Origin of the sequence: Pseudomonas sp. FSL R10-1350, from assembly GCF_009600525.1 — a bacterium.
Taxonomy (GTDB): domain Bacteria; phylum Pseudomonadota; class Gammaproteobacteria; order Pseudomonadales; family Pseudomonadaceae; genus Aquipseudomonas; species Aquipseudomonas helleri.
The window spans coordinates 1-57,671 of the sequence record NZ_WIVR01000020.1 but is presented as its reverse complement, the minus strand read 5'-3'; the positions used below and the strand labels follow the sequence as shown (position 1 = coordinate 57,671).

Genomic DNA, 57,671 nt, shown 5'->3' with positions numbered 1-57,671 from the left:
AAAGATCAAAAGATCGCGAGACAAGCTCGCTCCTACAAGGTTTACGGCTGGGTCTGACCCAAGCGCAAGCTGGCGCGGATCCCCTGGACTTCAGGCTCGTTGGCTTTGTATCCGTCAGCCGGACCCGCGTAGGAGAGGGCGTAAGCGCTTTGGCCCTGAGTCGCTGCGACCAGGGTCTGGGTGATCACATGGTTGCCGTTTTGGGTGATTTTGCAGGTGGTCTCAAGCGCTTTCAGGCCGCCCAAGGTGCTGGGGTGGATTTTGTTACAGGCACTCTGATAACCCCCTTGCGCGAAGTTCTTCTGCAAGGTCTTGCGCATTTCCATCAACACCGCGTCCATGTTCACCTGATGCTCAGGCGCGAGGGTCGACTGGGTCAGCTCCATGACCATCTGCGGGTCACCATTGGCGTCGTTTTTCACCGCTCGCTGGCGTTGAACGGTAGTGTCGGCCTCGGCCGGCACGGCCTGGACGTCCCAGCCACCTGGCCAGGTGATCATTAAACTGTCGGCGTTGGCCGCAGGTAGCGACAGGGCCAGCAACAGTCCGGCAAATGCGGTGTAACGGTGACAAACAGTCATGGGCAACAGGCCTTGAGCGCAGGTTTCGAAAGGCTATAGTGTATCAATTGGTGTCAAAGTCTTGCTTTAGTGTGATCAATCATTTTCACCATTCCTCAGCTAAACCTTTGCTTCTTATGTCTAATCCCGGACAATCGCGGCCCTCTTATGGCTGGGGCGTGGTCAGTAAGGTGTGTTTTGTCCGCCCCGGCTGCGTGGTAACGACCGGCTAGCGGAGATTTGACCGGATGAATGACCAGGCTAACAGCGTCGATGAACGCTTTGACGACGCTACACCTGCGACCCTCAGTCGCTGGAACCGCCACGATACTACCTGGATGCTGGGCCTGTTTGGCACGGCCATTGGCGCAGGTACTTTGTTTTTGCCCATCAACGCAGGCATCGGTGGCTTCTGGCCGCTGTTGATCCTGGCGCTGCTGGCATTCCCCATGACGTTTTATGCGCATCGCGGCCTGACCCGTTTTGTACTGTCCGGTCGTGAAGGCTCAGACATCACTGACGTGGTGGAAGAACACTTCGGCCTGACAGCCGGGGCGTTGATCACGCTGCTGTACTTTCTGGCGATTTTCCCGATTCTGCTGATCTACAGCGTGGCGCTGACCAACACGGTCGGCAGCTTCATGCTCAATCAGTTGCACATCACGCCACCGCCCCGGGTCATTTTGTCGTTGGTGCTGATCCTCGGCTTGCTGACGGTGGTGCGCTGCGGCGAACAAGTGATCGTCAAGGCCATGAGCATGATGGTTTACCCGTTCATTGCCGCGCTGCTGTTTCTGGCAGTGTTTTTGATCCCGCACTGGAACGGCGGCATTCTGGCCACGGCCAGCACCCTGCCGGAGCCATCGGCCTTGCTGCACACCCTGTGGCTGGCGATTCCGGTAATGGTGTTCTCGTTTAACCACTCACCGATCATTTCGGCTTTTTCCGTTGATCAAAAGCGCCGCTATGGCGCCAGCGCGGATGAGCGCAGCTCGCAGATCCTGTCGCGTGCGCACCTGCTGATGGTGGTGATGGTGCTGTTCTTCGTGTTCAGTTGCGTGCTCACGCTGTCCCCTGAACAACTGGCCGAAGCCAAGGCGCAGAACCTGTCGATCCTGTCGTACCTGGCCAACCACTTCAGCAACCCGACCATCGCCTTTGCCGCGCCGCTGATTGCGTTTGTGGCGATTGCCAAGTCCTTCCTGGGGCACTACATCGGTGCCAATGAAGGCCTCAAAGGGCTGATCCTGAAGACCGGCAAGCGTCCTGCCGGCAAAACCCTGGAGCGCCTGACGGCAGCCTTCATGCTGCTGGTGTGCTGGGCGGTTGCGACCCTCAACCCAAGCATTTTGCGCATGATCGAAAGCTTTGGCGGCCCGGTGATTGCGGCGATCCTGTTCCTGATGCCGATGTACGCGATTCGTCGTGTGCCGAGCATGCGTCAGCACGCGGGCAAAATCTCCAACGTGTTTGTCACCGTGGTCGGCCTGGTGGCGATTTCGTCGCTGGTCTACTCGCTGATCCCTTGATCCAGGGCCTGTCGCTGCCGTTCTGCGCAGCGACAGGCCACTGATTGATCGTCTCTTGTCGTGCAACGCTTGAGTCTGGGCTGCACTCTGAATACTATTGCGACAAATTCCTATTCGCATTTTATTTTCAGCGTGCATCGAGGGCTCTTGTGTTGTCATCACCGTCCAACTCATCGCTGCTGCACACCGACGTTCGCAATCTGTATAGCGACCATCACCACTGGCTGGTGAATTGGCTGCGACGGCGGCTGCGCAATGCCGAGAATGCGGACGACATGGCACAGGACACTTTCCTTTATGTACTCGGCAAACCGGAGCAGGTCGCGCAGTTGCGTGAACCGCGCGCCTGGCTGAGCAGCATTGCCAAAGGCTTGATAATTGACCGTTATCGTCGTCAGCAGGTGGAGCAGGCGTATTTGCAGGCGCTTGCACACGTGCCTGAACAGGACATGCCGTCACCGGAAGAACGCTTGATCCTGCTGGAAACCCTGACCCGTATCGATGCCTTGCTCGATGGCCTGAAACCCAACGTACGCACTGCCTTTTTGCTGTCGCGGCTCGAAGGCTTGGGCTATCAGGCGATTGCCGAGCGGTTGGAGGTGAGCGTGAGTTCGGTCGAGAAGTACATGGCGACGGCGATTCGTCATTGCTTCCTGGCGCGTGCGGCCCTGTGAGCGGGGGCAACGGCGCCATGTCGGGTTCTGTCGAGTTTTCATCCGAGGTGCTGGATGCGGCTATCAATTGGCTGGTGAAAACCCAGTCCGGGGCTGCTGATCCGCAGGAGCATGCAGCCTGCCAGCAATGGCGCGCCGCGCATGTTAGCCATGAGGCGGCCTGGCAAGCCCTGCAAGTGACCGAGTCGACTTTTCGCCAGGCGTCAGCCTTGTCGGGGCGGGTGGCGCTGGATACCTTGAGTGGCAGCGGTCGGCTGCGCTCACGGCGCCAGGCGCTCAAGGTCCTGGGGCTGGGTGTGCTGGGCGCCGGGGCGGGAGGGCTTGTGTGGCAACAACAACCGTGGCGCACCTTTGGCGCTGACTATGCCACTGCCGTGGGCGAGCGCCGGGTGTTTAATCTGGCCGATGGCACACGCCTGCAACTCAACACCGACAGCGCTGCGGACGTTGTCTTCAATGAGCAACAGCGCTTGATTGTGTTGCGTGACGGCGAGGTTTTTATCCGTACCGGCAATGACCCTGACGCCTCGGCGGGGCGCCGACCGTTTTGGGTGCACACCCGTGAGGCGCGGTTACAGGCCATTGGCACCGCCTTTGATGTGCGCCAGGAATCTGGCCGTACCCGGCTAATGGTTGAAGAGGGCGTGGTGGCTATCCATCTGCCGGCGACGCAGCCGGTGTTGGTGCAGGCGGGCAAGGAATATGTGATCGATGGGCAATCGGCCCGTTTGCAAACCTCCTCGGCCTTGCACGTCAGCAGTTGGACGAGCGGGGCGCTGGTGGCGAAAAACATGCGCCTGGAAGACTTGGCGGCCGAACTGTCGCGTTATCGCCAGGGCTGGTTGTTGTGCGATCCCGCTGTCAGTGATTTGCGCGTGTCGGGGGTGTTTCAACTCGAGCACATCGACCAGGCATTGCAGGGCTTGAGCCAGACGCTGGCGGTGCGCATCGAGCGTAGAACGCGGTTCTGGACGCGGATTGTGGCGGTTTAGCCAAGATCAAAAGATCGAGAGGCAAGCTCGCGTACAGGTCAATACGAATAATTATCAAATTTCTTTGCGGGTTTTTTCGCGTCCTTCGACAACTAGGCATAAGACCTTTTAATTGCAGGAGCAAAACCCATGTCCGCTGCCGTTCAACCTCTTTTCTTGCCCGCGCGTAGCCGCTTGGCCATTGCCCTGCAGGCGGTCTTGCTGGGCGGTGCTGTGCTGGCAGCCGTGCAACCGTTTTCGATGACGGTGGCCGCATCGGTCAGTGCGCAACGCAGTTTCGATGTGCCGGCCAGTACGCTGGAAGACGCGCTTAACCGCTTTGCCCAGCAGGCGAATATTTCGCTGCCTTACGACCCGGCACTGGTACAGAACAAACAGGTGCCAGCGCTCAAGGGCCGTTTTGAGGTGCCGCAAGCGTTGCAGCAATTGCTCAAAGGCAGCGGCCTGACCGCCACCGAAGGGGCCAACGGGGTGTGGACGCTGTACCCGCTGACCTCTGGCAGCGCAGACGGCAAGTTACAACTACAGGCCACCAGTGTGACCGGCGTGGCATTGGGCGGGACAACCGAAGGCAGTAATTCCTACACCACGGGCGAAACCAGTACGGCAACCAAATTGCCCCTTTCCCTGCGTGAAACACCGCAGTCAGTCACGGTCATTACCCGTCAGCAAATGACCGATCAAGGGCTGGGCAGCATTGCCCAAGTGATGGAGCAAACGCCGGGCATTACCGTGATGCACGATGACAGCGAACGTTACAACTTCTATTCCCGCGGTTTCACCCTGGATAACTTCCAGTACGACGGCGTACCGACCTCGGACTTCACTACCAATACCAACGGTCTAGGCATGCGCGACATGGCCATTTACGACCGGGTAGAAGTGGTGCGCGGTTCCACCGGTTTGATGAGCGGCGTGGGCAGCCCGTCGGGGGCGGTGAATCTGGTGCGCAAACGCCCGACCAAAGACTTCCAGGGCTATGTGTCGGGCAGCGGTGGCTCGTGGGACCGCTATCGCAGTGAACTGGACCTGTCGGGCCCCTTGACTGAAAACGGCGCGGTGCGCGGGCGCGTGGTGGCCGCCCATGAAGACGGACGCTCCTTTATCGACCGGTATTCGTCCATCAAAGATGTGTTCTATGGCATCGCTGAGGCTGATCTGACCGACGATACGACGCTGTATGCCGGTATCGACTATCAAAAAATCGACTCCAATGGTTCAAGCTTTGGCCAGTTGCCGCTGTATTACAGCGATGGCAGCCGAACCCACTTCAAGCGCTCCATGAACCCGGCGGCCAAGTGGGCGTATGCCGACAGTAAAAGCACCAAGTACTTCGCCGGGGTCGAGCAGCGTTTCGATAACGATTGGCTGTTGAAAGTCGAAGCCAGCCACTGGAAGGGCAACACCGACCAGTTGCAGGGCAATATCGTGGGCTGGGGACCGTTCCCGGACAAAACCACGGGTGAAGCGCAGTTTATGAGCGGCACCAAAACCTTCGAGATCAACACCGATACGCTGGACGCCTATGCCACCGGGCCCTTTGAGTTGTTGGGGCGCAGCCATGAATTGGTGCTGGGTGCCAATGTCAGTAATCGTCGCAACGACTACCTGGCCGAGAATGCTGACGACCTGACCATCAATTACCAAAACTGGAACAACGATGCGCCGCGTCCGGGCCCTGCTCAATTGAGCCAAGGCTTGAAACAGCGTTACAAGACCAAGGAATCGGCGCTCTATGGCGCCTTGCGCCTCAAGCCGACGGATGATTTGTCGGTCATCCTCGGTGCTCGCGTGGTGGACTACGACCGCAAAGGGACGATGACCTACAACGCTGCGCAAACGATCCCTACGCTGGATGATTCGAAAAAGACCGGCAAGCCGATTCCCTACGCGGGGATCGTCTACGACCTGAGCGCCAATCACTCGGTTTATGCCAGCTACACCGAGATTTTTACCCCGCAAAGCTATTTCGATCGCAACGATAAAGTGCTCGCCCCGATGACCGGTAAAAGCTACGAGGCGGGCTTGAAGTCGGAGTATTTCGACGGTGCATTGAATACCAGTTTTGCCGTGTTCCTGATCAAACAGAACAACTACGCCGAATACGATGGTGTGCGCGATAACGGCGAAGATGCCTACAAGGCCATCGACGGCACTAAAACCAAGGGCTTTGAGGCCGAGATTTCCGGTGAAGTGGCGCGCGGCTGGCAATTGCTGGCGGGCTACACCTACGCCCAACCCCGGGACAAGGACGGCAAACGCATCAACAGCAACCACCCCGAGCAGTTGTTCAAACTGGCCACCAGTTATCAACTGGACGGTGACCTCAAGGACCTGACCGTGGGCGGTAATGTGTCCTGGCAAGGTTCGACTTACAGTGAGCTGGACTCATCGATCAAAGCCGACGCCAAAGAAGGCAGTTTCGCGGTGGTGGGGTTGATGGCGCGTTATGACATCAGCCAAAACCTCAGCGCCACGGTCAACCTCAACAACGTCTTTGACCGCGAATACCTCAGCGGTTATGGCCTGTACTCGACCTACTACTATGGCGATCCGCGCAACCTGATGCTGGGGATGAAGTACAGCTTCTGACAAGGGTTTCATGTCGCAGCGGGGACGATTGGGCTATGGTTGGGCAACCATTCCAAGCGGAGCCAGACGATGAGCGACTCAACCCTTCATCATGCTGCGGCTGAGGGCTATGCCCAGGGCGCTGATACTTATGTTCGTGGGCGCCCTGATTACCCGCCCCAGGTCAGCGCCTGGCTGACTGACACCCTGGGCCTGCAGCCTGGCCAGACGGTACTCGAAGTGGGTGCCGGAACTGGCAAATTCACCCCGCGCCTGTTGCAGACCGGCGCACGGGTGATCGTGCTTGAGCCGGTCCAAGCCATGCTCGCCAAGCTGTCAAAGGCCCATCCTGAGGTCGAAGCCCATCAAGGCACCGTACAAGCCATTCCGTTGGCCGATGCCAGTGTCGACGTGGTGGTGTGCGCACAAGCCTTTCACTGGTTTGCCAACCATGAAGCCCTGGCCGAGATCCATCGCGTGCTTAAACCGGGCGGGCGCCTGGGGCTGATCTGGAATCTGCGTGATGCCAGCGTACCGTGGGTGGCGGAACTCGATGCGTTGGTCAATCAATGGGAGGCCGATGCGCCACGCTTTTACACCGGCGCCTGGCGTCAGGCGTTTCCGTATGACGGCCTTGGGTCGCTGCAAGAGCAACGGTTCATTCAGCCTCACAACGGGCCGGTCGAAGACGTGATTTTCAATCGCGTGCGTTCCACCAGCTTTATCTCGGCACTGGCGCCTGATGAGCGGGAAAAGGTTGAGCAGCAGTTGCGTGAGTTTGTCGCATCACACAGCGTGTTGAATCACGGCGGGGAACTCAGCGTGCCGTACATCACTTACGCGTTTGTGACGCAGAAACCGGCGTGATCCCCCCTCAACTCTCGGAAAGCTACGCGTACTACAAACCAAACGGATCCTTCTGACAGGGTAGTTCCGCACCCCCTCGGCATACTGGCTGGGCGCCGCTAACTGGCAATTTGACAGTTAGCGGGCACTCAACCTTCCTTAACCAGGATGCCGACATGACCCTATTACACAACAACGCTAACGCCTTGCCCGGTGCCTGCGTATGAAGCGCATGAACATCACCGTCGGGTCCAGGACCACGGTGGGCGGCGTGGTGGTGACGGGCTGGGAGCTGATGACAATCAACGACCAGATTCTGGCCCGCGAAGGTGACAGCATCGAGTGCCCGGTGTGCGGCAGCACAGGCGTTATCGTACTGTGCGGCCCGCGTCATGATGAATTGCTGGGAGGGCGGCAAGCTGCGCTGGAAGGTGATTTGTGTCAGTGCCTGTGCCGGCCTGCGCCGCGACTGATCCCTGACCAATACATCAGAGGCCAAGTGTTGGGAGATGCCAGAGGGCCTCAACAGAGTTACATGGAGTATTTGGCTCAGTGGCCCGAATCGCCGGCACCCAAAAAAACAGCCCCCGCCAGTGCTGAACCCGAGCTGGAAGAAGAGGACGAAGAAGAGGAACTGGAATCCGGCATCACCTTGCATGTGGGCCTGTTCTTCGATGGTACCGGCAACAACCAGGGCAACAGCGAGGCGGCGCGAGGTTGCCTGGCCATTAGCTTGGGTATTGGTCAAAAGGAAGGCGAGGATATACGTCAGCATTGCGCGAGCTTTGGCTTTGACGGTAAAGGAAACTCGCCGGATAACAGCTATAGCAACGATGTCACCAATGTGGCGCGGCTTTATGACTTGTATCCGGATCATGCGGATACGCAATTGCCGCAAGGAGCTGAAGAGGCGTTTCTCAGTGTTTACCTAGAAGGTATCGGTACAGTCACGGGGCAAGCTGACTCGGTCTATGGCCAGGCCAGCGGTCAAGGCAGCACTGGGATTGTGGCGCGAGTTGAGCAAGCACCTGCCCTGATTTTGGAGCAGATTCGAAGGCTGCAAAAAATTAATCCCGGCATAAAAATTTGGCGAATCGTCTTCGACCTGTTTGGTTTCAGCCGTGGCGCTGCTGCCGCACGGCATTGTGCCAATGACTTGTTGAAGGGGCCGAAAAGCCTTATCGCCCAATCGATCCCTCCTGGAACGAAGGGCATGTCAGATGGCTTTAGATGGCGCCACCGAACAGATTTCAACCTCAACTTTATCGGCCTGTTTGATACGGTGCCTGGGGTGGTTGCACCTTTAAGCGGCGACTTTAGCCCGCACAACGCCAGTAACCCGGGCCTTGACCTGTACCTTGCGCCCGGCATTGCACGCCATGTGGTGCAATTTGTGGCGCGCCACGAATATCGTCATAACTTCTCACTGGTTCGTACCGACAATGACATCGAGCTGCCCGGTGTCCACTCCGATCTTGGTGGCGGTTATTTGCCTCTGGCTACCGAAAAAGTGCTGCTGAGCAGACCCCAGAGCAGTCAGGTGCCTGTCGACATGCCAGAAACCTCCACGGTCGCTTATGACCGAGCCCGTCAGCTCATGGGGGTTATGCTGCCGGATCTGGAGCCCTATCTGCAGCGCTGGAGTATCGACACATGGGCGGTGGTTCTGCCTTACAACAAACGCCGTGACATGTTCGCCGAGAAACGCGTGTATGCCTCCCTACGCAGTGAGCGGCAAGTGCATGGCCAGTTGTCACTGATTTACTTGCGGGCCATGCGCGAGCTGGGAATACGAAACGGGGTTCCTTTCAAGGACGTTCCCAGGACCCCGGCATTTGCCTTACCGGCAGACCTGCATTCCATCGCCATCAAACTGCAAGCCTATGCCGTCGGCGACAGCTTTCCCGGACTGACCCATGAAGAGGTGGCTTTACTACAGCGCAAATACATCCACTTGTCAGGCAATTGGAATGCTGCCAGCGGCAAGAACAATAGCGACATTGAGGTGCTCTTTATCAATCGGCCGGCTGCGGGCGGTAAACGGGCGGTGCATCCCAATGAATAAATTCAAGCTGCTATGGGTATGCGGTGTGTTTGGGTTAATAGCTGGCTGCGCCAAGGGCAGCAACGGGCTGCCCTATGAGGGATGGCGGCTTGGATTATTCGCTCCCAATTACATGGAGGTGTGGATCGAAACCGCAGATGCGGTGGATGTGCGAGACCGTGTATTCAAACGAGCCATGAGCGGAACTTCAGCCATTCAGACCCCTAAAAACCTCAAGGGCAACCCGCGCGGCTGGCCCAGCTATCCCGGCTGGGGTAAAGGTAAATATGTTTACGGAGCTGCGGTACCGCGCTTGATCTATGTGCGCTGGCAATCATTGGTGGAGCCACAAACCTACGAGGCTTATATCGTGATCCCCACAGCCATTCAGCAGGCCATGGTCAAGCCTGAGAAAGCCTTTTGCGAGTTCGATGGCAAATGGATCACTGATTACCGCAAAGGTGTGACGGTAGGACTGGCACCCGGCGGTATTGCCAAAGTGTGGATTTCAGGCCCTTGTGTCAGCCCAATCGAAGTGGCCAGGGTTCAAGGGGAAGTCGTTAAAGAAGGGCCTTCTGGCGGCCAGACTAATGGCAAATATGCCTTGCCGTTAGAGCCAGAAACAAAAGCCTACATCGAAAAATACGGGGTGCCCTATGGCTCTTGGTAAAGGGCCGCCGCACGTGGGCGGAGCATCCCAATGAATGAATTCAAGCTGCTAGCGATATGCGGTGTACTTGGGTTGATGGCGGGCTGTGCCAAGGGCAACAACGGGTTGCCCTACGACGCATGGCGCTTAGGGCTGGGAGCGCCTGATTATATGGAAGTTTGGATTGAAACCGCTGATGCAGTAGATGTGCGAGACCGCGTATTCAGGCGAGCCATGAGCGGAGTAGCCGCTATCAATACACCTAAAAGCCTCAAGGGCAACACGCGCGGCTGGCCCAGCTATCCCGGTTGGGGCGCAGGCAAGTATGTTTACGGGGCAGCGGTACCACGCCTGATCTATGTGCGCTGGCAATCACTGGTGGAGCCGCAAACCTACGAGGCTTATATCGTGATCCCCGAAAGCATTCAGCAGGCCATGGTCAAGCCTGAAAAAGCTTTTTGTGCCGCCGATGCCAAATGGATCACCGGTTACCGTAAAGGCGTGACCGTAGGGTTGGCCCCCGGCGGTATTGCCAAAGTGTGGATTTCAGGACCTTGCGTCAGCCCAATCGAAGTGACCAGGGTTTAGGGCGAAGTCGTTAAGGAAGGGCCTTCAGGCGGCCAGACTAATGGCAAATATGCCTTGCCGTTAGAACCAGAAACAAAAGCCTACATCGAAAAATACGGGGTGCCTTATGGCTCTTGGTAAAGGGCCAGCGCGCCTCGCGATCTGTGTTATGGCCAATAGATCGCGAGACGCGCCAACAGAAGGGGGCAGCCGTTATTTACCTGACAACAGGGCTTCAAGTTTTTCCTGGTCGCGGGCGAATTGGCGGATGCCTTCGGCCAGTTTTTCAGTGGCCATAGCGTCTTCGTTCGAGGCCCAGCGAAACTGCGCTTCGTTGAGGGTCAAACGCGGCTCGCCGGTCGCGCCGGGGCTGAGTTTGCGCGCCAGTGCGCCGTTGTCCTGCGCCAGTTTTTCCAGCAGGTCCGGGCTGATGGTCAGGCGGTCGCAGCCTGCCAGTTGCTCGATCTGGTTGGTGTTGCGAAAGCTCGCGCCCATGACCACGGTTTTGTAGTCATTGGCCTTGTAGTAGTTGTAGATGCGGGTTACCGACTGCACGCCCGGATCATCTGAGCCGGTGTAATCAATACCGGTGGATTTCTTGTACCAGTCGTAGATACGGCCCACGAACGGCGAGATCAAAAACACCCCGGCATCGGCACAGGCTGCGGCTTGGGCAAACGAGAACAGCAGGGTCAGGTTGGTCTGGATACCGGCTTTTTCCAGCTTCTCGGCAGCACGGATGCCTTCCCAGGTCGACGCCAGTTTGATCAGTACGCGGTCGCGGCTTACGCCGGCCTTGTCATACAGCTCGATTAATTGATTGGCTTTTTGCAGCAGGGCTGGCTCGTCAAACGACAGGCGCGCATCGACTTCGGTGGAGATACGGCCCGGAATGACCTTCAAGATACCGCTACCCACCGACACCGCGAAAAGATCGCAGGCCAGGCCAACATCACCTTTGGCGTGGGTAATAGCGTTTTTCAGCAGGTCGGCATAACCCGGCAGGGCTGCGGCCTTGAGCAGCAGGGAAGGGTTGGTGGTGGCATCAACGGGTTTGAGGCGGGTAATCGCGTCGAGGTCGCCGGTGTCTGCGACCACGGTGGTGAACTGCTTGAGTTGTTCCAGCTTGGAAGTCATGAGCGTCTCTGTCTCAAAGGTATTAATGGCTGTACAGATGGAGTACGTCGTCGAGCAAAAGTTCTTTAAACGGTAAGTGGCAGAATGCCGCCGAACAAGGTCGTTGTGCAACCGATCAGGAGATTTAATCGCGAGAAAAGCAATCTGTGGAGGATTGGCTATACCTACAACTCCATGTTCAAACGGTTGCGTCTCATACAGGAGTTTCACCATGAAACCTGGGTTGATGATCGGTACGTTATGCTTGGCTACGCTGGTACTGGCCGGATGCGCCAGCAAGGTTCAGCAACCGGATGAATACTCCGGCTTTTTAAAAGATTACAGCCGACTTAAAGAAGCCCGGTCGCCTTCAGGGGCTGAGGTCATGCGCTGGGTTGATCCCACGATCAAGGTCGACCAATACACCAGCGTGTACATAGAACCGAGCCAGCTCTATCCGGCGCCAAAACCTACCGAGAAAATTCCGCAAAGCACGTTGAACGCGATTACGGCCTACTACGATCAGGCGCTCAAACGTGAGATCAGTAAAGTGCTGCCGTTGGCCAGTGCACCAGCCCCGGGGGTGATTGTGGTTCGCCCGGCGATTACAGCCGTCAGCAGCCAAACGGAAAGCCTGGCACCTTATGAGTACATCCCTGTCGCTCTGGTGGCGGCGGCGGTGACGACGGCTTCGGGGATCCGTGATCAGGAAACCCAGTTGTCTACCGAGGCCGTTTTTATCGACGGGAAAGATCAGCATGTTGTTGCTCAAGTGGTGCGCAAAGGCACGGGCAAACCGCTGAGCAATGCCAGCCAGGTGATGAAGGCAGATGACGTGAAAGCAGTGATCGATGGCTGGGCGTCGGACATGCGCCAGTCATTTCAGAAGGTCAAGGATTAGAAGAGCCCTGGCACGCGGCGACATCCCTTTGGCAGTGCCGGGCCCCTCTTTTTGTCACACCCGGCATGACAATTTGTGCTCCGGGCATAGGTCGCGTGCGCGTTTCGTGTTTAACTTCCGGCTCTTCAAAAACAGTTAAAAAGGACATCGTTCATGGCTCAAGTGACGCTTAAAGGCAACCCTGTTCAAGTCGACGGCGTGCTGCCTGCAGTAGGTTCCAAAGCGCCAGCGTTTTCGCTGGTTGCCGGTAATTTGTCCGATGTAACGCTGGCCGATTTTGCCGGTAAGCGTAAAGTGCTGAACATCTTCCCAAGCGTTGACACCCCGACCTGCGCAACGTCGGTACGCAAGTTCAACGCACAAGCCAACGAACTGGCCAACACCGTGGTGCTGTGCATTTCGGCTGACCTGCCATTCGCTCAAGCGCGTTTCTGCGGTGCCGAAGGTCTGGAAAACGTACAAAACCTGTCGACTCTGCGCGGTGCCGAGTTCATCAAGAACTACGGTGTGGCAATCGCTGATGGCCCGCTCAAAGGCCTGACTGCTCGCGCAGTGGTTGTACTGGACGAAAACGACACTGTGCTGCACAGCGAACTGGTTAAAGAAATCGCTGAAGAGCCTAACTACGAAGCAGCGCTGGCTGTTTTGAAGTAAGTCGTACAGCAACACCGAAAACGGCCTGGCATTGAATGCCAGGCCGTTTTTTATTGCCCGTAAAGATCAAATAATCAAACCGGCCTACGTAATGTCACACAGGTTCTAGACACTCTGCGCGGCACAATTGAGGCAAGGGCTGCCCTAAGTCTGGATTATTTGAGGTTGAGTGTTGGTGTTGGAAACTAAACAGATCAAAGTCCGGGCAGGCCTTTGTCGTGAATGTAAAGCAGGTCTTTGACGCGCTATAACGTAAATAGCCGGTAAAGAGCCTTTTCATAACTGTCTGCACTGCTTATCTTTCAGGCTCCTGAAATTAAGCGCTCGCGCCCAACTGGTTGATCACTCAATGCAATCCTCTGTTTCTCGCACTTCTCGTCGCTGGCTGGTTGGCCTGCTGATTTTGCTGATCGTTGCTGGCGTGAGCTGGTTGCTTTGGCCCGCATCGGCGAAAAAAGGCCAGAACGCGCAACCCGCCGGGCACACCAGCCGCACGGGGGCGATGCGCCCGGGCTTTGGTGGCTCAACGTTACCGGTGCCGGTTCTGGTCGCAGAGGTGACACGGGGGGATTTCCCGATCTACTACAAGGCGTTGGGCACGGTCACTGCGCTGAACACGATCAATGTGCGCAGCCGCGTGGCAGGCGAGTTGGTCAAGGTCTACTTCAAAGAAGGGCAGATGGTTAAAGCTGGTGAATTGCTGGCAGAAATCGACCCGCGCAGCTATCAAAATGCACTGCTGCAAGCCGAAGGCACGCTGTTGCAGAACCAGGCCCAGCTTAAAAACGCCCAGGTAGATGTGCAGCGCTATCGCGGTCTCTACGCCGAGGACAGCATCGCCAAGCAAACGCTGGATACGGCCGAAGCCCTGGTCAGCCAATATCAGGGCACGGTCAAGACCAATCAGGCGGCCGTCAATGATGCCAAGCTCAACCTTGAGTTCACCAAGATTCGGGCACCGATCAGCGGCCGCGTGGGCTTGCGCCAGCTGGACGTCGGTAACCTGGTCGCGGCCAACGACACCACCGCGCTGGTGGTGATTACTCAGACCGAGCCAATTGTGGTCAGCTTCACCTTGCCGGAAAACAACCTGGCTCTGGTACTGGAGCGTTATCGCAGCGGTGCAAAACTGCCGGTACAAGCCTGGGATCGCGGTGATCAGAAAGAGTTGGCCAGCGGCGTGTTGAGCAGTATTGATAACCAGATTGATGTCACCACCGGCACCTTGAAGTTCAAGGCGCTGTTCGAGAACCGCGATCAGGCGCTGTTCCCCAACCAGTTCGTCAACGTGCGCCTGCTGGCTGACACCCTCAAAGGTGTGATTCTGGCCCCGACAGCAGCACTTCAGTACGGCACCAATGGCTCGTTTGTCTATGCAATGGACGGTGATAAAAAGGTCAAGATCCGCACCCTCAAACTGGGTGCGACCGATGGCGACCTGACCGTTGTCAAAGAGGGCCTGGAGCCGGGTGATCGTGTCGTGCTCGAAGGTACCGATCGCTTGCGCGAAGGCAGTCTGGTCGAAGTGGTCAGCAACAGCAGCGAAGTACCGACATCGGCCGCAGGGCAACTGCAAGGTGGTCCGGATGCAGATGCCGATCCAAGTGCTGCCAAAGCCCAGGGTACGGGCAAGGGCAAGGCTGGCGAATGAATCTGTCGCGGCTGTTTATCCTGCGCCCGGTTGCAACCACGCTGTGCATGATTGCCATCGTCTTGTCCGGGATCATCGCGTATCGCCTGCTGCCGGTGTCGGCCTTGCCTCAGGTCGACTATCCGACCATCCGCGTGATGACGCTTTACCCCGGCGCCAGCCCGGATGTCATGACCAGTGCGGTGACGGCGCCCCTTGAGCGCCAGTTCGGGCAAATGCCCGGCCTCACGCAGATGGCCTCGACCAGTTCCGGTGGCGCTTCGGTATTGACCCTGCGCTTTAACCTGGACATGAACATGGATGTCGCCGAGCAGCAGGTGCAGGCCGCGATCAACGCCGCGACCAACCTGCTGCCCAAGGACTTGCCGGCAACGCCGGTGTACAACAAGGTCAACCCGGCCGACACCCCGGTGCTTACTTTGGCGATTACCTCTAAAACCATGCTGTTGCCCAAGCTCAACAACTTGGTCGATACCCGCATGGCGCAAAAAATTGCCCAGATCAATGGTGTGGGCATGGTCAGCATTGCCGGCGGTCAGCGCCAGGCCGTGAGGATCAAGGTCAACCCCGAGGCGCTGGCCGCCAATGGTTTGAACCTGGCGGATGTGCGCACCCTGATCGGCGCCTCCAACGTCAACCAGCCCAAGGGTAACTTTGACGGCCCGACGCGGGTGTCGATGCTGGACGCCAACGACCAGTTGAAAACCGCGCAGGAATACGCCGAACTGATTTTGGCCTACAACAATGGCGCGCCGTTGCGACTCAAAGACGTGGCAGAAATCGTCGACGGCGCCGAGAACGAACGCCTGGCCGCCTGGGCCAATGAAAATCAGGCGGTATTGCTCAATATCCAGCGTCAACCCGGTGCCAACGTGATTGAAGTGGTGGACCGGATCAAGGCGCTGTTGCCGAGCATCACCAACAACCTGCCAGCCGGGATTGATGTCACCGTGCTGACCGATCGCACGCAAACCATCCGCGCCTCGGTACGCGATGTGCAGCATGAATTGCTGATTGCTATTGCGCTGGTGGTGATGGTGACCTTCCTGTTTCTGCGTCGCGCCAGCGCCACGATCATTCCGTCGATTGCGGTGCCGTTGTCGCTGATCGGGACGTTTGGCGTGATGTACCTGGCCGGGTTTTCGGTCAACAACCTGACACTGATGGCCCTGACCATTGCCACCGGCTTTGTGGTCGATGACGCCATCGTCATGCTGGAAAATATTTCACGCTACATCGAGGAAGGCGAAACCCCGATGCAGGCGGCCCTCAAGGGCGCCAAGCAAATCGGTTTTACCCTGATCTCGCTGACCCTGTCGCTGATTGCCGTGCTGATCCCGCTGTTGTTCATGGCGGATGTGGTCGGTCGGCTGTTCCGTGAATTTGCCATCACTCTGGCGGTGGCGATTCTGATCTCGCTGGTGGTGTCGCTCACCCTGACCCCGATGATGTGCGCACGCTTGCTCAAAGCCGAGCCCAAGCCAGAAGAGCAGGGCCGTTTCTACCGGGCCAGCGGTGCCTTTATTGACTGGATGATCGCCGAGTACGGGCGCATGTTGCAGTGGGTGCTCAAGCATCAGCCACTGACATTGCTGGTGGCCATCGGCACCCTCGCGCTCACGGTGTTTCTGTACATGGTGGTGCCCAAGGGGTTCTTCCCGGTGCAAGACACGGGCGTGATTCAAGGGATTTCCGAGGCGCCGCAGTCGATTTCGTTCAGCGCCATGAGCCAGCGTCAGCAAGAGCTGGGCAAGATCATCCTGCAAGACCCGGATGTTGAGAGCCTGTCGTCTTACATCGGTGTGGACGGCGATAACGCCACCCTCAACAGCGGGCGCATGCTGATCAATCTCAAGCCCCACAGTGAGCGCAGCGACAGTGCTTCAGCAGTGATTGCGCGTCTGCAACCGCAGGTGGACAAGCTGATCGGGATTCGCCTGTATATGCAGCCGGTGCAGGACTTGACCATCGAAGACCGCGTCAGCCGCACTCAGTACCAATTCAGCTTGTCATCGCCGGATGCGGAGTTGCTCAGTACCTGGAGCCAAAAACTGGTGACGGCCTTGAGCAACCAGCCAGAACTGACCGATGTCGCCAGCGACCTGCAAGACAAAGGCTTGCAGGTGTTTTTGGTCATCGACCGCGATGCCGCGTCGCGCCTCGGGGTGTCGGTTGCGAACATCACGGACGCACTGTACGACGCCTTCGGCCAGCGGCAGATTTCGACCATTTACACCCAGGCCAGCCAGTACCGAGTGGTATTGCAGGCCAAAGATGGCGAGAAAATCGGCCCGCAGTCGCTGGAGCAGATCCACGTCAAAACCACGGATGGCGGTCAGGTCCGGCTGTCCAGCCTGGCCAGGGTTGAAGAGCGTCAGTCGCAACTGTCTATTTCCCACATCGGGCAGTTCCCGTCGGTGATGGTCTCGTTCAACCTGGCGCCCGGCGTGGCGCTGGGGCAGGCGGTCGAGCTGATTGATCAGGTGCAAAAAGACATCGGCATGCCGGTCGGCGTGCAAACCGAGTTCCAGGGCGCTGCACAAGCGTTCCAGGCGTCGTTGTCGAGCACCTTGCTGCTGATTCTTGCGGCGGTGGTGACCATGTACATCGTGCTGGGCGTGCTCTATGAGAGCTACATCCACCCGATCACCATCCTCTCGACCTTGCCGTCTGCGGCCGTCGGCGCCTTGTTGGCGCTGATTCTCAGCGGCAATGACCTGGGTATGATCGCGATCATCGGCATCATCTTGCTGATCGGCATCGTCAAGAAGAACGCGATCATGATGATCGACTTCGCCCTCGACGCTGAGCGCAACCAGGGCATGGCCCCCCATGACGCGATTTACCAGGCGGCGCTGCTGCGTTTCAGGCCGATCCTGATGACAACCCTGGCCGCCTTGTTTGGTGCCGTGCCGCTGATGCTGGCGACCGGCTCAGGCGCTGAGTTGCGTCAACCGCTGGGTCTGGTGATGGTCGGCGGTCTGCTGGTGAGCCAGGTGTTGACGTTGTTTACCACCCCGGTGATCTATCTGTACTTTGATCGACTGGGCCGCCGCTGGCGCGGTAACACGGTAACCGCTGAGCAGGCGTCGTTATGAACCTGTCCGGCCCGTTCATCAAGCGCCCGGTAGCGACCATGCTGCTGAGTCTGGCAATCATGTTGCTGGGCGGTGTGAGCTTTGGTTTGCTGCCGGTGTCGCCGCTGCCGCAAATGGATTTTCCGGTGATCGTGGTGTCTGCCAGTTTGCCGGGCGCCAGCCCCGAGGTGATGGCATCTACCGTGGCCACGCCGCTGGAGCGATCCTTTGGCGCGATTGCCGGGGTCAACACCATGAGCAGCCGCTCGAGCCAGGGCTCGACGCGGGTGATTTTGCAGTTCGATCAGGACCGCGACATCAATGGCGCGGCCCGAGAGGTGCAGGCGGCGATCAACGCCTCGCGTAACCTGTTGCCCAGCGGTATGCGCAGCATGCCGACCTACAAAAAAGTTAACCCGTCGCAAGCACCGATCATGGTGCTGTCGCTGACGTCCGATGTGTTGGCCAAGGGCGAACTTTACGATCTGGCCTCGACCATCCTCTCGCAAAGCCTGTCGCAAGTGCCTGGGGTGGGCGAGGTGCAAATCGGCGGCAGTTCCTTGCCTGCCGTGCGTATCGAGTTGGAGCCGCAACTGCTGAACCAGTACGGCGTGGCGCTGGATGACGTGCGCAACACCATTGCCAACGCCAACGTTCGCCGGCCCAAGGGCGCCGTGTCGAATGATGAGCATAACTGGCAAATACAGGCCAATGACCAACTGGAAAAGGCCAAGGATTATGAGCCGCTGATCATCCGTTACCAGGACGGTGCGGCTTTGCGTCTGAGCCATGTTGCCAAGGTCCAGGACGGCGTTGAAGACCGCTACAACAGTGGTTTTTTCAACAATGATGCTGCGGTGTTGCTGGTGATCAACCGTCAGGCCGGGGCCAACATCATTGAAACCGTCAACGCGATCAAGGCCCAGTTACCTGCCTTGCAAGCGGTCCTGCCGGCCAGCGTCAAACTGAACCTGGCCATGGACCGCTCCCCGGTCATCAAGGCCACGCTGCATGAAGCCGAGATGACCTTGCTGATTGCCGTGGCGCTGGTGATTCTGGTGGTGTTCCTGTTTCTGGGTAATTTCCGTGCTTCGCTGATCCCGACCCTGGCGGTGCCGGTGTCGCTGGTGGGTACTTTTGCCATCATGTACCTGTTCGGCTTTTCGCTGAACAACCTGTCGCTGATGGCCCTGATCCTGGCCACCGGGCTGGTGGTGGACGACGCCATCGTCGTGCTTGAGAACATCTCACGGCATATTGATGCCGGGATCTCGCCCATGAAGGCGGCGTACCTGGGGGCCAAGGAAGTCGGCTTTACCTTGCTCTCCATGAACGTTTCGCTGGTGGCGGTGTTTTTGTCGATCCTGTTTATGGGCGGGATCATTGAAAGTCTGTTCAGGGAGTTTTCGATCACCCTGGCGGCGGCGATTGTGGTGTCGCTGGTGGTATCGCTGACCTTGACCCCGATGCTCTGCGCGCGCTGGCTCAAACCCCATGTGCCGGGCACTGAAAACGCCATGCAGCGCTGGAGCATCCGGCTTAACGACCGCATGGTGCTGGGCTATGCCCGCAGCCTGGATTGGGTCTTGCGGCACAAGCGCCTGACCCTGCTCAGCCTGTTGCTGACCATCGGCGTAAACGTGGCGCTGTACGTGGTGGTGCCCAAAACCTTTATGCCACAGCAAGACACCGGGCAACTGATTGGCTTTGTGCGCGGCGATGACGGCCTGTCGTTCAGCGTAATGCAGCCCAAGATGGATATCTTTCGCCAGGCAGTGCTGGCAGATCCGGCAGTAGACAGTGTGGCGGGCTTTATTGGCGGCAACAGCGGCACCAATAACGCGGTGATGATCGTGCGTCTCAAGCCGATCACTGAGCGCAAAATTTCGGCGCAAAAAGTTATCGAGCGTTTACGCGACAACATGCCCAAAGTGCCGGGCGGACGCCTGATGCTGATGGCCGACCAGGACCTGCAATTTGGCGGTGGCCGCGAGCAAACCAGCTCACAGTATTCCTACATCCTGCAAAGCGGCGACTTGGGTGAGTTACGCACTTGGTACCCAAAAGTGGTGGCTGCACTCAAGTCTCTGCCCGAACTCACTGCCATTGACGCCCGTGAAGGGCGGGGTGCGCAGCAAGTCACCTTGGTGGTAGATCGCGATCAGGCCAAACGCCTCGGGATCGATATGGACATGGTCACTGCGGTGCTGAACAACGCCTACAGCCAGCGGCAGATTTCGACCATCTACGACAGCCTGAACCAGTATCAAGTGGTGATGGAGGTCAACCCCAAATACGCCCAGGATCCGCAAACCCTGGACCAGGTGCAGGTCATTACGGCCGATGGTGCACGGATTCCGTTGTCGGCCATTGCTCACTACGAGAACAGTTTGCAAGACGACCGGGTTGAACATGAAGGCCAGTTTGCCTCTGAAACCATCTCCTTTGACATGGCCCCCGGCGTTTCACTGGAGCAGGGCACCGCAGCGATTGAACGCGAGATCGCAAAATTGGGCTTGCCCGAAGAAGTGATCGTGAAAATGGCCGGTACCGGCGATGCCTTTGCTGCCACGCAAAAGAGCCAGCCTTTCATGATTTTGGGCGCGCTGGTGGCGGTGTATCTGGTACTGGGCATTCTGTACGAGAGCTACATTCACCCGCTGACCATCCTCTCGACCTTACCGTCAGCGGGGGTCGGGGCGCTGTTGAGCATTTACCTCACGGGCGGTGAATTCAGCCTGATTTCGTTGCTCGGGATCTTCCTGCTGATCGGCGTGGTGAAGAAAAACGCCATCCTGATGATCGACCTGGCCCTGCAACTGGAACGGCATTCGGAGATGGGCCCGCAAGAGTCCATCCGCAGCGCCTGCCTGCAACGTTTGCGGCCGATCCTGATGACCACCTTGGCGGCCATCCTTGGCGCCTTGCCGTTGATGCTCAGCCATGCCGAAGGCGCCGAGATGCGCCAGCCCTTGGGCCTCACCATCATCGGCGGGCTGGTCTTCAGCCAGATCCTGACCCTTTACACCACCCCGGTGGTTTACCTCTATCTCGACCGTGCGCGCCATCGTTTCAACCAATGGCGTGGTGTGCGTACTGATGCTGCTCTGGAAACTCCGCTATGACCTCTCGTTTGCTTAACCTTGCTCCGGCTTTGTCGCCACAACGTTGGGCGCTCGCCCGTGGCTCGCGTCTGCTGGGCTTGGTGCTGACCGGCGTGCTGCTCAGCGCCTGTGCGGTGGGGCCGGATTACCAGCGCCCTGAACTGGCCGTGCCGCAGCAGTTCAACGCGGTTGATGGCTGGACTCAGGCCAACCCGAGCGATGCGCTGGAGCGGGGCGCCTGGTGGGAGTTGTACGCTGACCCGCAGCTCAACGCGCTGGTGGCCAAGCTCAACAGCAACAACCAGAGTGTTGCCCAGGCCGAGGCGCAATTTCGCCAGGCCCAGGCGCTGGTGCGCAATGCCCGTGGAGCCTTCTTGCCGAGTGCTGATTTAAGTGTGGGTAAAACCCGCTCCAGCCAGGGCACTGGCAGTTCCAACTCCAGCCTGACCAGTTCCAGCAGCGGTATTCGCGACACCTTGAATGCGCAGGTCGGCGTTAGTTGGGAGGCCGATGTCTGGGGCAAATTGCGTCGCGGCCTTGAGGCCAATGAAGCCAGCGCCGAAGCCAGCTATGCCGACCTGGCGGCCATGCGCTTGAGCCAGCAGTCGGAGCTGGTGCAGAACTACCTGCAACTGCGGGTTATTGATCAGCAGAAGCGATTGTTAGAAGCGACCGTCGAGGCGTATGAGCGGTCGCTGAAAATGAGCGAAAACCAGTACCGCGCCGGGATCTCCGGTAAAGATGCGGTGGCGCAAGCGCAGACCCAATTGCGTAATACCCAGGCCAGCCTGATCGACCTGATCTGGCAACGTGCCCAGTTTGAAAACGCCATTGCGGTGCTCACCGGTCAACCGCCGACGGGCTTCAAACTGGCAGAAATCAACGACATCCCCAAGCTGCCGGCGATCCCGGTCAGCGTGCCTTCGCAACTACTTGAGCGGCGCCCGGACATTGCCTCGGCAGAGCGCTCGATTATTGCCGCCAACGCCAACATAGGCGTGGCCAAGGCGGCGTACTACCCGGACTTCAGTCTGAGCCTGTCCGGCGGCTACAGCAGCAGCCAGTATCAGGACTGGATCAGCGCGCCAAACCGGTTCTGGTCGGTGGGGCCAAAAATTTCATTACCGTTGTTTGATGGCGGCCAGCGTTCGGCCGAAGTGGACCGTAATGAAGCCGTGTATGACCAGACCGTGGCCAAATACCGCCAGACCGTGCTTGATGGTTTCCGTGAGGTGGAAAACTACAGGATCCAGTTGAAAGTGCTGGGTGATGAAACCGTGGTGCAAGAGCAGGCGCTGGAATCGGCCCGCGAATCACTGCGTCTGACCACCAATCAGTACAAAGCGGGTTTGATTGCGTATCTGGATGTCGTCAACGTTCAAACCACGGCCTTAAGCACCGAGCGCAGCGTCTTGAACCTGCTGCAAAGCCGCCTGATCGCCAGCGTGCAATTGATCGCCGCGCTGGGCGGTGGCTGGGACGGAAAAATGGAAGTGAGCGAGCGCTAGGGCCTGCTCAGGCTACGTCCGGCGTAGTCGCTGACGAGGCACGAAGGCTGCGAAAGATCAAAAGATCGCGAGGCAAGCTCGCTCCTACAGTTGGTGATTTACAAAGACCCTGTAGCAGTTGACGAGCTTTGCGAGGCTACGTACCGGCGTAGTCGCTGACGAGGCACGAAGGCTGCGAAAAATTAAAGGATCGCGAGACTTAGTGCGTTCCGTAGCCTCAATCAGCATGAAACGTGAACCGGTCCTTGCCACTATTTTTGGACGCGTACAGCGCTTTGTCCGCCTTGGCCAGGGCCTGGTTGAGGGTGTCGTGGTCGTCAACCCTGGTCAGGCCGATGCTGATGGTCACCGGGTATTGATGCGGGTCTTCGCGCACCTGACGGCACAATGCATCCATCAGCACTTCAACGTCATCCCGGCGCACGCCTGAAACGTACACGGCAAACTCTTCCCCGCCCAGGCGCGCATATTCATAGCCCTGCACCACGGCTTTGATATTCGCTGCCGTGCGTTTGAGCACTTCGTCGCCAATGTCATGGCCGTACAGGTCGTTCACTTTCTTGAAGTTGTCGATGTCGATCATCGCCAGGTAGTGATCGTGCTCACGGGGCCTGATGCCCAATTCGCTGCCAGCCCGCGCCATAAAGGAGCGGCGGTTGGGGATTTCGGTGAGGGTGTCGATGTAGGCCTGCTCAATCAGCAGTTTGGACAGGGTGTAGTTGAGCAGTTTCACACGGCGTAATTTGAAAAAACTGTAAGTCGTCAGGCAGGCCAGAAAAGAGTAATAGCAGAGGAGCATGCTGCCCCGCAGGTCCATTAACGATATTTCAGTCAGCACAAACGGGTTAAGCACTACGACGGTTATGGCCAGGGTGCTGATGAATGCCCCACGGCTCAAGGGCAGGATCGAGGCGCAATACAGCATGCTGGAGGTCGCCAGGGTCAGCCACACGGCTTGTTCGGTCTCTGGCAGGCCCTCAACCAGCAAGCGTATGCCGATGCTGATCACCAGCACAAAGACCACGTTCAGCAGGTTGAATTGTTGAGCCGTGCGCAGAAAGCCGATAAGAAGGGTGAGGCCGACCATGGTGGCGATGAACAGCATGGAAAGCCCGGTGAACCCCTGACCGCCCTTGGTGCTGACAATCAGGTCAAACATCAGCCAGATAATGGTGCTGGCGATATAGGTCAGGCTGCAAAACGTGCGCAGTTTCTCAAAGTCATGCTGGGCAAATTCAGCTTGCAGGGCGGGTGGTGCAGCCTGCCGGGATACTTCGTTCTCGATGGTTCTGAGCATTGCGAGCCTTGATCACGTGGAGTGTGGGATCCGAGTGATCAACTGTGTGTGACTACAGCCCGCCCGGACGACGCTTCAGTAACCCTAGCAGGAGTCTGCAGGTTTTCGACAGGCGCCGTATCAGGCATGAGGCTCGCTTATGCGCTAGGCGCTTTCGGCAAACACCTCGCGCACACTGCGTCGGCGCGCATTGTGCTCGCTGGCGCGTACCAGGGCTTCGAGGTCTTCGGGTGTCACGTCAATAAACGCGTCCATTTGCTCCATGGCTTTTTGCAAGTCTTCAGCAGTAATGCCGGCCTCTCCGGGGATATGCGGAGCCACAATGGTCGGTGCCGGTTCAGCATTTTTTTTAGGGTAACGCACGCGCGTCAGGTTGTTGTAGACCAATGCTGCCAGCAGCATGCACACCGCGCTGAGCATCACGGGGGCGAGCATGCCCCAGCCCAGGCGGGCGCTGTCCGGGTCTGCGAGGACTACCAGCAAGGCCAGTGCGCCTGCCGGTGGGTGCAGGCAGCGCAGCAGGCACATGATGAGCATCGCCAGGCCTACCGCCAGGCAGGCGCTGTCCAGATTGCGGCCGAAAAAATGCACCACGCCCAATGACACTACCGTTGCACACAGGTAGCCGCCGACAATCGACCAGGGTTGCGCCAAGGCCCCGGAGGACACGGCAAACAGCAAAATGGCCGAGGCCCCCAAAGGGCCAATCAGGTGCATGGCCACGGGCAGGCCAAAGAACAGGCTACAGACCCAGACACACAGCAGTGTGCCCAGCGAGACGCCTATCGCAGCGCGGCTCCACTCGGTGGGGCGGGTATTCGTGGCCGCAGGCAACAGGCGGCTGATCCAGCTGTTTTGCATGGTGGGGAAATCCGGAATCTGGCAACGAAGGGATAAAAAAAGGGCCGTGCGGGTTTCCCGGCAAGCCCTTAAAAGTGTTCCTTTATTGGGGGAGGAACGTGCGCAGTGTGCTTGCGTCGTTTGCAATCCGCAAATTCATAATAATGATGCTTAACTGCATTTTTATTGAGTTAAGGTGCGCCTGTGCAGGCTACGGCAGTGTCGGTGCGCAGGCGGGTGAGTCCGAGGTGGATGATTTGCCCAGCACGCGGTCATACACGTCATTGCTCAGCAACTGCCTCTCAATCAGGCCACGCAATCCGCAACTGTTGGCCAGCGGCACTTTTAGCAGCAGCAGGGCATCGCGCAGTGTGCTCAATCGCTCCAGTTCGGGCAGTCTCACCGCGTGCACTGGCAGAGGGATAATTGGCACACTTGGCGCCCGTGCGGGTTGATCGTCGGCAAACAAGGAATAACTCATCACGTCGTACCCCTGAACAAAGGCTATTTATTATCTGGCAGTCGGTTCGGTTAAAGCGTTATGCGCTGGCGATACAAGCAGTGACATATCGATCATTTACTTGGCGTGGGATATGGGATTTGGTCGAGTGATTGTAAAGCGCGATTCCCGCGCAGTATTGTCAGGCAGTGCGTAACTACCAATAAGATTTACGGAGAAGTTTGTGGGATTTTTCAACCCAAGAAGCGGGAGACGTAGCGCGTTAAAGTCGCACGTAGAGATGACTGCAAACGTTCGCGTGTTGAGCCTGGGTCTTACTGATTTTTACTCTGATGTAACAATCCGAACTATTTTCGGTTGAGGTTAAAAGGTCAGGGCTCGGCTGCCTGAGCGAAGCCTTTATTCAAAGGGTGATGATTTTCAGCAGCACGATTGAATTTCTTGCTATAAACGCACTCCATTAGCCCCTCTGAACGGTTTTTTCGTCTCTTTCCACGTTTAGCTGGACAAATAGCTGTCATTTCAGTTGCTGACTCGATAAGTCGGCCTTAGACTGCCGCCCCTCGTAAATTGAGTGCCGGGTGGCGCTTGAGATAGATGGCACCTAACGGGTTTGGATAAAGAACGATCCGATCGCTCCCCATTTCGCCTTAATGCACGTATTTTTTATAGAGAAATCAATGACAAAGGAACAGTTGCTGGCCATGCCGGCGGATGACTACATGAATGCCGAGCAGCACTCTTTTTTCACTGAGTTGTTGCAAGGCATGAAGGTTGAAACCCACGAACGCATCGAGCAAAACCGCATTGCGATCGAGAGCCTGGACACCCCGGCCGATCCTGCGGATGCCGCCTCGGTTGAAGAAGAACGTACGTGGCTGGTGAACGCAATCGATCGTGACCAGCGCATGCTGCCTCAGCTGGAACAAGCGCTGGAGCGCATCAAAGAAGACAGCTTCGGCTGGTGCGACGACAGCGGCGAGGCCATTGGCCTGAAGCGTCTGCTGATCAGCCCGACCACCAAGTACTGCATCGAAGCTCAAGAGCGTCACGAGCAAATCGACAAGCACCAGCGTCAAGCCTGAGTGCCTGACCTTGCCGGGGCCGCACGGCCCCGGTAGCTTTTGGGTTCTGCGAGCATTCGCTTTGCTGCCCGTTCCGCCTTGTAAAACCTTGTACAACAATCTCCGCGCGTTGAGTGGGTCCCTCCGGTGAAGCACCTTATAGTTGCGCGGCATTTTTACGCGTGGCCGATTTGATCGAGGGTGAAACTCATGGGTGATTCAAGCAACACAAAACACGTGTTGCGGGTGGGTGTGTTTTTTGATGGCACCGCCAATAACCAATTCAACAGTGCATCGGGTCAGGCCCGAATGGCGCAAGGGCTTAGGGTCGAGAGCGACAGCAGCTACGCCAACGCAACGACCAATATTGCCGCGCTGTACCAGCATTACCCGGCGCAACAGACTTTCGATACCGACGGCAACGCCGTGACGTCTCTCTATATTGGCGGTATAGGGACTACCACAGGCTCGGCGGATACGCGTTTTCCGGCCCAGACCTATGGCCGTGGCAGCAGCGGCGTAGTGGGCAAGGCAGAGCTGGCTTACGCGCAACTGCTCGAGTGCATGACGCATTTTATCCAGACCGCGCCAGCGGCTTCTTTGAGCCGGTTACAGCTGGATATTTTTGGATTCAGTCGTGGCGCGGCCGCCGCCCGGCACTTTGCCAACCTCGTCATCAGCGGATCCTTTAAGTCGCAGTTCAGCCTGGCCGCAGATTTTGAGTGCGAGATTGCCTTTATCGGCTTGTTCGATACTGTCGCCGCCATGGGTGGGCTGGCAGACGGCGGCGATATCAGTGACGACATCAACCCCGGCCTTAACCTGTACCTGAGCCCTGGCTGTGCGAAGTATGTTGTGCAGTTGGCTGCACGTGATGAGCAGCGGCGCAATTTTGCGCTCAACAGCATCGCTGGGCAGTGGCCCATGGAAATCGCCGTCCCCGGCGCGCATGCCGATGTGGGGGGCGGGTATCCGGCGTTGATGTCCGAGCAGGTGTTTTTGACGCGCTGGCAAACCAATCTGGTCAGCCCGTCCACACCCATCAACCTGACCCACGCTTGGCAGCGCGCGAGTGCAGAACTGACACAGTGGCAGGCCCGGGACGTGTTGGACCCCACTGACCCGGATCGCCTGCTGCAAGTGCGCAGTGATTCACGCCGCCAGGGCAGCCGCGAAGACCCCATGCAACAAGTACTGGCCGCAGTGTTTATGCAACGCCGGGTATTCGGTGATTTGGCGCGGGTGTACCTGCGCATCATGCACAGCCTGGCGTGCGAGCAGGGCGTGCCGCTCAAGGCATTGACCGAGGCTGCTTGCGCACTGCCTGACGAACTGCTGCCCATTGAAGCAAGTCTTCAGGCGCAAGTGCGTCTTGGGGCTGTTGATTTGAGCGATGAGCAGGAGCGGGTTTTACGTCAGCGCTACGTCCACCAATCGGCTAATTGGAATGCCTCGGTGGGTTCGGGTGAAGGGATTATCGATCAGGCTTTTTTCAATCGACCGCAGGAAGGCGGGCGCTTGATCTATGAGCAAAAGGCCCCTGTATTCGGGTAAGCCTACAGCGGGATTGTTACAGGTCATGCAATGCATCTATTCGGTACATAGCTTTTTCCGCTGTCACGGAAGCACTAACATAGCCGGCATCGTTAGGAGACTAACTAATTAGCGGAGTGACCCTCATGACCAACCAGGTCGATGTAGCCGTGATGATTGGTAGCGGTGTTCCCAAAAGCTTGCGCGCTTTGGGCCAGAAGGCTTGCTGGGTAGTACTGGTGAATGGTGAGCAGCGGGGGACGGCGTTCTCAAGCCGGGTCGAAGCAGAAGAATGTCGCACGGCGTGGTTGGCGCAACTGGGCGCCAACCTTGGCACACGGCTAGAGCACGCTCAGCGTGCTTGATGCAGGCGTTCGTTGAGTTCGTCGATAACAATGGCCCAGTGATCGTCAGCGGCGATTTTTTCTTTTAGAAACTGCGATTGAGCCGCGGTCCAGAAAGGCGCATCGGCCAGTTTGACGTCTTCAGCCAGTGTCGGGGTCTTGAGAAAAAACGCGTCGATCGACGCTTGATCAGCGTCCAGACCCAGTTGTTCAAACAACGCTTGCAGGGTGACAGGGGTATCGTCCATGTTCATTTCCTTGAGTGGGTGCTCAGCTTTGAGGCCTGCGAGAGCAAAGAGTTCGAGGCCAAGCCTAGAATAGAAACATGAAACGTGTTGTTTAAAGTGCGTTTAAGCGTTGAGAGCGCCCGCGTCGACGGCTTCTTTCAGTTGCCGGGCAGATTCCATGCCGGCTATTTTTGCCAGCTCGGCGGTCTTGAACCAACGGTCCTTTTCAACCTGGTAGTAACTGACTTTGGTCAAAGGTGGTTTTGGGCGCATCACGATCACTGCCTGAAACTCTCCGTCGACATCTTTGACGTCACCACGGATGAAATACTCGCCAATATCAAATTCCGTCACGTGTCATGATTCCTTGCAAGTAATGGAGTACAGACAACCTGGCGGCATGGGCCAGGCCAATTTTTCGCGCCAGTATGGCAGCAGTTGGCGGGTTGTGGCGCAGTTAACGCATCGGTGCGACGAAAGCCCTGTTGAATATGGGGCCAATCAGGCAGAAAATAAGCCGTTGGCAAAAATGGGAACAGGATGTGTATACCCATTCCTGTGCCTGAGTCGGTAGAATAGCCGCCCAACTGAGTACAAACCGATGTGCGCGAGCACATGCCCTGGTTAATTTCCTTCAAGTTCTGGCGCCTTTTTGTCAGGGCAACCCAAGCGGGAATCCATTACTTTTACATCACAGGCCATCCCTGACCCCAGCCGTCAGTTGAATTTCCCGTACTCGGTTTTTAAGTGGGTGGGTGAGGTCTTTTTTGCTGCCTGCCTTTTAGCAGGCAGATTAATTTTTTTTGTTATTGAGGGCTTTTCGTTGGCAGTCAGCAATTTGGAGATGCACGCTTTATTTGTGTTGGGTGACTTGCGGGCCCGGTTGGTCAAATTGTTCCAGTCGCGCTTTGTATACGTCACCGAACAAACGGCAGAAGGTATTTACATCGCTGAAATCGATACCGAAACAGCGCTGGTGGTAGACGACAAACCCGGCCTGAAACTCAAGGTTGGCGATCATTTCAGTGCCGCCGTCATGCCAAGCCGTGAAGGTGGCAAGCTGGACATCAAGTTTCGTGAAATCAAAATGACGGTGTATGGCATTGGTGACTATGCCTACGTCAGCTCGCCGTTAGGCGAAGGTATTGTTTTCAAGGAAGGCCAAACCGTGATGCTGGTGTTTGCGGCCACCGAGCAACTCGAAGCTGGCCTGAGCAAAACCTTGAAGGCGGTCACCACCAAGGCGGCCAAATGGCGCAAGGGTGAGTTGACCTTCAAGGCCAGCAAAGAGTGACGCTGACGCGCAGCGAGTTTCATCAGCAGCACCTTGAACAGGCCCAGACCAAGGCTGCCGAGCTATTTGCCCGGCGCACGGACCTCAAAGGCGCCTGGCTGGGCTGGGTGGCGGGGCAACTGTACAGTTTGAGCCCCGCCGAATACGCCAGCATGGTTCGCCGCGAACTGCAGCGCTTGCAGGAAGGTATGCCAGCATCACCGTGAGCGGGGCGAAGCCTTTTCAGGTGGCAACGACAAACCGTGGTATCGGTTTACGCATCAGTGTACCCACCAGCAGTGCGCCCAACAGCGCAAGCAACCCGGCAACCCACAGCAGGGTACTGAAGCCCGCTACAAACGCCTGGGTCGCCAGTGGTTGAATCTGCGCTTGTGCCGCCGGCGGCAACTGGCTGAGCGCCCCTGACATGTCGCCCGCGACCACCCGTGAAGCAATAAAGTGGCTTTGCTCCAGCCAGGGGCTGGTCACCTGTGCGAGGCTGGCTTGCAAGTTTTGCTCGGTGTGCCCGCCCAGCAAGGCGCCGTACACGCCGATCGCCAAGACGATGGCGCTAAAGCGCATGGTGGTGCTCATGCCGGACGCCATGCCCACCCGGTCTCGCGGCACGCAGGCCATGATGTTTTTTTGCGTGTCGCCGTTCAGCAGCCCGGCACCCGCGCCAGTCACGGCGGTGGCCAGGGCGAAACTCAGGTAGCCGCCATAACCCACGGCCCAGGCGCTGAGCAAGTTGCCACAGCCCACCAGGGTCAGCCCCAGGGCCATCATGCTCGCCGGGGTGTAGCGTGACGCCATGCGCGCGCCAATTCGTGGGCAGATCAACATGGTCAGGGCAAACGGCAGCATGCCCAACCCCGAGAGAATGGCCGTCAGGCCCAGCCCGTTTTGCAGGTAGAAGGGCAGCAAGGTCATCATCACTTGAGCACACCCGGCATAGGCAAACATGCCCAGCAATGCGCCGATAAACCGCGGATGACGGAACAGTTGCAGGTCGATCATCGGCCGTTGCTGCACCGACTCGATCCACACAAACAGCGCCAGCAGCAAGGCGCCGCCGCACAGGCGGGCATAGGTCAGCGGGTTATCCCAGCCAATCCGGTTGGCTTCGATCAGGCCCCAGATCAGGCACAGCAAGCTGGCGCTGAAGGCCAGGCTGCCCCAAGGGTCGAGGCGTGCTGACTGCGGATCGCGGGATTCGCTGATAGCGTGGCGCACCAGCGCCATCAGTACCAGGCCGACCGGCAAGTTGAGGTAGAAAATCCAGCGCCAGCCCAGGTACTCGGTGATCAGCCCGCCCAAGGTTGGCGCTGCGGTCATGGCCACCCCCATGCACGCGCCCCAAAACGCCCAGGCCTTGGCCCGTTCAACTTCATCATGGAAGGCATGCCCGATGGAGGCCAGCGCTGAGGTCAGCAGCAACGCTGCACCAACGCCTTTGACCGCCCGGGCGATTTCCAGCAGCAGGCTATTGGGCGCTGCCCCGCAAGCCAGTGACGCGAGGATGAAAATACACAGGCCCCAGATCAGGGTGGTTTTGCGGCCAATGCGGTCGGCAATGCTCCCGGCCGGCAGCAGCAAGGCGGCAAACGCCAGCATATACGCGCTGACCACCCATTCGATGTCGACAAAGTTGGCGCCCAGATCACGGGCAATGGTGGGCAGGGTGACCGCGACGATATTGGTGTCGAGCACGATCAATGAACACACCCCGCTGGCAGTCAGCAGGGTCAGGCGTGGGCTCACTGTTTTCATGGGCGTTGCCCTGCGCCAACCAAGGGCGTTACTTTGTGAGTAATCAAGTTGACGGACATGTGCGAGTCTCTCTCATATGGCGGTGTCAACAGGGTATCGCTGCGCTGGCTGAGTTGCGTTAGCTGGCTGCTCGAACTTCATTACCTTTGAGCTAATGCTGCTATGGAAATACGCCACTTTCGCTACTTTCTGGCCGTTGCACAGCACTGCAATTTCACCCGCGCTGCCGAAGTGTTGGGCATTGCACCGCCGACCCTGAGCCGACAAATCCAGGACCTTGAAAATGCCCTGGGGGTGCGCTTGTTTGTGCGCGAGCAGCGTCAGGTCAGCCTGACCGAGGCGGGGCAGGCGCTGTTGCCTGAAGCCGATGCCACTGTGCGCCAGTTCGAGCTTGCACAGCGGCATGCGCAACGGGCCGGACGCGGCGAGACCGGGCATATCGAATTGGGTTATGTGGCTTCTGCGGTGTATTCCGGTGTGTTGCAGCGCCAAGTCAAGGCTTACACCGATGAGTCCTCAGAAGTCAGCTTGAGCGTGCGCGAAGCGCCGATGGCCAGTTTGCCGACGATGGTGGCCGAAGGGCGTTTTGACTTGGGCTATGTGCGCTCACCGATGGCGCTGCCCCCGGAGCTGGAAGCCATTCGTCTGAACAGCGAAGGGTTTGTCTTGGCGATAGCCGCCGACGCGTGGCTCACTCGCCTCAAGCACATCAGCGCCGAGCATTTGCAGCACGAGACCTTCATCTTGCCCGAGCAGATCAGCGGCACATTGCACGTGGCGGCCCAAGGAGGCTATGCCCCTAAACTGGGTGCGCAGCCCGGCGGGCTGGTGGCTGTCATCGCTTTGGTGTCTTTGAACCGGGGCGTGGCGGTGGTGCCGGCCTCGGTGGTGGGGCATATCAGCCTGCCGAATGTGCTGTACCGGACTATCGAAGGGTGTGACGCAACCTCCTGGTTGTCGTTGATCTATCGCCGATTTGAAAAGTCCGCGGCAGTCGTGCGTTATATAGACAAGGTCAAGCATGAAGCGGGTTAGCATTTGCGTGCGTTCGTTTCAGGAAACAGTACAATCGCGCATTTTTCACTGGACATGGATGCTGGTCCGGATCGTTCAAGAGAAAGCTCATGGTTGCTGCAACGTACTCTCCCGCCCTGGTGTTTATTTCCTTATGCGTGGCCATTCTGGCCTCGTATACCGCACTTGACCTGACAGGGCGAATCGCTACCGCGCGTGGGCGAACGGCCTATTTGTGGATGGGGGGCGGGGCGCTGGCTATGGGTTTCGGGGTCTGGTCGATGCACTTTATTGGCATGCTCGCCCTGGAGTTGCCGCTGGAGCTGGGCTACGACCTTGGCCTCACCCTGTGGTCATTGCTGGTGGCGATTTTGTCTTGCGGGTTTGCCTTGTGGCTGGTCAGCCAGCCGAGCCTGCCGGCACTGCAATTACTGTTGGGCGCCTTGATCATGGGCGCCGGGATCAGCGCCATGCACTACAGCGGCATGGCGGCCTTGAAGATGCAGCCGGGCATTGACTACGATCCGACGCTGTTTGGCCTGTCGCTGGTGATTGCGGTCGGCGCCTCGGCGGCTGCGCTGTCCATCGCGTTTCGCTTGCGCAAGCAAACCCCTTATGTGCGCCTGATTCGCGGCGGTGCGTCGGTGATCATGGGCCTGGCGATTGTCGGCATGCACTACACCGGCATGGCCGCGGCGAATTTCCCGGTGGGCAGTTTTTGCGGCGCGCTGGTGGATGGGCTGAGCGGCAAAGGTCTGGACAACCTGGTGCTGGTGTCCAGCCTCGCGGTGCTGGTGATAGCGCTGCTGACCTCGATCTTCGATGCCCGCCTGGACGCCCGCACGGCGGCGCTGGCGGACTCACTGACCCTGGCCAACGAAGAGCTCACCCAACTGGCCTTGCATGACACCCTGACCGGGCTGCCTAACCGCATCCTGCTGGCTGACCGGATCAGCCAGGCCATGGCCAAGGTCGCGGAGCAGGGCGGGTGCTTTTCGCTGATGTTTATCGACCTGGACGGCTTCAAGCCGGTCAACGATGCTTTTGGCCATCACGTGGGCGACCGCTTGCTACGTGAAGTGGCCTTGCGTTTGCGCGAGCAGTTGCGCAGCCAGGACACCCTGGCGCGCATTGGCGGCGATGAATTTGTGTTGCTGGTGCGTTTGACCGGGCCCGACGACGCACCGCAAGTGGCCACCCGCCAAGTCAGCCTGTTGGCCAAGAGCTTTCGGGTAGATGAGCATGACTTGCAGATCTCTGCGAGCATCGGTATTGCGCTGTACCCCGGCAATGGCCAGAGCGCCGAAGAACTGCTGATGAACGCTGACGCCGCGATGTACCACGCCAAAGGTGGCGGTAAAAACGGCTACAGCTTCTTTGACGTGTCGATGAACACCAACGCGCGCAAACAACTGCAACTGTTGCAGGACCTGCGCCAGGCGCTGGAACATAACCAGTTCCGTCTGCACTACCAGCCCAAGTTTGATGCCAGCAACGGCAAGCCGGTCGGGGCTGAAGCTTTGCTGCGCTGGGAGCATCCGCAACAGGGTTTGCTGCAACCGGACGACTTTATCGAGCTGGCCGAAAAAACCGGCTTGATCATCCCGATTGGCGAGTGGGTGCTCAACGAGGCATGCCGGCAAATGCGCATCTGGTTTGACCAGGGCTACAGCCACTGGCGCATCGCGGTCAATTTGTCGGCCTTGCAGTTTTGCTACTCCGGGCTGGTCGACAGCGTGGTCTCGGCGCTGGATCGCAACCAATTGCCAGCCAACAGCCTGACTTTGGAAATCACCGAAACCACCGCCATGAGTGACGCTGATGCGAGCATGACGGTGCTGCAAAAGCTCTCGCACATGGGCGTCGACCTGTCCATTGATGATTTTGGTACGGGCTATTCCAGCTTGATGTATCTCAAGCGCTTGCCTGCCAACGAGCTGAAAATCGACCGTGGTTTCGTGCGCGACCTGGAACATGACAGCGATGATGCGGCGATTGTCTCGGCCATTGTGGCGTTGGGTCAGGCGCTGGGCTTGCGGATCGTTGCTGAAGGTGTTGAGACCGACACCCAGCAAAGCTTCCTGACCACCTTGGGCTGTGATTCCCTGCAAGGTTTTTTGCTGGGTCAGCCCCTGCCAGCCGAGCAATTTATGGTGGATATTCACCGCGCTGAACAGCCCGTCGCTGGCAACCCGGCTTCGGCCTGACAAAACCGGTGCATCGCGGTTACTCTTGTGCTCATGTCCACTGGTTGAATGGGGAGCGCGTATTTATGGATAGAGTCATCGTGATCACCGGTGGTAGTCGCGGCATTGGCGCAGCCACTGCTGTGCTGGCGGCGAAACAGGGTTACCGGATTTGCATCAACTACCAGTCTGACGACACGGCGGCGCATCAAGTGCTGGACGAGGTGCGTGCGCTGGGGGCACAAGCCATTGCGGTTCGGGCTGACGTCAGCGACGAAGACGAAGTTATCAGCCTGTTCTCGCGGGTTGACCTGGAGTTGGGCCCGGTCACGGCGCTGGTCAACAATGCCGGGACCGTGGGGCAAAAGTCCCGGGTCGACGAAATGTCGCAAGTGCGCATCATGCATACCCTTAAAACCAACGTGCTGGGCCCGATTTTGTGCGCCAAACACGCGGTGCTGCGCATGTCACCGCGTTACGGCGGCCAGGGCGGCAATATCGTCAACGTGTCATCGGTGGCCGCGCGACTGGGCTCGCCCAGCGAATACGTCGACTACGCCGCCTCCAAGGGCGCCCTCGATACCTTCACCTTGGGCTTGTCCAAAGAACTGGCCGGCGAGGGGATCCGGGTCAACGCCGTGCGGCCGGGTTACATCTTCACCGACTTCCACGCGCTCAGTGGCGACCCGGGGCGGGTGAGCAAACTCGAACCCCTCATCCCCATGGGCCGAGGCGGGCGCCCGGAAGAAGTCGCCGAAGCCATCATCTGGCTGCTCTCGGACAAAGCCTCCTACACCACCGGCACCTTCCTGGACCTGGGCGGCGGGCGTTAAACGACTGTAGCAGCGAGCCTGCCCCGCGATCTTTTAAACGATAAAAAGACCGCGGGGCGCACGGCATGTTCTGAACAAGCGCATTGCAATTACGCTCAATCTGCTGATAATGCGACTTATTGCTATTTGAGTCTGGTGATCTGTCGTGTCTGCACCTCTTCCAGGCCGTGCCTTTGTTCATTGCTTGTCACATACGGCGCAATGCCCATGAGCAAAAACAAGCTCGACCCCATTACCCGTGATGCCATTGACTGGGTTCTGCACCTTGAGTCTGGCCGCGCCTGTTCTTCCGAGCGCCAAGTGTTCAAAGCCTGGCTGGCTGAAAACCCCGAGCACAAGGCCGCCTGGCAACGGGTCGCCGGGCTGGTGAAAAATTCCATGGCTGACTTGCAATCAGTTGATCGGCGTAGCCCGGGTCAAATGCAGGCGGCACTCAAGGCCTTGCTGGATAAGCCTTCGCCAGTGCGTAAAAAAGCCCTGCAAGGCGCTGTGCTGCTGTTATTGCTCGGTCTGGGCGCCGCCGTGTTGGTAGACCGCGTAGTGCCGTTGGCAGGCTTGACGGCCGATCAATACACCGGCACTGGTGAACGCAAAACCATCGAGCTGTACGATGAGCCGCTGTCGGACTTGATCGATGCCTTGCGTCCCTACCAGGCCGGCGTGTTGCGCATCAGCCCAGAAGCCGCGCGGTTGCGGGTCTTTGGGGTATTCGCGCTGGACAACACCGCGCATACCTTGAGTGCACTGGCGCAAACCCTGCCGCTCAAAGTCACGCGCTATGGGCCGTGGTTGACGGTGATTGACGTGGTTCGTTAATTTTTAAATGGCGTGAGGGCAACGCCTCGCTACGCACGTTTTTTTATCGGCGTAGCTTGAGGGCGCTGGCCAGGCTGATCGCCAGTGGCAAGCGTGGCAACAACGTGGCCTGGTAAGCGTGGTACAAATCGCCCTTGCCGGGCCAGATGGTGGCCGATGGCAGGTTGTCCGGGCCCAGTTCGTGGTGCCAACTGCCGTTCTCACGGTCGGTCAGGTGCAGGTCGATGTAGTCCCAGAAGCGCTGATACCACACGTCATACTCAGGCTCGCCGGTGCGTTGGATCAGGGCCGTGGCCGCCGCTGCGGCTTCGGCGAGGGTCCAGTGCAGGCGCTCACGCACCTGCGGTTGATGGTTCCAGTCCAGCGTGTAAACAATCCCCGGTTCACCGTCCACCTGCCAGCCATAGCGGCAAGCGCTGGCGAACAAATGGCGGGCATCGTCCAGCAACCATTCAGGGTTTTCCAGGCCACGCTGCTTGCGTGCGGCTTCAAGGTGCAGCAACAGGCGCGCCCATTCAAACGCATGGCCCGGTGTCTTGCCAAAAGGGCGGAAAGGGTCGGCCGGGTTATCGATGTTGTAGTCGGGCAGCGCTTGCCACTGCGCATCGAAATGCTCAATGGGCAAGTAGCCGGACTGCGCGGCGTGTTGATGAATCACCCGATCGGCGATGCTCAAGGCGCGGTCGAGCCAGAGGTCTTCGTCGAGGACATCGGCCAGTGCCAGAAAGGTTTCGGTGCCATGCATGTTGCTGTTGGCCCCACGGTACAGCTCGCAGTCACTCCAGTCTTCGGCAAAGCTTTCCTGCAAGGCGCCTTGCTTTTCACACCAGAAATGACGCTCAAGAACACCCACGGCTTCTGCGAGCAATTCAGCAGCGCCCAGGCGTCCGGCCACCACCGCAGAGCTGGCGGCCAGGGCGACAAATGCATGCAGGTAGGCGTACTTGCGGCGGTTACCATCTTCGCCATTGGGGGTCGCAAACCAACCGCCATGATTGGCGTCTTGCAGCGCGCCGGCCAGTGCCGAGAGACCATGATCAATCAACGGCCCGCAGCCCGGCAGGCCCTGAATATGCGCCAGGGAAAAGCTGTGAACCATCCGCGCGGTGGTCACGGTATCCACCTGGGCATCGTTCGGGCGCTGGCCGAAGCGGTCGAGGCTGGCAAACCCAAGCGGCACGCGCGCAGCCTTGGCGAAATCCACCAGCGCTTGCCCCTGGTCGTGCAGCCACTGTTGATGGGAGGCAGAAGTCAGCCAGCTTTCGTTGGTACGCGTGAGATTGGTCATGTGCCACCTGTGGGGTTCTTGTTATTCAGCGCTCGCAGATTAAGAGATTGGCTCAAAAGCTGAAAGCTTTCATCTTCACAAGACGCCCGGTTGTCGCACAGCTGTTGGTTAAATCTCCGGGCCCCAGCGCTGCGACCAGTCGCCGTCCTCCTTGACCAGTTCGCGCAGCAGTTCGATGGCGTGTTGCAACGCCGGGCTGTCGCGTTCGCGTGAGTACACCAAATAGGTCGGGTAGCTGAACTCAGGGGCTTTGGGCACGCGCTCCAGAGCGCCGCTGTCCAGGTAACTTTTGACCACCCGGGTGCGAAAGTAGCCGCTGCCGCCGTTTTCCAGAATGAAATGCAAGGCCACCGGCCCCAGGTTAAAACTGATCGGCGCCCGGGCTTTATCTGGCAGGGCGGCGTCATGTTGACGGCGGAAGTCTTCACCCCAGTCCACGTATACATAAGGCTCGGGCAGGGCAGGGCGGCGAATCTGAATCAGTTTCTCTTCAAGCAACTGCTCAACTTGCATCCCCGGCCAATACTCAGGCTGATACACCAGCGCGGCATCCAGCAGGCCCATTTCGATCTGGCGCAACAGAAACTCACCGTCGCGAATCTGAATCCGCAAGGCGTGCTGGGTGAGGTGTTCTCGCAAGGTTTTCGCCCAGCTCAGAATCAGCGGGTTGCACAGGCTGACTTCACCGCCGATGTGCAGCATTTTGTGCAAGCCTTCGGGGCGCGGTACATCACGGCGGGCGGCCTCCCAGGTTTGCATCAGTTGATTGGCATAGACCACAAAGGCTTCGCCGTCCGGGGTCAGCTTGGCGCCGGCGCGGTTACGCACAAATAACCCGGTGCCGAGCAGGCTTTCGAGCTTTTGCACGCGGGCGGTCACGGCGGTCTGGGTGATGTGAAGTTTTTCAGCTGCTGCCGCGAGGCTGCCGCAGCGGACGATTTCGAGGAAGGTACGGGCCAGGTCGAGGTCCATGATCGTGCCTGTGAGCAAGGAGTGCTCAGTGTAAGGGCAATGTACGAAAAACACATGGACACTGTAGGAGTGAACTCGCCTCGCGATCTTTTATAAAGATCAAAAGATCGCGAGCAAGCTCGCTCCTACAGATTTTTTGCGGGTTAGAAGGTGTATTTAGTCGTCAGCGACAGGCTGCGTGGCTCGCCGTAGTAAACGGTGCTGAAGTTACCCAGGCCCGACAGGTACTTTTTGTCGAACACGTTGTTGGCGTTGAGGTTGAACGACAGGTGCTCGTTGTAATCGTAGCGGGTCATCAGGTTAACCAGCGCGTAGCTGTTCTGCTCGATGATGTCGTAGTCGCCTTTCGGGTCGTTCCAGATCCGCCCGTAGAACGGGCTCTGCCAGTTCACGCCACCGCCCACGGTGACTTTGTTCAACGCGCCTGGCAGGCGATAGGTGGTGAACACCCGTGCCACGTTTTCAGGCTTGGTGGTTTCCAGCGGGAAGCCATACAGGCGCTTGCCGTCATCGGTTTTGGTCTGGGCGTAGGTGTAGCCCGCCATGATGTTCCAGTCCGGCATCAACTCACCGGCCAGTTCAAACTCGATGCCTTTGGTTTTTGCTCCATCAACCGACTCGTAGAAGTCGCGACCGGTATCCGCGTCTGTGCCGGCGTAGATCGGCAGTTTTTTCTGCTCAGTGCGGAACACCGCCACGGTAGCGTTCAGGCGGCCGCCAAAGTATTCACCCTTCAAGCCGATTTCGTAGCTGTTGCCTTCGGTAGGTGGCAGGTTGGTGTTGGACTGGCTGCGCTCGGTCACCGGTTTGTAGATCGAGGTGTAGCTGGCATAGGTTGAGTAGGTGTCGTTCAGGTCATACACCACACCCGCGTAAGGCGTGACTTTGCCGTGTTGCTTGGAGGTGGTCTTGTTGTCGCTGAACGTCGATGACTGCACGTAATACTTGTAGGTGTCGTTGTACTGGAAGTCGCTCAGACGGCTGCCCAAAATGACCGACAAGTCATCGGCAGGCTTGAAGCGGGCAGCGATGTAGGCGCTGTTCTGGTTGGTGTTTTTCTCGTACTTGCCGTTTTTCGGGAAGTCCGGTTTCGGGTAATGGCCCTTCCAGTCAAAGATACTGCCCGGAACCTCACCGAACGCGCTGCCATCGAAGGTCGCGCCGGTTTGGCGTGACGATTGTGATGTGGCGCCGACAACCAGTTCATGTTCGCGGCCGAACAGGGTGAAAGGGCCAGTCGCATTGATGTCGGCGGTGGTTTGTACGCGATGGCCTTCCCACTTGCCCCAGTAAAAGAACATGCCCTCGCCAGTTACCGGGTCCGGGGTGCCGCCACTGGCCGAGCCCAGTTGGGTGTCGTGGTCGTTGGTTTGCTGATTCAGCGTGCCTTTGACCTTCCAGTCGTTGGCAAAGGTGTGTTCAAGGGAGGCGAAGGTGGTTTGCGCGACGACATCACGACGGCTCCAGTCCGTGGCCGGGTTGAACGAGCGGCTGAAGTCGGTCTTGCTGTAGTCCGAGAAGTAGTACGGGTTACCGGTCCAGGACGAGCCGCGTGGCTTGATTTTTTGATAGTCCATGCCGAAGGTGAACAGCGTGTCGGGGGTCAGATCGGCTTCGATGATGCCGTAGAACACGTCATTCTTTTTGGAATAATGGTCGCGGTACGAGTCCGCATCCTGGTACACCGCCACCACCCGGCCGCGCACGCTGCCGTCTTCATTCAACGGGCCGGAAATATCGCCTTCGGTGCGGTAATCATCCCATGAGCCGACGCTGCCGCTGACCGATGCCTTGAATTCGCGGGTCGGTTTCTTGCGGATCAGGTTGACCGTGGCCGAAGGCTCGCCCGAGCCGGACAGCAGGCCCGTTGCCCCCTTGATGATATCGACGCGGTCGTACAGGGCCATGTCGACCTTGGTAGCGCCTTCATCGAACACACCGTCGTACTGGCTGTTGACGCCGTCGTACTGGAAGTTGGTGATGGCGTAGCCACGCGCCGAGTATTCCATGCGGTCACTGTCGTAGGCCTGGGTAGAAATGCCCGGCGCATTGCGCAGCACATCGCCGATGCTCTGCGCGGCCTGGTCGTTCATCAACTGGCGAGTGATCACAGTCACGGTCTGCGGGGTTTCGCGGATCGACAACGGCAACTTGGTCGAACTGGCTGTAGCGCCTGTGGTGTAAGAGCCGGAGTCTTCAGTGATCAGCGTGTTGCCCAGACCCTTGCCGGTAATGGTCGTGGCGCCCAGCTCCAGGCCTTTGCCCTGGTGGGTGTTGATAATCACTGTATTGCCATTGAGCTGATAGGAAATCCCGCTGCCTTGCAGCAGGGTTTCCAGTGCCTGGATGGGCTCAAGCGAACCCGACACCGAATGCGATTTGATCCCTTGCACCTGATCCGGGCTGTACAGCACTTGCAGGTTGGCCTGCTTGCCAAATTCGTTCAGTGCGCTGGCCAGCGATTGTGCCGGAATGTTCACCGCGACCGGGGCGGCCTGTACCAGTGAAGAGCCTAGTAAAACCGATGCCACAAAGGCGCTGGACAACAGGGTGCGGCGCACAGTCTGACGCTGGGTAGCGATCGCGAGAGGTGTCCGGCTCAAGGTTGGTCGTTGCATGTCGTGCCTAGGCTCCGTAGAAAAATTCTTTCTTGTTAATGGGAATAGTTATTAGACGCAGCACGATTAAAAAACCGGATAAAAGTTCCTGAAAAAAATAAGTCGATCCCCCAAAACGGTTCGAACTGGGAATTACGCCACGTCCAGCGCCGTGCTGACCTTGCCGCTGTCCATGCGCACCAATTGATCGGCAACGTCGAAATAACGGTCGTCGTGGGAGATCACGATGATGGTTTTACCCAGGCGCTTAAGGTCCGGCAGCAGTTCGGTGTAGAAAATCCGCCTGAAGGTCGGGTCCTGGTCGGCCGCCCATTCGTCAAACACCAGCACCGGGCGCTCTTCCAGCCAGGCGTTGACCAGAGCCAGGCGCTTGCGTTGCCCGGTCGAGAGGTCGGTGGTGCTGAACTGGCCGTCGGTGATGCTGACCTTGTGCGCAATTTCCAGGCGCTTGAGGTACTGCTCGGCGTCCTGGGGGATGTGCATGTCGCCTTGCACCACGTCATTGAACAGGTAGTAGTCGGCAAAAATAGTGGTGAACAACTGCCGATAGTCATCGCGGGTTTCAGCTGACACGGGCTGGCCATTTAGGCGGATCTCACCCTGTTGCGGTGCATACAGGCCCAGCAGCAACTTGATCAGGGTGGTTTTGCCGCAGCCGTTTTCGCCGACGATAAACACAATGTCGCCTTGCTTGATCGTCAGGTTTACCGGGCCGAGGCGGAACGGGGCGCTGCCGTCCACGGGCGGGAAGCTGTAGCTAACGTCCAGCAGTTGCAGGCTGTTGAGGGTCTTGTCAGGGGCGTCCTGGGCGTTGAGCAGCAGGTGCGGCTCGGGCGAGTTGAACTGTTCGGACAAGTCGGCAATGCGCCGGAAGGCGATTTGCGCACGACTGATGATCGGCAGGGTGCTGATCAAGTGTTCCAGCGGGCCTTTCATGTACAGCAACACCAGGACAAAACCGCTGATGACCTCGGGGTTGCCGCTAGGCCAAAACGACTGCATGGCCAGCGCCAGGCCGATGACCACGAAAAACAGCATCGAGCCGAGGCTTTTGGCGATGACAAAAGTGTTGATCGAGCGCACCTGAATGTCGCAGATTTTTTGCGCCGTGCGCTGAATGCCGGAGACAAACATCCGTTGCCGACGCGGGCGGTGGATACGCAGTTCCTTGGCACCTTCGGCAATCGCGTTGTAATGCTTTTGCAACTCGTCTTCGGCTTCACGGGCTTCGGCAAACCCATTGAGGCCGTAGCCGCGGGCGATGTACTGGATCACCGTACCGATGGCAATGGCCACCAGCATCATCACAAACATCGGCCACGACAGCATGGCCAGATAGCCCATGCAGCCCAGGGTCACGGTCAGCGAAATCGCCAGTGGGGCGAAGGCAAAGGCGAAGTCGCTGATGGTGTCGACGTCATGGGTCAGTACCGGAATCAGCCGGTGGCTGCGGTAACGTTCAATGTGCGAGATGGGCGCCGAAAGCACCTTTTCGCCGAGCTCTCGGCGCAGGGTGGCAATGATGTGCTGGCCGACATAATTGCTGCCGATGTCGGAACAAATACTGCTGATCAGCGCCAGCACGCACAGCCCGGCAAACAGCGCGACCACCTGTTGGGTGAGCCCGCTTTCGGCGTGCAGGGCACTGTTGATGGTCGCCAGCAGCACCGTCACGCTTAACCCGCCAATCATGCCCAGCACAATTGACAGGCTGACGATCAAACGAAAAGGCTTGAGCAGAATAAACAGTTCTCGAAGAACCCCGGGCGATGTCCGGGGCGTGGCAGGCTGGCTCATAAACAAGAGTTCCTTGGCTCAAGGGAAGGGCAGTCTCTTGTGAACGAGTGATTGGGGTGGGGATTTAGCCGCTGTAACAGGTTGAGAATGAACCTGTGGGAGCGGGCTTGCTCGCGATAGCATCACCGGGGACGACAGACAAACTGAGCCGCCCGTATCGCGAGCAAGCCCGCTCCTACAATAAGGTTATGGGCTTTAAAGATCGCGCTCAACCCTGAAGCCGATCCAGTCGCCACGGGTTTGCGGATAGATGTCGTTACGGTTGCCCGAGCGTGAGAACACCGGGGCTTCGCCCCAGTCATTGCCGCGGATCTGCATCAGTTCGCCCGCGCACTCAGTCACCCAGGCGCTGCCATCGGTGGGTGCGCCCACGTAGTCGTTGTGTTTGCAGTCTGCGAGCCATTCGTACACGTTGCCGTGCATGTCGTACACGCCAAAGGCGTTGGCCGGGTAGCTGCCGACCGGCGAGCTGTAGCTGTAGCCATCTGCAGGGCCGTAGGTATTGGCATGCTTGGCGATGCTGTAGGGCTTGCCTTCATCCATCGGGAACGGGAAAGGCCCGGTCGATCCGGCCCTGGCGGCGTATTCGCGGGTGGCCTCGCTGACCATGCGGTACGGCTTGCCGGTCTTTTTTGCCAGCCAGCTGACATATTGCTTAACGTCTTCAAAGTCCATGCACACCGCGGGCTGACGCGGCCCCTGCGGGTAGCTGGGTTTGCTCGCCGTGCATTTGCGCCCGAGGCGGTCGTCGCCGTCGGCAATCTTGACCCCGGTTTCCTTGATATACGCATCAAATTCACCTGCCGTGACTTGAAAGCGACTGATCGCTACCGGCTTGCTGAAGGTCACGGTGTGCATCGGGCCTTCATCGGGCTCGCGGCCAACTTCATCGTCGGGGGTGCCCATGACAAAACTGCCCGCCGGCAGCACCACCATTTGCGGGCAGTTTTTACAGTCTTGAAAGACCGTGCCCGGTTCGGCAGCCGGGGCGGCGTGGGCCAAGGCGGGCAGGGTACTGGCGAACAACAGGCAATACAGCGGTTTTAGCGTGGGCATGGTTAAACACTTCACTGGGAGATAGGGTTGGCGGCTTTTTGCACGGTGTCCCAGACCCGCAGGAAATTACCGCCCCAAAGCTTGGCGATGTCGGCTTCTGAATAGCCGCGCTGGAGCAGCTCGGCGGTGACATTGCGCGTCTCGCTCACGTCTTTCCAGCCTTCCAGGCCGCCGCCATCGTTGAAGTCAGAGCTGATGCCGACATGGTCGATGCCGATTTTTTTCACCGCGTAGTCAATGGCATCGCCGTAGTCTTTCAAGGTGGCTTTGGGCTCATGCTCGACGATGTCGTACAGCCCGCTGGCGTATTGGCCGAAACGTTGTTCTGGCCACACGGTAATGATCGCGTCACCGGGCATCAGGGCCATTTCGAGGTTGTGTAAGGGCGGCAAATCAAACTGGCTGCGCAGGGTATTGAGCTTGTCCTGGCTGGCCTGGCTCAGCGGGCGCAGGTAAGTGCCGAAACCGACAATTTGCACCACGCCGCCGGTGTCTTTGATCCGTTGCATGTCCTTGTCACTGAGGTTGCGCGGGATGTCGACCAGCGCCCGTGGGGCAGAGTGCGACGCCACCAGTGGGGTGCGGCTGAGCTGGCTGACTTGCTCCAGCGCGTTGCTCGACATTTGCGAAACGTCGATGATCACGCCCAGATCGTTCAAGCGCTTGACGGCCTGCTTGCCGATGTCTGACAGACCGTTCAGGGCGTCGGGGGTGTCATTGAAAAAGGGCAGCGGGCGTGAAGAGTCGGCCCAGTCGTTGTTGCCGACATAGCTGAAGCCGAACATGCGCATGCCGCGCGCGGTCCATTTGTCCAGTTGGTTGAGGTCATTACCCAATGGGTAGGCGTTGAGCATGCTGATAAAAATCGCAAACTTGCCTTCGCCGTGCAGACGCCGAAAATCATCCGGGGTGTAGGCAATCGCCACTTGCTCGGGAAAGTCACGCACCATGGCGCTGATGATGGTGTAGCGCACCTCTTGATCATTACGCGCGGCGTCGACAAAGCCTGCGGTTGGGCGGTGCGGGGCGTTCGGGCCGTTCCAGATTTCTGGCCAGCCGAAGATCGTCAGCGCGGCGCCCGACAACCGGCCTTTGGCTGCCTTGACCAGGTCGAACTGGCCGGGGCCGTCTTTGTCGGCTTCATTGCCTGCGCTGCCGAACTCCAGCGGCACGGTGATATGGCTGTCGAATGACAGCAGGCGGTTTTGCAGTTCATCGGCCTGTTTGACGATGTTCAGCGGGTAGCCGGCATTGCCTTTGTAAAACGCGTCCCAAGCCAAAAATCCGCCGCCGATGGCCACGGCCAGCGCCAGAGGAATACCGATAAACAGGGCTTTTTTGCTGCGTGATTTAGTCATCGCTATCTCAGTAGAAATCCGCCGCTATACGGCCTTTGCTATCAGGAGGGGACGAGGGGATGACGCAGAAATTTAGACGGGGGTTTGGGGCGTTAGAGTGATCGTTCTATCTGTGGAACGATCTAATTCAAAATTGTCATCTAGTGATATGGGTGATGCGAATCTATAGTGGTTGCCATGCATGACAGGAGGTGCAACATGAAAAACATTATGGGTCTCAACACCGCGCCACGAGGTCATTGGGTCGGCGATGGCTTCCCGGTGCGCACGTTGTTTTCCTACGACTCTATGGGCAAGCACATCAGCCCGTTCCTTTTGCTGGATTACGCGGGCCCAGCCGAGTTCACGCCGACCACTGAGCGTCGTGGCGTCGGGCAACACCCGCATCGCGGCTTCGAGACAGTGACCATCGTCTATAAAGGCGAAGTTGAACACCGTGACTCCACCGGCAACGGCGGGATCATCGGGCCCGGTGATGTGCAGTGGATGACGGCAGCGTCCGGCATCCTTCACGAAGAGTTCCACTCCGAGGCGTTTGCCCGCAGTGGCGGTGCACTGGAAATGGTCCAGCTGTGGGTGAATCTGCCCGCCAAGGACAAAATGGCCAAGCCGGGTTACCAAGGCATTCTGGACCGCGAAATTCCACAGTTGGCGCTCAAGGACAATGCCGGCACCTTGCGTTTGATTGCCGGTGAGTACGATGGCACACGTGGCCCGGCGCGTACGTTCACTGACATCGATGTGTGGGACATACGCCTGAACGCGGGCAAGTCGGCAACCTTTGACCTGCCTGCGGGCCGCAACTCGGCGCTGGTTGTGCTGCACGGCTCGGTCGAGGTTAATGGCGCGCAGGCAGTGGGCGAAGGCCAACTGGCGCTGTTCAAACGTGAAGGCACGCAGATAAAACTGCACGCCAGCCACGATGCCGTGTTGTTGATTCTCAGCGGTGAGCCGATCGACGAGCCCATCGTTGGTCACGGGCCATTTGTGATGAACAGCGAGGCTGAGATTCATCAGGCGTTCAGGGACTTCCAGTCGGGCAAGTTTGGCCGGATGTAACCCAGGATCTTGTAGTCGCTGACGAGGTACGAAGGCTGCGATGGGTTGCGCAGCGACCCCAATCGGCGGTCCTGCGGCCCGCATCGCAGCCTTCGTGCCTCGTCAGCGACTACGGGGTTTTTTGTAACAGCTCGCGAAATTGCGCCAAGGGCACTGGCCTGCTGTGCAGATAGCCCTGATACAAATGGCAGTCCAGTGTTTGCAAATACGTCAACTGCGCCAGTTGCTCAACGCCTTCAGCCACCACGGTCAGGCCGAGACTATGGGCCATGGCGGCGATGGCGCGGATAATCTCGGCATCGTTGGGGTCCTGGATTGCGTCACGCACAAACGACTGGTCAATTTTCAGGGTGTCGACCGGCAAGCGCTTGAGATGGGTCAGGGAGGAATAACCGGTGCCGAAGTCGTCCATCGCAAAGCTGGCGCCCAGGGCGATCAACTGGTGCATTTTTTCGATGGTGTCTTCCAGGTTTTGAATCACGATGCCTTCGGTGACTTCCAATTTGAGCATCGAGTAGGGCAGGTGGTGATTCAACAGGCTGCGTTGGACCCGCTCAACAAAGTCGCTCTGCAAAAATTGCCGTGGGCTGATGTTGACGCACAGGCTGAAACCCTCCGGGTCGAGCAGGCCTTCTTTGAGCAGTTCGCTGAAAGCACGGCACGCCTCATCGAGCACCCAGGTGCCCGCTTCCAGAATCAGACCGCTGTCTTCGAGGATTTTAATAAACTCGCTGGGTGACTGCGGTCCCAGCTCCGGGTGCGTCCAGCGCAGCAAGGCTTCAGCGCCCACGATGCGGTTGCTGCGGGCATCGACTTGCGGTTGAAAGTGCAGGCTGAATTCGCTGCGGGCCAGCGCCTGGCGCAAATCGCTTTCCATGCGCATGCGCTGGCTGGCGGCGGTCTGCATTTCAAAGTGAAACAGTTGCGTGGTGTTGCGCCCGGCATCCTTGGCCCGGTACAGCGCAATGTCGGCGCGCTTGAGCAGGTCGGCCGGGTTGGCGCCGTGGTCGGGAATCAGCGCGATACCAATGCTGGGCGTCACTTGCAGGCGCTGGCCGTCGAGGAACATCGGTTCAGCGAGCAATTGTCGAATGGTGTCGGCGATATGGCACACCGCGTCAGTGACCTCTTGCTGCGAGCCTTTAAGCCCGGTCAGCAGCACCACGAATTCATCACCACCCAAACGGGCCACGGTGTCTTCGCTGCGCACGCTGGCTTCCAGGCGCGCGGTGATGATGCGCAACACCGAATCGCCCACCGGGTGCCCCAATGAGTCGTTGATGTGCTTGAAGTGATCAAGGTCCAGAAACAACAGCGCACCGCGCAAATCATGGCGCTTGAGCAGTGAGGTCTGCTGGCTCAGGCGGTCCATCAGCAGGGCGCGGTTCGGCAGGTTGGTCAAAGGGTCGTGGTACGCCAAGTGCCGGACTTGCGCCTGGGCGCTTTTCAATTGGCTGATGTCGCGGGCGGTCAGCAGCAAGCAGGGCGCCTCGTTTAGGGTAATCAGCTCTATTGAAATTTCGACCGTGAGCGGGCTGCCGTTCTTGGCCCGGCCAAGCACTTCGCGGTTGCTGATGCGGCCCTTTTCACGCAGTTCATCAAGCAGCGCCTGACGCTTCGAACTGTCGCCCCAAATTCCCAGCTCATACGGGCTGCGGCCAATCACTTCGTCGCTGCTGTAGCCAGTCAACCGGGTGAAGCCGTCGTTGACTTCAAGGTAACGACCGCTCACCAGTTCGCTGATGGTGATGGCGTCGGGGCTTGAGTGAAAAGCCTTGGCGAATTTTTCTTCGCTGGCCTTGAGCGCGGCTTCGGCCCGCTGTTGCTGGGTAATGTCGCGCAGGGTGGTGACGATGCACGGCTGGCCATTGACCTCGATGTGGCGGCTGGACAATACGCAGGTCAGCGGTTCGCCATTTTTGTGGTGCAAGGTTAACGCCGGGTTGGTCTGTGCCGGGGCGCGGATAATGCGCTGTAACTGGCGCAGGTGCTGGGCGCTGGCGTCGGTCAGGGCGCTGCTGGTGTCTGCACCTTCTTGCAGGTCGGCCACGGTCCAGCCAAAGGTCTGGGTGAAGCTGGTGTTGATTTCGATAAAGTGCGCGCTGTCTGCGAGCATCACGCAAATGGGGTCGGGGCTGGTCTGGAAGACACTGGCAAACTTTTCTTCTGAGGCGCTCAAGCGCTGTTCGCGCTCTACCTGGTCGGTGATGTCGAGCAAAGTGCCGGCCATGCGCAGCGGTTTGTCCGCTGCATCGCGGTACAGCCGGGCACGGCTTTCCAGGTAGCGTGAGGCGCCGTGAGCCAGCGGCACACGGTAAGTCAGTTGGTAATTGCCGGCCGGGCCTTCGCGCAGCGAGCGGTAGGCATTGCGCATGTTGAAGCGTTCTTCTTCGGGCACGCCTTCAAAAAACGCGTCAAATGATTCGTTGAACGGCTCTGCGGGCAGGCCATGCAGTTGAGCGGCGCGGGCCGAGCCATACAGGCGGCCGGTGGGGATGTGCCAGTCCCAAGTGCCCAGTTGCGCCGAGTCGAGTGCAAGGTCCAGGCGTTCCTGGCTTTCAATCAGCGCTTGCTCGGCTTCTTTGCGTAGACGGTTGTCGACGAAGGTGCTGATCAGGTACGCCTCGCCCTCCAGTTCGACTTTTTGCGCGCTCAGCATGCCTTCATGAAACTGACCGTGACGGTCGGCCAATTGCACTTCCAGAGTGATCGGTGCGTTCTGCTGACTGACGGCTTTGGTGAATTGCAGGCGCTGCGCCGGGTCTGGCCAGATGCCCAGCTCAACCGTGGTACGGCCAATGGCTTCGGCGGCGGTCCAGCCCAACTGGCTTTCAAAGCTATGGTTGGCTTCGCTGATCAGCCCGTCTTCGATGCGTACCAGCAAAACCATGTGCGGTGACAGCTGAAACAGCGTCGAAAAGCGTTGCTCTGAACTGTTCAGCGCTTGCTGGCGCTGACGTTGCAGGGTGACGTCGCGAATCACCCCCATGATCCGTGGGTTCGGGTCATCGCCGGGGACCTGGCTGCCGTGAATCTCCAGCCAGTGCAGGCTGCCATCAGGCCAGCGCACCCGGTAATGAATGGGTTTTAGTAATTGCTTGCCGTTGATAATCGCGTCGAAGGCCTGTTGGGCCTTGGGCCAGTCGTCAAAGGGCAGGGAGGCCAATTGCTGAAGGTTACCGGGCAGCGCAAGGGCTGAATCAAAGCCAAAAAAAACGTGGGCTCCATTCGACCAATGCAAGTCGCCACTGTTGAGTTCCCAGCACCAGGCGCCCAGTTGGGCTGCGTTCATGGCGGTGAGCAGTTGCGTGGCACTCAGCGCGTGATTGTCCAGGGCTGACAGGTCGATATCAGACGCATCAGGGGCAGGGTGCAGCGCATCCGTGGGGTTTGACATTGACTGCAGTCCTTGGGCTGAAAATCTTGAAAACGATCCATGCCTGAACCGGTGTTTTCAGGGTTGCTCAGTGTGCAGCGTGTCGACTTGGGCATCCAGCAGTGTCATGAAAGCGTGTGCGGCGTTCGACAAAGTTCTTTCGGTGTGCACGATATAGCCTAGTTGACGTGTCAGTTGTATGCCCGGCAAGGCGATTGAGGCCACTTGTTCATCGAGCATGGTGCGCGGCAACACGCTCCATGCCAGACCGATGGACACCATCATCTTGATGGTTTCCAGGTAGTTGGTGCTCATGGCGATATTGGGTGTGAGGCCCTGGCCTTCAAACAGGCGCTGCACGATATGGTGAGTAAAGGTGTTGCCCCCCGGAAACACCGCCGGGTGGTGAGCAATGTCCGACATGCTCACGCTGGCTTGCTGAGTGAGGCTGTGCTCGGGCGCCACCACGAAATCCAGCGGGTCGTCCCACACCGGCACCGCGCGAATCAGCGAGTGAGGTTCCGGCGCCAGGGTGATAACGGCCAATTCGGCGCGGCCATGGAGAATTTCTTCGTAGGCAACTTCTGAATCCAGGAACTGAATATCCAGCGCAACTTTGGGATACGTGCGGGTGAACTCACGTAGCAACGGCGGCAAACGGTGCAGGCCGATATGGTGACTGGTGGCCAGAGTCAGGCGTCCGCTGACTTCACCATTAAGGTTGTTGAGCGCCCGTCGGGTGTCATCCAGCACGTTGAGAATCTGGTAGGCGCGTGGCAGCAACGCCCGGCCTGCCTCGGTCAAACTGACCTCGCGACCCAGCCGGTCAAACAGTCGCAGCTTGAGTTGCTGCTCAATGCTGGCGATGCGTTTGCTGATCGCAGGCTGGGTTAAAAACAACCGTTCGGCGGCGCCAGAGAAGCTTCCGGTTTCTGCAATGGCGATGAAAGCGTTGAGATTCGCGAGATCCATCTAGGTGAATTCCTGTTGGTTATCCAAAGCATAAAAAATATGAATTTGAGTTATTCACTGTAACCCCATAGCATCGACCTCACAAGCCAAGTGGTTATTGGCATAGAAAGTAGCTGATGAGGAAACCGTCTGATGGCCGGCAAAACGCTCTACGACAAGCTCTGGGATTCGCATTTGGTCAAACAGCGCGACGATGGTTCGGCGCTGATCTACATCGACCGTCATATCATTCACGAAGTGACGTCGCCGCAAGCCTTTGAGGGCCTGCGTCTGGCCGGGCGCAAGCCTTGGCGCATCGATGCCAACATCGCGACCCCGGACCACAACGTACCGACCACGCCAGAGCGCAAGGGTGGGATCGAAGCGATTGCTGACCAGGTTTCCCGTTTGCAGGTGCAAACCCTCGACGACAACTGCGACGAGTACGGCATCACTGAATTCAAGATGAACGACGTCCGCCAAGGCATCGTGCACGTGATTGGCCCGGAGCAGGGCGCCACCTTGCCGGGCATGACCGTCGTTTGCGGCGACTCGCACACCTCGACCCACGGCGCGTTTGGCGCATTGGCTCATGGTATCGGCACCTCCGAGGTTGAGCATGTGCTCGCCACGCAGTGCCTGGTCGCGAAAAAAATGAAGAACATGCTGGTCTTGGTCGAAGGGCAATTGCCGTTCGGCGTGACCGCCAAAGACATCGTGCTGGCCGTGATTGGCAAAATCGGCACCGCTGGCGGTAATGGCCACGCCATTGAATTTGCCGGTAGCGCGATTCGCGACTTGTCGGTAGAAGGCCGCATGACCATCTGCAACATGTCGATTGAAGCCGGTGCCCGTGTGGGCCTGGTGGCTGCCGACGAAAAAACCGTGGCGTACGTCAAGGGTCGTCCGTTCGCACCCAAAGGCGCTGAGTGGGACTTGGCCGTAGAAGCCTGGAAAGACCTGGTGTCGGATGCCGACGCCACGTTCGACACCGTGGTTGAACTCGATGCAGCCCAGATCAAGCCGCAGGTGAGCTGGGGTACTTCGCCAGAAATGGTCTTGGCCGTGGATCAGAACGTGCCGGATCCGGCGCAGGAAGCTGACTTGGTCAAGCGTGGCTCGATTGAGCGTGCCTTGAAGTACATGGGCTTGAGCGCCAATCAGGCGATCACCGACATCCAGCTGGACCGCGTATTCATTGGTTCGTGCACCAACTCGCGGATCGAAGACTTGCGCGCTGCGGCAGTGATTGCCAAAGGCCGCAAAGTGGCTTCGACCATCAAGCAGGCGATTGTGGTGCCAGGTTCGGGCCTGGTTAAAGAACAGGCCGAGGCTGAAGGCCTGGACAAAATCTTCCTCGAAGCCGGTTTTGAATGGCGTGAGCCAGGTTGCTCGATGTGTCTGGCCATGAACCCGGACCGTCTGGAGTCGGGCGAGCACTGCGCTTCGACCTCCAACCGTAACTTCGAAGGCCGTCAGGGTGCCGGTGGTCGTACTCACCTGGTGAGCCCGGCCATGGCCGCTGCCGCGGCGGTAAACGGTCGCTTTATCGACGTCCGTGAATTGATTTAAGGAGCGCAGCATGAAAGCTTTTACCCAGCACACCGGGCTTGTCGCACCTTTGGATCGCGCCAACGTCGACACCGACCAGATCATCCCGAAACAGTTTTTGAAGTCGATCAAACGCACCGGCTTTGGCCCGAACCTGTTTGACGAGTGGCGCTACCTGGACGTGGGCCAGCCTTACCAGGACAACTCCAAGCGCCCCTTGAACAAGGACTTCGTGCTCAACGCCGAGCGCTATCAGGGCGCCAGCGTGTTGTTGGCCCGTGAAAACTTCGGCTGCGGCTCCAGCCGTGAACACGCCCCTTGGGCCCTGGAAGAGTACGGCTTTCGCAGCATCATCGCGCCGAGCTACGCCGACATCTTCTTCAATAACAGCTTCAAAAACGGCCTGTTGCCGATTATTTTGAGCGACGCTGAAGTGGACGAGCTGTTCGCCCAGGTTGAAGCTACGCCGGGTTATCAGCTCAACATCGACCTGCAAGCCCAGACCGTGACCCGTCCTGACGGTAAAGTGTTGAACTTTGAGATCGATGCATTCCGCAAGCATTGCCTGCTCAACGGCCTCGATGACATCGGCTTGACCTTGCAGGACAGCGATTCGATTGCAGCGTTTGAAAGCAAGCACCGCGCAAGCCAGCCATGGTTGTTCCGTGACGCTTGATAAGCGTATTTTTTGAAGTGTGAGAGCGGGCTTGCTCGCGAGGATAAACCCCGGTTTGTCTCTTGAACCGAGGCGCCTGAATCGCGAGCAAGCCCGCTCCCACGGTTTTTTTAAAATTTTCAGGATGCGCCTGCGGGGGCATCAACCGACAAGACAGAGGAACACATGAGCAAGCAGATTCTGATTCTCCCAGGCGACGGTATTGGCCCAGAAATCATGGCTCAGGCAGTTAAAGTGCTTGAACTGGCCAATGACAAGTTTCAGCTCGGCTTTGAGCTGACTCACGACGTGATCGGCGGCGCAGCCATCGACAAGCACGGCGTGCCGCTGGCTGACGAGACCCTGGAGCGTGCTCGTGCTGCTGACGCTGTATTGCTGGGCGCCGTGGGTGGCCCGAAGTGGGACACCATCGAACGTGATATTCGCCCTGAGCGCGGCCTGTTGAAAATCCGTTCGCAGCTGGGCCTGTTCGGTAACCTGCGTCCGGCCATTTTGTACCCGCAACTGGCTGACGCATCGAGCCTCAAGCCTGAAATCGTTGCAGGCCTGGACATCCTGATCGTTCGTGAGCTCACGGGCGGTATCTACTTCGGCGCGCCGCGCGGTACTCGCGAGCTGGAAAACGGCGAGCGTCAGTCGTATGACACGCTGCCGTACAGCGAAAGCGAAATCCGCCGCATTGCCCGCGTCGGTTTCGACATGGCCCGTGTGCGTGGCAAAAAGCTGTGTTCGGTCGACAAAGCCAACGTATTGGCCTCAAGCCAACTGTGGCGTGAAGTGGTCGAGCAAGTGGCCAAGGACTACCCGGACGTAGAGCTGAGCCACATGTATGTCGACAACGCGGCCATGCAACTGGTGCGTGCACCCAAGCAGTTCGACGTAATCGTCACCGACAACATGTTCGGCGACATCCTGTCTGACGAAGCCTCGATGCTCACAGGTTCCATCGGCATGCTGCCGTCGGCCTCGCTGGATGCCAACAACAAAGGCATGTACGAGCCGTGCCACGGTTCGGCGCCGGACATCGCCGGCAAAGGCATTGCCAACCCGCTGGCGACCATTTTGTCGGTGTCGATGATGCTGCGTTACAGCTTCAATCAGCAGGCTGCCGCTGACGCCATCGAGCAGGCCGTGAGCCTGGTTTTGGACCAGGGACTGCGTACCGGTGACATCTGGTCGACCGGTTGCACCAAGGTCGGTACACAGGAAATGGGCGATGCAGTAGTCGCGGCGCTACAGAATCTGTAATCTCTCGGGCCCGTTACTTCCTGTTGGTGGAAGTAACGACCCCACTTTTTGTTAAAGGTGTAGTTGCGATGAAACGTGTAGGTCTTGTCGGTTGGCGCGGTATGGTTGGTTCCGTGCTCATGCAGCGGATGCTGGAAGAGCAGGATTTCGATCTTATTGAGCCGGTGTTTTTCACTACCTCCAATGTCGGTGGGCAGGGTCCTTCCGTGGGCAAAGACATTGCCCCGCTGAAGGATGCTTACAGCATTGAAGAGTTAAAAACCCTCGATGTGATTCTGACCTGCCAGGGCGGCGACTACACCAATGAGGTGTTCCCAAAGCTGCGTGAGGCGGGTTGGCAAGGTTACTGGATCGATGCGGCGTCGAGCCTGCGCATGCAGGATGACGCGGTCATTATTCTGGATCCGGTCAACCGCAAGGTCATCGACCAGCAGCTGGATGCAGGCACCAAGAACTACATCGGTGGCAACTGCACCGTCAGCTTGATGCTGATGGGCCTTGGCGGTCTGTTCGAAGCCGGTCTGGTCGAGTGGATGAGCGCCATGACTTATCAGGCGGCTTCCGGTGCCGGTGCGCAGAACATGCGTGAGCTGATCAAGCAGATGGGCGCCACCCACGCTGCGGTCGCCGATCAACTGGCTGACCCGGCCAGCGCCATTCTCGATATCGACCGCCGTGTGGCCGAAGCCATGCGCAGCGATGCCTACCCGACCGAGAACTTCGGCGTGCCATTGGCTGGCAGCTTGATCCCGTGGATCGACAAAGAACTGCCAAACGGCCAGAGCCGCGAAGAGTGGAAAGCGCAAGCTGAGACTAACAAGATCCTGGGTCGCTTCAAAAACCCGGTTCCGGTTGACGGCATCTGCGTGCGTATCGGTGCGATGCGTTGCCACAGCCAGGCCTTGACCATCAAGCTGAACAAAGATGTGCCGATTGCGGACATCGAAGGTTTGATCAGCCAGCACAACCCTTGGGTCAAACTGGTGCCGAACCAGCGTGAAATCAGCATGCAAGAGCTGAGCCCGACCAAGGTTACAGGCACCCTGAACGTGCCGGTTGGCCGTCTGCGCAAGCTGAACATGGGTTCGCAGTTCCTCGGTGCATTCACCGTGGGCGACCAGTTGCTGTGGGGTGCGGCTGAGCCGTTGCGCCGCATGCTGCGGATTCTGCTGGAGCGTTAATCGCCCCGGTTGCAATGAAAACCCGCGTCTCGCAAGGGCCGCGGGTTTTTTTATCCATGCGCTATTGTCATCCATGGCGCTACAAAGCGCTGTCCGTTGCCTCCATCGGTGGCTCCCGGTACAGTGCCGCTCCCCACGTTTCGCCTGAGGTAGACACATGAACCAGTCCTTTGATATCGCCGTCGTCGGCGCCACCGGCACTGTCGGCGAAACACTTGTGCAAATCCTTGAAGAGCGCGACTTCCCGGTTGCCAACTTGCATCTGCTGGCCAGCAGCGAGTCGGCCGGCAGTTCGGTGCCTTTTCGGGGTAAAAACGTTCGAGTGCGTGAAGTCGACGAATTCGATTTCAGCAAAGCCAAACTTGTATTTTTTGCCGCTGGCCCTGCCGTAACCTTGAGCTTTGCCGCCAAGGCCCGTGCTGCCGGTTGCAGCGTGATCGATTTGTCGGGCGCATTGCCAGCCGACCAGGCCCCGCAAATCGTGCCTGAGTCCAATGGGCATATCCTGGCCGGGCTTGCGCAGCCGTTCCAGATCAGCAGCCCAAGCCCTTCGGCCACCGCGCTGGCGGTGGTGCTGGCGCCACTGCGTCAATTGCTGGACTTGCAGCGCGTCACGGTCACCGCTTGCCTGGCGGTCTCGGCCCAAGGTCGCGAAGCGGTGTCTGAGTTGGCCCGCCAAACCACGTCACTGCTGAATATGCACCCGCTGGAAACCCGTTTCTTCGACCGCCAGATGGCATTTAACCTGTTGGCGCAGGTGGGCAAACCGGATGAACAGGGGCATGTGCCGCTGGAAAAACGCCTGGTCACCGAGCTGCGTGAAGTGCTCGGCATGCCGGGCCTGAAAGTTTCCGTGACGTGCATTCAAGCTCCGGTATTTTTTGGCGATAGCTATAGTGTGTCGTTACAACTGGCTGCGCCGGTTGACCTGCAGGCCGTCAATGCTGCGCTTGAAGCCGGTGAGGGGATTGAGTGGGTAGAGGCCGATGACTACCCGACAGCCGTAGGCGATGCGGTGGGGCAGGACGTGGTGTATGTCGGCCGCGTTCGCCACGGTGTCGATGACGCCAGTGAACTAAATCTGTGGCTGGCGTCAGATAACGTACGCAAAGGTGCGGCATTGAACGCCGTACAACTGGCTGAGTTGTTGATAAAAGACCCACTGTAAAAGATACTTGGCGTCGCTATTTGGCGGGTTTGCCGAGGCGGCGTCGCAGTCAAGCTGCTGTCAGGGCTTACAGATTCAATGAGGCAATGCGCGGGCCGATGACAGCCCTCGACTGTCGTCAGGCAGCAGCTTTACAGGTCTCGTGGGACGAGGCCTGTACCAATAAGGAAGAGGCTATGGTTCAGGTTCGCAAATTAGTGTTAGCAATAGCCGCCGCTTCGGCGCTGTCATCCGGTATGGCGCAGGCACTTGGGCTCGGCGAGCTGACCCTGAAGTCGACGCAGAACCAGCCGCTGCTGGCCGAGATCGAGCTGCTGGACGTCAAGGACCTGAGCGCTGCCGAAGTAGTGCCAAGCTTGGCCCCGGCAGACGAATTTACCAAAGCCGGGGTGCCGCATCCGGCGTATCTGAACGACCTGCGTTTTACCCCGGTGATCAATCCCAATGGCAAGAGCGTGTTGCGGGTAACCTCCAGCCAACCGTTGTCGGAACCTTTCGTAAAATTTCTGGTGCAAGTCATGTGGCCCAATGGCCGCTTGATGCGTGACTACAGCGTCCTGCTGGACCCTGCTAAATATTCGCCACAAACCGCAGCCGCCGCGGCGACAGCTCCGGCTAGCGCAGCCAGCACTGCCGGCGGGGAAGCAGGGCAATACACCACGTCTGCTCGTGACACCTTGTGGGAAATTGCCGCCAAGGCGCGCAATGGCGGTTCGGTGCAGCAAACCATGCTGGCGATTCAGGCGCTCAACCCCGATGCCTTTATCGGCGGTAACATCAACCGCCTGAAAACCGGCCAAGTGCTGCGTTTGCCGACGGCGGCGCAAAGTGTCGAGTTGGCCCAGTCCAAGGCTGTTGCCGAAGTCGCGACGCAAAACGCTGACTGGCGCAGTGGTCGGCGTACCGCGCCACGCGCTCAGCAGCTGGATGCCACCGCGCGCAAACCGGCAGCCACGGCGCAACCCAAAGCTGAAGTCAAAGATGGCTTGAGCCTGGTTGCAGGGCAGGCGGGCAAGGGCGCGGGCAGCGACGCCAAGAATGTCAGCGACAAGCTGGCGATGACCCAGGAAAGCCTCGACAGCAGCCGTCGTCAAAGTGCCGAGTTGCAAAGCCGGGTACAAGACCTGCAAAGCCAGGTCGACAAGTTGCAACGCTTGATCGAATTGAAAAACAACCAGTTGGCCAAGTTGCAGGGTGAAGCTCCCGCGCCGCTCGACGCCAGCGCTGCCTTGCCAGCCAGCCTGGTAGGCGAGGCGGCAGACACACCTGAAG

45 protein-coding genes and 1 pseudogene are annotated in these 57,671 nt (G+C 58.5%); 30 read left to right on the top strand and 16 right to left on the bottom strand.

The genetic code is table 11. The features are described from left to right. Positions 1 to 41: 41 nt before the first annotated feature. Positions 42 to 581 (bottom strand): DUF4946 domain-containing protein, encoded by a 540-nt coding sequence (locus tag GHO25_RS11645; RefSeq protein WP_153390836.1) that lies wholly within the window; start codon positions 579 to 581, stop codon positions 42 to 44. Positions 582 to 808: 227 nt separating this feature from the next. On the opposite strand from GHO25_RS11645, the gene GHO25_RS11640 reads away from it, so the two are divergent. The 8 genes and pseudogenes from GHO25_RS11640 (at position 809) to GHO25_RS11605 (ending at position 10,573) form a co-directional block, all read left to right on the top strand. Continuing rightward, a complete protein-coding gene (locus GHO25_RS11640) occupies positions 809 to 2,089 on the top strand; it encodes a serine/threonine transporter (protein WP_153390835.1) in 1,281 nt (426 codons plus the stop codon). Positions 2,090 to 2,238: 149 nt separating this feature from the next. Continuing rightward, positions 2,239 to 2,763, top strand: a complete 525-nt coding sequence (locus GHO25_RS11635) for a sigma-70 family RNA polymerase sigma factor (RefSeq protein WP_372240937.1) — start codon at positions 2,239 to 2,241, stop codon at positions 2,761 to 2,763. Between the two features lie 17 nt (positions 2,764 to 2,780). Continuing rightward, entirely contained in the window at positions 2,781 to 3,755 is a 975-nt protein-coding gene (locus GHO25_RS11630) for a FecR domain-containing protein (protein WP_153390834.1), read from the top strand. A gap of 129 nt (positions 3,756 to 3,884) precedes the next feature. Further along, positions 3,885 to 6,347, top strand: a complete 2,463-nt coding sequence (locus GHO25_RS11625; RefSeq protein ID WP_153390833.1) for a TonB-dependent receptor — start codon at positions 3,885 to 3,887, stop codon at positions 6,345 to 6,347. A 69-nt stretch (positions 6,348 to 6,416) separates the two neighbouring features. Beyond that, positions 6,417 to 7,193 carry a class I SAM-dependent methyltransferase gene (locus GHO25_RS11620; protein WP_153390832.1) on the top strand — a complete coding sequence of 259 codons (777 nt, stop codon included), beginning with the start codon at positions 6,417 to 6,419 and terminating at the stop codon, positions 7,191 to 7,193. Positions 7,194 to 7,395: 202 nt separating this feature from the next. After that, positions 7,396 to 9,237, top strand: coding sequence for a phospholipase effector Tle1 domain-containing protein (locus GHO25_RS11615; protein ID WP_153390831.1), 1,842 nt, complete (start codon positions 7,396 to 7,398; stop codon positions 9,235 to 9,237). After that, entirely contained in the window at positions 9,230 to 9,886 is a 657-nt protein-coding gene (locus GHO25_RS11610; RefSeq protein WP_153390830.1) for a DUF2931 family protein, read from the top strand. Before GHO25_RS11615 ends, GHO25_RS11610 begins: the two co-directional genes overlap by 8 nt. Positions 9,887 to 9,916: 30 nt before the next feature. After that, a pseudogene (locus GHO25_RS11605) lies at positions 9,917 to 10,573 on the top strand (DUF2931 family protein). A gap of 72 nt (positions 10,574 to 10,645) precedes the next feature. Here GHO25_RS11605 and tal read toward each other — a convergent pair. Then, positions 10,646 to 11,569 carry a transaldolase gene (tal, locus tag GHO25_RS11600; protein ID WP_153390829.1) on the bottom strand — a complete coding sequence of 308 codons (924 nt, stop codon included), beginning with the start codon at positions 11,567 to 11,569 and terminating at the stop codon, positions 10,646 to 10,648. A 211-nt stretch (positions 11,570 to 11,780) separates the two neighbouring features. Here tal and GHO25_RS11595 point away from each other — a divergent pair, with 211 nt between their 5' ends. The 6 genes from GHO25_RS11595 (at position 11,781) to GHO25_RS11570 (ending at position 22,443) form a co-directional block, all read left to right on the top strand. Next, positions 11,781 to 12,449 carry a DUF3313 domain-containing protein gene (locus GHO25_RS11595; protein ID WP_153390828.1) on the top strand — a complete coding sequence of 223 codons (669 nt, stop codon included), beginning with the start codon at positions 11,781 to 11,783 and terminating at the stop codon, positions 12,447 to 12,449. Positions 12,450 to 12,602: 153 nt separating this feature from the next. Further along, entirely contained in the window at positions 12,603 to 13,103 is a 501-nt protein-coding gene (gene tpx / locus GHO25_RS11590; protein WP_048368980.1) for a thiol peroxidase, read from the top strand. A gap of 349 nt (positions 13,104 to 13,452) precedes the next feature. Further along, positions 13,453 to 14,754, top strand: a complete 1,302-nt coding sequence (locus GHO25_RS11585; RefSeq protein WP_153390827.1) for an MdtA/MuxA family multidrug efflux RND transporter periplasmic adaptor subunit — start codon at positions 13,453 to 13,455, stop codon at positions 14,752 to 14,754. Continuing rightward, positions 14,751 to 17,852 (top strand): MdtB/MuxB family multidrug efflux RND transporter permease subunit, encoded by a 3,102-nt coding sequence (locus GHO25_RS11580; protein WP_153390826.1) that lies wholly within the window; start codon positions 14,751 to 14,753, stop codon positions 17,850 to 17,852. Before GHO25_RS11585 ends, GHO25_RS11580 begins: the two co-directional genes overlap by 4 nt. Then, a complete protein-coding gene (locus GHO25_RS11575; RefSeq protein WP_153390825.1) occupies positions 17,849 to 20,956 on the top strand; it encodes an efflux RND transporter permease subunit in 3,108 nt (1,035 codons plus the stop codon). The genes GHO25_RS11580 and GHO25_RS11575 overlap by 4 nt, the downstream gene beginning before the upstream one ends. Beyond that, positions 20,953 to 22,443 carry an efflux transporter outer membrane subunit gene (locus tag GHO25_RS11570; RefSeq protein ID WP_048368984.1) on the top strand — a complete coding sequence of 497 codons (1,491 nt, stop codon included), beginning with the start codon at positions 20,953 to 20,955 and terminating at the stop codon, positions 22,441 to 22,443. The genes GHO25_RS11575 and GHO25_RS11570 overlap by 4 nt, the downstream gene beginning before the upstream one ends. Before the next feature lie 217 nt (positions 22,444 to 22,660). Here the strand turns inward: GHO25_RS11570 and GHO25_RS11565 are convergent, their stop codons facing one another. The 3 genes from GHO25_RS11565 to GHO25_RS11555 form a co-directional block, all read right to left on the bottom strand. Further along, positions 22,661 to 23,740 carry a GGDEF domain-containing protein gene (locus tag GHO25_RS11565; protein WP_153327410.1) on the bottom strand — a complete coding sequence of 360 codons (1,080 nt, stop codon included), beginning with the start codon at positions 23,738 to 23,740 and terminating at the stop codon, positions 22,661 to 22,663. 144 nt (positions 23,741 to 23,884) lie between these two features. After that, positions 23,885 to 24,601 carry an HPP family protein gene (locus tag GHO25_RS11560; protein ID WP_153390824.1) on the bottom strand — a complete coding sequence of 239 codons (717 nt, stop codon included), beginning with the start codon at positions 24,599 to 24,601 and terminating at the stop codon, positions 23,885 to 23,887. Between the two features lie 190 nt (positions 24,602 to 24,791). After that, on the bottom strand, positions 24,792 to 25,061 hold the full coding sequence (locus tag GHO25_RS11555) for a hypothetical protein (protein WP_153390823.1): 270 nt from the start codon (positions 25,059 to 25,061) through the stop codon (positions 24,792 to 24,794). Positions 25,062 to 25,720: 659 nt separating this feature from the next. Between GHO25_RS11555 and GHO25_RS11550 the strand changes: the two genes are divergently transcribed. The 3 genes from GHO25_RS11550 to GHO25_RS11540 all read left to right on the top strand — a co-directional run bounded on the left by GHO25_RS11550 (position 25,721) and on the right by GHO25_RS11540 (position 28,002). After that, a complete protein-coding gene (locus tag GHO25_RS11550; RefSeq protein ID WP_048368987.1) occupies positions 25,721 to 26,125 on the top strand; it encodes a TraR/DksA family transcriptional regulator in 405 nt (134 codons plus the stop codon). A 189-nt stretch (positions 26,126 to 26,314) separates the two neighbouring features. After that, positions 26,315 to 27,658: a phospholipase effector Tle1 domain-containing protein gene (locus GHO25_RS11545; RefSeq protein WP_153390822.1), complete on the top strand. Its 1,344-nt coding sequence runs from the start codon at positions 26,315 to 26,317 to the stop codon at positions 27,656 to 27,658. A 125-nt stretch (positions 27,659 to 27,783) separates the two neighbouring features. Further along, positions 27,784 to 28,002, top strand: coding sequence for a hypothetical protein (locus GHO25_RS11540; protein WP_153327403.1), 219 nt, complete (start codon positions 27,784 to 27,786; stop codon positions 28,000 to 28,002). Here GHO25_RS11540 and GHO25_RS11535 read toward each other — a convergent pair. Together GHO25_RS11535 and GHO25_RS11530 are read right to left on the bottom strand one after the other, a co-directional pair. Then, on the bottom strand, positions 27,990 to 28,229 hold the full coding sequence (locus GHO25_RS11535) for a DUF2789 family protein (RefSeq protein ID WP_048368990.1): 240 nt from the start codon (positions 28,227 to 28,229) through the stop codon (positions 27,990 to 27,992). The genes GHO25_RS11540 and GHO25_RS11535 overlap by 13 nt on opposite strands. Positions 28,230 to 28,331: 102 nt before the next feature. Beyond that, positions 28,332 to 28,562 carry a hypothetical protein gene (locus tag GHO25_RS11530; protein WP_048368991.1) on the bottom strand — a complete coding sequence of 77 codons (231 nt, stop codon included), beginning with the start codon at positions 28,560 to 28,562 and terminating at the stop codon, positions 28,332 to 28,334. A gap of 469 nt (positions 28,563 to 29,031) precedes the next feature. Between GHO25_RS11530 and GHO25_RS11525 the strand changes: the two genes are divergently transcribed. Together GHO25_RS11525 and GHO25_RS11520 are read left to right on the top strand one after the other, a co-directional pair. Then, positions 29,032 to 29,502 (top strand): hypothetical protein, encoded by a 471-nt coding sequence (locus tag GHO25_RS11525; protein ID WP_048388414.1) that lies wholly within the window; start codon positions 29,032 to 29,034, stop codon positions 29,500 to 29,502. Continuing rightward, positions 29,499 to 29,708 carry a hypothetical protein gene (locus GHO25_RS11520; RefSeq protein WP_178110068.1) on the top strand — a complete coding sequence of 70 codons (210 nt, stop codon included), beginning with the start codon at positions 29,499 to 29,501 and terminating at the stop codon, positions 29,706 to 29,708. Before GHO25_RS11525 ends, GHO25_RS11520 begins: the two co-directional genes overlap by 4 nt. 16 nt (positions 29,709 to 29,724) lie before the next feature. Here the strand turns inward: GHO25_RS11520 and GHO25_RS11515 are convergent, their stop codons facing one another. Next, positions 29,725 to 31,251 carry an MFS transporter gene (locus tag GHO25_RS11515; protein ID WP_153390821.1) on the bottom strand — a complete coding sequence of 509 codons (1,527 nt, stop codon included), beginning with the start codon at positions 31,249 to 31,251 and terminating at the stop codon, positions 29,725 to 29,727. A 162-nt stretch (positions 31,252 to 31,413) separates the two neighbouring features. On the opposite strand from GHO25_RS11515, the gene GHO25_RS11510 reads away from it, so the two are divergent. The 4 genes from GHO25_RS11510 to GHO25_RS11495 all read left to right on the top strand — a co-directional run bounded on the left by GHO25_RS11510 (position 31,414) and on the right by GHO25_RS11495 (position 36,100). Continuing rightward, the gene (locus GHO25_RS11510; RefSeq protein ID WP_153390820.1) at positions 31,414 to 32,286 is read left to right on the top strand and encodes a LysR family transcriptional regulator; all 873 of its coding nucleotides are present in this window, start codon (positions 31,414 to 31,416) and stop codon (positions 32,284 to 32,286) included. Positions 32,287 to 32,375: 89 nt separating this feature from the next. Then, complete coding sequence (locus tag GHO25_RS11505) at positions 32,376 to 34,472, top strand: bifunctional diguanylate cyclase/phosphodiesterase (protein WP_153390819.1); 2,097 nt, start codon at positions 32,376 to 32,378, stop codon at positions 34,470 to 34,472. Between the two features lie 65 nt (positions 34,473 to 34,537). After that, entirely contained in the window at positions 34,538 to 35,284 is a 747-nt protein-coding gene (locus GHO25_RS11500) for an SDR family oxidoreductase (protein ID WP_048368997.1), read from the top strand. A 207-nt stretch (positions 35,285 to 35,491) separates the two neighbouring features. Then, positions 35,492 to 36,100: a DUF4880 domain-containing protein gene (locus GHO25_RS11495; RefSeq protein ID WP_048368998.1), complete on the top strand. Its 609-nt coding sequence runs from the start codon at positions 35,492 to 35,494 to the stop codon at positions 36,098 to 36,100. Positions 36,101 to 36,143: 43 nt separating this feature from the next. Here GHO25_RS11495 and GHO25_RS11490 read toward each other — a convergent pair whose 3' ends face one another. The 6 genes from GHO25_RS11490 to pvdM form a co-directional block, all read right to left on the bottom strand. Next, positions 36,144 to 37,388, bottom strand: a complete 1,245-nt coding sequence (locus GHO25_RS11490; protein WP_153390818.1) for an AGE family epimerase/isomerase — start codon at positions 37,386 to 37,388, stop codon at positions 36,144 to 36,146. Positions 37,389 to 37,496: 108 nt separating this feature from the next. After that, positions 37,497 to 38,360 carry a LysR family transcriptional regulator gene (locus GHO25_RS11485; RefSeq protein ID WP_048388430.1) on the bottom strand — a complete coding sequence of 288 codons (864 nt, stop codon included), beginning with the start codon at positions 38,358 to 38,360 and terminating at the stop codon, positions 37,497 to 37,499. Positions 38,361 to 38,503: 143 nt separating this feature from the next. Next, positions 38,504 to 40,978 (bottom strand): TonB-dependent siderophore receptor, encoded by a 2,475-nt coding sequence (locus GHO25_RS11480; protein WP_153390817.1) that lies wholly within the window; start codon positions 40,976 to 40,978, stop codon positions 38,504 to 38,506. Positions 40,979 to 41,110: 132 nt separating this feature from the next. Continuing rightward, complete coding sequence (locus GHO25_RS11475; RefSeq protein ID WP_153390816.1) at positions 41,111 to 42,775, bottom strand: cyclic peptide export ABC transporter; 1,665 nt, start codon at positions 42,773 to 42,775, stop codon at positions 41,111 to 41,113. Between the two features lie 195 nt (positions 42,776 to 42,970). Next, the gene (locus GHO25_RS11470) at positions 42,971 to 43,831 is read right to left on the bottom strand and encodes a formylglycine-generating enzyme family protein (RefSeq protein ID WP_153390815.1); all 861 of its coding nucleotides are present in this window, start codon (positions 43,829 to 43,831) and stop codon (positions 42,971 to 42,973) included. Between the two features lie 11 nt (positions 43,832 to 43,842). Continuing rightward, a complete protein-coding gene (pvdM, locus tag GHO25_RS11465; protein ID WP_153390814.1) occupies positions 43,843 to 45,189 on the bottom strand; it encodes a pyoverdine-tailoring dipeptidase-like protein PvdM in 1,347 nt (448 codons plus the stop codon). A gap of 198 nt (positions 45,190 to 45,387) precedes the next feature. Between pvdM and GHO25_RS11460 the strand changes: the two genes are divergently transcribed. Then, positions 45,388 to 46,248 carry a pirin family protein gene (locus tag GHO25_RS11460; RefSeq protein WP_153390813.1) on the top strand — a complete coding sequence of 287 codons (861 nt, stop codon included), beginning with the start codon at positions 45,388 to 45,390 and terminating at the stop codon, positions 46,246 to 46,248. A gap of 109 nt (positions 46,249 to 46,357) precedes the next feature. Here GHO25_RS11460 and GHO25_RS11455 read toward each other — a convergent pair whose 3' ends face one another. Next, positions 46,358 to 49,645, bottom strand: coding sequence for a bifunctional diguanylate cyclase/phosphodiesterase (locus tag GHO25_RS11455; RefSeq protein WP_082148665.1), 3,288 nt, complete (start codon positions 49,643 to 49,645; stop codon positions 46,358 to 46,360). Positions 49,646 to 49,702: 57 nt separating this feature from the next. After that, positions 49,703 to 50,596 carry a LysR family transcriptional regulator gene (locus tag GHO25_RS11450; protein WP_048369006.1) on the bottom strand — a complete coding sequence of 298 codons (894 nt, stop codon included), beginning with the start codon at positions 50,594 to 50,596 and terminating at the stop codon, positions 49,703 to 49,705. A gap of 132 nt (positions 50,597 to 50,728) precedes the next feature. Here GHO25_RS11450 and leuC point away from each other — a divergent pair, with 132 nt between their 5' ends. From leuC to GHO25_RS11420, 6 genes are all read left to right on the top strand, one after another. After that, positions 50,729 to 52,147 (top strand): 3-isopropylmalate dehydratase large subunit, encoded by a 1,419-nt coding sequence (gene leuC, locus GHO25_RS11445; RefSeq protein WP_048369007.1) that lies wholly within the window; start codon positions 50,729 to 50,731, stop codon positions 52,145 to 52,147. A gap of 10 nt (positions 52,148 to 52,157) precedes the next feature. Beyond that, entirely contained in the window at positions 52,158 to 52,802 is a 645-nt protein-coding gene (gene leuD / locus GHO25_RS11440) for a 3-isopropylmalate dehydratase small subunit (RefSeq protein WP_048369008.1), read from the top strand. Positions 52,803 to 52,967: 165 nt separating this feature from the next. Continuing rightward, the gene (leuB, locus tag GHO25_RS11435) at positions 52,968 to 54,050 is read left to right on the top strand and encodes a 3-isopropylmalate dehydrogenase (protein ID WP_048369009.1); all 1,083 of its coding nucleotides are present in this window, start codon (positions 52,968 to 52,970) and stop codon (positions 54,048 to 54,050) included. A gap of 68 nt (positions 54,051 to 54,118) precedes the next feature. Then, positions 54,119 to 55,231, top strand: coding sequence for an aspartate-semialdehyde dehydrogenase (gene asd, locus GHO25_RS11430; RefSeq protein WP_048369010.1), 1,113 nt, complete (start codon positions 54,119 to 54,121; stop codon positions 55,229 to 55,231). A gap of 157 nt (positions 55,232 to 55,388) precedes the next feature. Then, positions 55,389 to 56,399 (top strand): aspartate-semialdehyde dehydrogenase, encoded by a 1,011-nt coding sequence (locus GHO25_RS11425; protein ID WP_048369011.1) that lies wholly within the window; start codon positions 55,389 to 55,391, stop codon positions 56,397 to 56,399. A 176-nt stretch (positions 56,400 to 56,575) separates the two neighbouring features. Further along, a partial coding sequence (locus GHO25_RS11420; RefSeq protein WP_306108768.1) for a FimV family protein occupies positions 56,576 to 57,671 on the top strand: 1,096 nt, incomplete at its 3' end.

What these genes read in the sequence shown, in the direction of transcription:
- GHO25_RS11630 (WP_153390834.1), top strand. Translation starts at nt 2,781, where the DNA reads ATGTCGGGTTCTGTCGAGTTTTCATCCGAGGTGCTGGATGCGGCTATC.
- GHO25_RS11485 (WP_048388430.1), bottom strand. Translation starts at nt 38,360, where the DNA reads ATGGACCTCGACCTGGCCCGTACCTTCCTCGAAATCGTCCGCTGCGGC.
- GHO25_RS11495 (WP_048368998.1), top strand. Translation starts at nt 35,492, where the DNA reads ATGAGCAAAAACAAGCTCGACCCCATTACCCGTGATGCCATTGACTGG.
- GHO25_RS11545 (WP_153390822.1), top strand. Translation starts at nt 26,315, where the DNA reads ATGGGTGATTCAAGCAACACAAAACACGTGTTGCGGGTGGGTGTGTTT.
- GHO25_RS11470 (WP_153390815.1), bottom strand. Translation starts at nt 43,831, where the DNA reads ATGCCCACGCTAAAACCGCTGTATTGCCTGTTGTTCGCCAGTACCCTG.
- GHO25_RS11640 (WP_153390835.1), top strand. Translation starts at nt 809, where the DNA reads ATGAATGACCAGGCTAACAGCGTCGATGAACGCTTTGACGACGCTACA.
- pvdM (WP_153390814.1), bottom strand. Translation starts at nt 45,189, where the DNA reads ATGACTAAATCACGCAGCAAAAAAGCCCTGTTTATCGGTATTCCTCTG.
- GHO25_RS11555 (WP_153390823.1), bottom strand. Translation starts at nt 25,061, where the DNA reads ATGAGTTATTCCTTGTTTGCCGACGATCAACCCGCACGGGCGCCAAGT.
- GHO25_RS11625 (WP_153390833.1), top strand. Translation starts at nt 3,885, where the DNA reads ATGTCCGCTGCCGTTCAACCTCTTTTCTTGCCCGCGCGTAGCCGCTTG.
- GHO25_RS11475 (WP_153390816.1), bottom strand. Translation starts at nt 42,775, where the DNA reads ATGAGCCAGCCTGCCACGCCCCGGACATCGCCCGGGGTTCTTCGAGAA.
- GHO25_RS11615 (WP_153390831.1), top strand. Translation starts at nt 7,396, where the DNA reads ATGAAGCGCATGAACATCACCGTCGGGTCCAGGACCACGGTGGGCGGC.
- GHO25_RS11505 (WP_153390819.1), top strand. Translation starts at nt 32,376, where the DNA reads ATGGTTGCTGCAACGTACTCTCCCGCCCTGGTGTTTATTTCCTTATGC.
- GHO25_RS11560 (WP_153390824.1), bottom strand. Translation starts at nt 24,601, where the DNA reads ATGCAAAACAGCTGGATCAGCCGCCTGTTGCCTGCGGCCACGAATACC.
- tal (WP_153390829.1), bottom strand. Translation starts at nt 11,569, where the DNA reads ATGACTTCCAAGCTGGAACAACTCAAGCAGTTCACCACCGTGGTCGCA.
- asd (WP_048369010.1), top strand. Translation starts at nt 54,119, where the DNA reads ATGAAACGTGTAGGTCTTGTCGGTTGGCGCGGTATGGTTGGTTCCGTG.
- GHO25_RS11480 (WP_153390817.1), bottom strand. Translation starts at nt 40,978, where the DNA reads ATGCAACGACCAACCTTGAGCCGGACACCTCTCGCGATCGCTACCCAG.
- GHO25_RS11550 (WP_048368987.1), top strand. Translation starts at nt 25,721, where the DNA reads ATGACAAAGGAACAGTTGCTGGCCATGCCGGCGGATGACTACATGAAT.
- GHO25_RS11455 (WP_082148665.1), bottom strand. Translation starts at nt 49,645, where the DNA reads ATGTCAAACCCCACGGATGCGCTGCACCCTGCCCCTGATGCGTCTGAT.
- GHO25_RS11585 (WP_153390827.1), top strand. Translation starts at nt 13,453, where the DNA reads ATGCAATCCTCTGTTTCTCGCACTTCTCGTCGCTGGCTGGTTGGCCTG.
- GHO25_RS11535 (WP_048368990.1), bottom strand. Translation starts at nt 28,229, where the DNA reads ATGGACGATACCCCTGTCACCCTGCAAGCGTTGTTTGAACAACTGGGT.
- leuC (WP_048369007.1), top strand. Translation starts at nt 50,729, where the DNA reads ATGGCCGGCAAAACGCTCTACGACAAGCTCTGGGATTCGCATTTGGTC.
- GHO25_RS11450 (WP_048369006.1), bottom strand. Translation starts at nt 50,596, where the DNA reads ATGGATCTCGCGAATCTCAACGCTTTCATCGCCATTGCAGAAACCGGA.
- GHO25_RS11490 (WP_153390818.1), bottom strand. Translation starts at nt 37,388, where the DNA reads ATGACCAATCTCACGCGTACCAACGAAAGCTGGCTGACTTCTGCCTCC.
- GHO25_RS11565 (WP_153327410.1), bottom strand. Translation starts at nt 23,740, where the DNA reads ATGCTCAGAACCATCGAGAACGAAGTATCCCGGCAGGCTGCACCACCC.
- GHO25_RS11570 (WP_048368984.1), top strand. Translation starts at nt 20,953, where the DNA reads ATGACCTCTCGTTTGCTTAACCTTGCTCCGGCTTTGTCGCCACAACGT.
- GHO25_RS11620 (WP_153390832.1), top strand. Translation starts at nt 6,417, where the DNA reads ATGAGCGACTCAACCCTTCATCATGCTGCGGCTGAGGGCTATGCCCAG.
- GHO25_RS11515 (WP_153390821.1), bottom strand. Translation starts at nt 31,251, where the DNA reads ATGAAAACAGTGAGCCCACGCCTGACCCTGCTGACTGCCAGCGGGGTG.
- tpx (WP_048368980.1), top strand. Translation starts at nt 12,603, where the DNA reads ATGGCTCAAGTGACGCTTAAAGGCAACCCTGTTCAAGTCGACGGCGTG.
- GHO25_RS11540 (WP_153327403.1), top strand. Translation starts at nt 27,784, where the DNA reads ATGACCAACCAGGTCGATGTAGCCGTGATGATTGGTAGCGGTGTTCCC.
- GHO25_RS11425 (WP_048369011.1), top strand. Translation starts at nt 55,389, where the DNA reads ATGAACCAGTCCTTTGATATCGCCGTCGTCGGCGCCACCGGCACTGTC.
- leuD (WP_048369008.1), top strand. Translation starts at nt 52,158, where the DNA reads ATGAAAGCTTTTACCCAGCACACCGGGCTTGTCGCACCTTTGGATCGC.
- GHO25_RS11510 (WP_153390820.1), top strand. Translation starts at nt 31,414, where the DNA reads ATGGAAATACGCCACTTTCGCTACTTTCTGGCCGTTGCACAGCACTGC.
- GHO25_RS11645 (WP_153390836.1), bottom strand. Translation starts at nt 581, where the DNA reads ATGACTGTTTGTCACCGTTACACCGCATTTGCCGGACTGTTGCTGGCC.
- GHO25_RS11500 (WP_048368997.1), top strand. Translation starts at nt 34,538, where the DNA reads ATGGATAGAGTCATCGTGATCACCGGTGGTAGTCGCGGCATTGGCGCA.
- GHO25_RS11595 (WP_153390828.1), top strand. Translation starts at nt 11,781, where the DNA reads ATGAAACCTGGGTTGATGATCGGTACGTTATGCTTGGCTACGCTGGTA.
- GHO25_RS11575 (WP_153390825.1), top strand. Translation starts at nt 17,849, where the DNA reads ATGAACCTGTCCGGCCCGTTCATCAAGCGCCCGGTAGCGACCATGCTG.
- GHO25_RS11580 (WP_153390826.1), top strand. Translation starts at nt 14,751, where the DNA reads ATGAATCTGTCGCGGCTGTTTATCCTGCGCCCGGTTGCAACCACGCTG.
- GHO25_RS11610 (WP_153390830.1), top strand. Translation starts at nt 9,230, where the DNA reads ATGAATAAATTCAAGCTGCTATGGGTATGCGGTGTGTTTGGGTTAATA.
- GHO25_RS11460 (WP_153390813.1), top strand. Translation starts at nt 45,388, where the DNA reads ATGAAAAACATTATGGGTCTCAACACCGCGCCACGAGGTCATTGGGTC.
- leuB (WP_048369009.1), top strand. Translation starts at nt 52,968, where the DNA reads ATGAGCAAGCAGATTCTGATTCTCCCAGGCGACGGTATTGGCCCAGAA.